At 68.2% G+C, this 57,093-nt stretch carries 44 protein-coding genes and 15 pseudogenes (2 of these 59 running past the window's edge); 29 read left to right on the plus strand and 30 right to left on the minus strand.

The annotated features are described in order from the left end of the window. Window positions 1–429, plus strand: partial view of a TetR family transcriptional regulator gene (locus tag ACICHK_RS39670; protein ID WP_151472589.1) — the 3' portion only. The gene continues 171 nt to the left of window position 1, outside the view; 429 of the gene's 600 nt are visible here — the last part of the coding sequence; its start codon lies beyond the left edge, outside the window; the stop codon is at window positions 427–429. Window positions 430–718: 289 nt separating this feature from the next. Further along, window positions 719–1,567: a GNAT family N-acetyltransferase gene (locus ACICHK_RS39675; protein ID WP_406840797.1), complete on the plus strand. Its 849-nt coding sequence runs from the start codon at window positions 719–721 to the stop codon at window positions 1,565–1,567. A 441-nt stretch (window positions 1,568–2,008) separates the two neighbouring features. Here ACICHK_RS39675 and ACICHK_RS39680 read toward each other — a convergent pair whose 3' ends face one another. The 9 genes and pseudogenes from ACICHK_RS39680 to ACICHK_RS39720 form a co-directional block, all read right to left on the minus strand. Next, the gene (locus ACICHK_RS39680) at window positions 2,009–2,647 is read right to left on the minus strand and encodes an HAD family hydrolase (protein ID WP_406840799.1); all 639 of its coding nucleotides are present in this window, start codon (window positions 2,645–2,647) and stop codon (window positions 2,009–2,011) included. A gap of 215 nt (window positions 2,648–2,862) precedes the next feature. After that, complete coding sequence (locus ACICHK_RS39685) at window positions 2,863–3,174, minus strand: hypothetical protein (RefSeq protein ID WP_406840801.1); 312 nt, start codon at window positions 3,172–3,174, stop codon at window positions 2,863–2,865. Next, window positions 3,167–4,384 (minus strand): amidase family protein, encoded by a 1,218-nt coding sequence (locus ACICHK_RS39690; protein WP_406840803.1) that lies wholly within the window; start codon window positions 4,382–4,384, stop codon window positions 3,167–3,169. Before ACICHK_RS39690 ends, ACICHK_RS39685 begins: the two co-directional genes overlap by 8 nt. Before the next feature lie 358 nt (window positions 4,385–4,742). Continuing rightward, window positions 4,743–5,330, minus strand: a complete 588-nt coding sequence (locus ACICHK_RS39695) for an SMI1/KNR4 family protein (RefSeq protein ID WP_406840805.1) — start codon at window positions 5,328–5,330, stop codon at window positions 4,743–4,745. A 197-nt stretch (window positions 5,331–5,527) separates the two neighbouring features. Continuing rightward, window positions 5,528–5,797 carry a hypothetical protein gene (locus ACICHK_RS39700; RefSeq protein WP_225860809.1) on the minus strand — a complete coding sequence of 90 codons (270 nt, stop codon included), beginning with the start codon at window positions 5,795–5,797 and terminating at the stop codon, window positions 5,528–5,530. Window positions 5,798–6,261: 464 nt separating this feature from the next. Then, complete coding sequence (locus tag ACICHK_RS39705; protein WP_406840806.1) at window positions 6,262–7,113, minus strand: SDR family oxidoreductase; 852 nt, start codon at window positions 7,111–7,113, stop codon at window positions 6,262–6,264. 332 nt (window positions 7,114–7,445) lie between these two features. Next, window positions 7,446–7,811 (minus strand): annotated as a pseudogene (locus ACICHK_RS39710) (UDP binding domain-containing protein); the annotation flags it as partial. A 134-nt stretch (window positions 7,812–7,945) separates the two neighbouring features. Continuing rightward, window positions 7,946–8,443: pseudogene (locus ACICHK_RS39715) on the minus strand (protein kinase domain-containing protein); the annotation flags it as partial. A 117-nt stretch (window positions 8,444–8,560) separates the two neighbouring features. After that, the gene (locus tag ACICHK_RS39720) at window positions 8,561–9,076 is read right to left on the minus strand and encodes a putative immunity protein (RefSeq protein WP_406840808.1); all 516 of its coding nucleotides are present in this window, start codon (window positions 9,074–9,076) and stop codon (window positions 8,561–8,563) included. 111 nt (window positions 9,077–9,187) lie between these two features. On the opposite strand from ACICHK_RS39720, the pseudogene ACICHK_RS39725 reads away from it, so the two are divergent. Together ACICHK_RS39725 and ACICHK_RS39730 are read left to right on the plus strand one after the other, a co-directional pair. After that, window positions 9,188–9,304: pseudogene (locus ACICHK_RS39725) on the plus strand (GNAT family N-acetyltransferase); the annotation flags it as partial. A gap of 417 nt (window positions 9,305–9,721) precedes the next feature. Beyond that, the gene (locus ACICHK_RS39730) at window positions 9,722–9,937 is read left to right on the plus strand and encodes a hypothetical protein (protein WP_406840809.1); all 216 of its coding nucleotides are present in this window, start codon (window positions 9,722–9,724) and stop codon (window positions 9,935–9,937) included. 14 nt (window positions 9,938–9,951) lie between these two features. On the opposite strand, the gene ACICHK_RS39735 is transcribed toward ACICHK_RS39730, so the two are convergent. The 4 genes and pseudogenes from ACICHK_RS39735 to ACICHK_RS39750 all read right to left on the minus strand — a co-directional run bounded on the left by ACICHK_RS39735 (window position 9,952) and on the right by ACICHK_RS39750 (window position 14,657). Then, entirely contained in the window at window positions 9,952–11,196 is a 1,245-nt protein-coding gene (locus ACICHK_RS39735) for a hypothetical protein (RefSeq protein WP_406840810.1), read from the minus strand. Window positions 11,197–11,357: 161 nt separating this feature from the next. Beyond that, window positions 11,358–12,909 (minus strand): annotated as a pseudogene (locus ACICHK_RS39740) (ISL3 family transposase). Between the two features lie 269 nt (window positions 12,910–13,178). Further along, the gene (locus tag ACICHK_RS39745) at window positions 13,179–13,565 is read right to left on the minus strand and encodes a hypothetical protein (RefSeq protein ID WP_151472580.1); all 387 of its coding nucleotides are present in this window, start codon (window positions 13,563–13,565) and stop codon (window positions 13,179–13,181) included. A gap of 99 nt (window positions 13,566–13,664) precedes the next feature. Further along, window positions 13,665–14,657: a helix-turn-helix domain-containing protein gene (locus tag ACICHK_RS39750; RefSeq protein ID WP_406840812.1), complete on the minus strand. Its 993-nt coding sequence runs from the start codon at window positions 14,655–14,657 to the stop codon at window positions 13,665–13,667. 387 nt (window positions 14,658–15,044) lie between these two features. On the opposite strand from ACICHK_RS39750, the gene ACICHK_RS39755 reads away from it, so the two are divergent. After that, window positions 15,045–15,296, plus strand: a complete 252-nt coding sequence (locus tag ACICHK_RS39755; RefSeq protein ID WP_406840813.1) for a hypothetical protein — start codon at window positions 15,045–15,047, stop codon at window positions 15,294–15,296. Here ACICHK_RS39755 and ACICHK_RS39760 read toward each other — a convergent pair. Continuing rightward, a pseudogene (locus ACICHK_RS39760) lies at window positions 15,212–15,547 on the minus strand (hypothetical protein); the annotation flags it as partial. The gene ACICHK_RS39755 and the pseudogene ACICHK_RS39760 overlap by 85 nt on opposite strands. 132 nt (window positions 15,548–15,679) lie before the next feature. Between ACICHK_RS39760 and ACICHK_RS39765 the strand changes: the two are divergent. From ACICHK_RS39765 to ACICHK_RS39780, 4 genes are all read left to right on the plus strand, one after another. Further along, entirely contained in the window at window positions 15,680–16,042 is a 363-nt protein-coding gene (locus ACICHK_RS39765; RefSeq protein ID WP_151472577.1) for a helix-turn-helix transcriptional regulator, read from the plus strand. Next, the gene (locus tag ACICHK_RS39770; protein ID WP_406840814.1) at window positions 16,039–16,572 is read left to right on the plus strand and encodes an SRPBCC family protein; all 534 of its coding nucleotides are present in this window, start codon (window positions 16,039–16,041) and stop codon (window positions 16,570–16,572) included. The genes ACICHK_RS39765 and ACICHK_RS39770 overlap by 4 nt, the downstream gene beginning before the upstream one ends. A 4-nt stretch (window positions 16,573–16,576) precedes the next feature. Then, window positions 16,577–17,131, plus strand: coding sequence for a TIGR03086 family metal-binding protein (locus ACICHK_RS39775; protein ID WP_406840816.1), 555 nt, complete (start codon window positions 16,577–16,579; stop codon window positions 17,129–17,131). A 188-nt stretch (window positions 17,132–17,319) separates the two neighbouring features. Further along, complete coding sequence (locus ACICHK_RS39780) at window positions 17,320–17,727, plus strand: hypothetical protein (RefSeq protein WP_406841448.1); 408 nt, start codon at window positions 17,320–17,322, stop codon at window positions 17,725–17,727. 27 nt (window positions 17,728–17,754) lie between these two features. On the opposite strand, the pseudogene ACICHK_RS39785 reads toward ACICHK_RS39780, so the two are convergent. Both ACICHK_RS39785 and ACICHK_RS39790 read right to left on the minus strand, forming a co-directional pair. After that, window positions 17,755–18,786 (minus strand): annotated as a pseudogene (locus tag ACICHK_RS39785) (IS110 family transposase); the annotation flags it as partial. Window positions 18,787–18,809: 23 nt separating this feature from the next. Then, window positions 18,810–20,061 (minus strand): annotated as a pseudogene (locus ACICHK_RS39790) (IS3 family transposase). A 126-nt stretch (window positions 20,062–20,187) separates the two neighbouring features. On the opposite strand from ACICHK_RS39790, the gene ACICHK_RS39795 reads away from it, so the two are divergent. Further along, window positions 20,188–20,643, plus strand: a complete 456-nt coding sequence (locus ACICHK_RS39795; RefSeq protein ID WP_406840818.1) for a hypothetical protein — start codon at window positions 20,188–20,190, stop codon at window positions 20,641–20,643. Between the two features lie 181 nt (window positions 20,644–20,824). Here the strand turns inward: ACICHK_RS39795 and ACICHK_RS39800 are convergent, their stop codons facing one another. Next, window positions 20,825–21,436, minus strand: coding sequence for a hypothetical protein (locus ACICHK_RS39800; protein WP_406840819.1), 612 nt, complete (start codon window positions 21,434–21,436; stop codon window positions 20,825–20,827). Next, complete coding sequence (locus tag ACICHK_RS39805) at window positions 21,366–21,950, minus strand: MarR family transcriptional regulator (protein ID WP_406840821.1); 585 nt, start codon at window positions 21,948–21,950, stop codon at window positions 21,366–21,368. Before ACICHK_RS39805 ends, ACICHK_RS39800 begins: the two co-directional genes overlap by 71 nt. 164 nt (window positions 21,951–22,114) lie before the next feature. Between ACICHK_RS39805 and ACICHK_RS39810 the strand changes: the two are divergent. Then, window positions 22,115–23,298 (plus strand): annotated as a pseudogene (locus tag ACICHK_RS39810) (RNA-guided endonuclease InsQ/TnpB family protein). Window positions 23,299–23,333: 35 nt separating this feature from the next. Here the strand turns inward: ACICHK_RS39810 and ACICHK_RS39815 are convergent. After that, window positions 23,334–23,822 (minus strand): annotated as a pseudogene (locus tag ACICHK_RS39815) (MarR family winged helix-turn-helix transcriptional regulator); the annotation flags it as partial. A gap of 693 nt (window positions 23,823–24,515) precedes the next feature. On the opposite strand from ACICHK_RS39815, the gene ACICHK_RS39820 reads away from it, so the two are divergent. The 10 genes from ACICHK_RS39820 to ACICHK_RS39865 all read left to right on the plus strand — a co-directional run bounded on the left by ACICHK_RS39820 (window position 24,516) and on the right by ACICHK_RS39865 (window position 37,064). Beyond that, window positions 24,516–26,018 carry an SDR family oxidoreductase gene (locus ACICHK_RS39820; protein ID WP_406840823.1) on the plus strand — a complete coding sequence of 501 codons (1,503 nt, stop codon included), beginning with the start codon at window positions 24,516–24,518 and terminating at the stop codon, window positions 26,016–26,018. A 238-nt stretch (window positions 26,019–26,256) separates the two neighbouring features. Further along, window positions 26,257–26,982 (plus strand): hypothetical protein, encoded by a 726-nt coding sequence (locus ACICHK_RS39825; protein ID WP_406840825.1) that lies wholly within the window; start codon window positions 26,257–26,259, stop codon window positions 26,980–26,982. Between the two features lie 298 nt (window positions 26,983–27,280). After that, entirely contained in the window at window positions 27,281–27,625 is a 345-nt protein-coding gene (locus tag ACICHK_RS39830; RefSeq protein ID WP_406840827.1) for a hypothetical protein, read from the plus strand. A gap of 74 nt (window positions 27,626–27,699) precedes the next feature. After that, on the plus strand, window positions 27,700–28,149 hold the full coding sequence (locus ACICHK_RS39835; protein WP_406841449.1) for a hypothetical protein: 450 nt from the start codon (window positions 27,700–27,702) through the stop codon (window positions 28,147–28,149). 161 nt (window positions 28,150–28,310) lie between these two features. After that, the gene (locus ACICHK_RS39840) at window positions 28,311–29,342 is read left to right on the plus strand and encodes a LacI family DNA-binding transcriptional regulator (RefSeq protein ID WP_151472569.1); all 1,032 of its coding nucleotides are present in this window, start codon (window positions 28,311–28,313) and stop codon (window positions 29,340–29,342) included. 523 nt (window positions 29,343–29,865) lie between these two features. Continuing rightward, window positions 29,866–30,957, plus strand: coding sequence for an ABC transporter substrate-binding protein (locus tag ACICHK_RS39845; protein ID WP_406840829.1), 1,092 nt, complete (start codon window positions 29,866–29,868; stop codon window positions 30,955–30,957). 73 nt (window positions 30,958–31,030) lie between these two features. Next, a complete protein-coding gene (locus ACICHK_RS39850) occupies window positions 31,031–32,590 on the plus strand; it encodes a sugar ABC transporter ATP-binding protein (protein WP_406840830.1) in 1,560 nt (519 codons plus the stop codon). Then, complete coding sequence (locus ACICHK_RS39855) at window positions 32,583–33,545, plus strand: ABC transporter permease (RefSeq protein ID WP_406840832.1); 963 nt, start codon at window positions 32,583–32,585, stop codon at window positions 33,543–33,545. The genes ACICHK_RS39850 and ACICHK_RS39855 overlap by 8 nt, the downstream gene beginning before the upstream one ends. Then, the gene (locus ACICHK_RS39860) at window positions 33,542–34,576 is read left to right on the plus strand and encodes an ABC transporter permease (RefSeq protein WP_406840834.1); all 1,035 of its coding nucleotides are present in this window, start codon (window positions 33,542–33,544) and stop codon (window positions 34,574–34,576) included. The genes ACICHK_RS39855 and ACICHK_RS39860 overlap by 4 nt, the downstream gene beginning before the upstream one ends. Window positions 34,577–34,706: 130 nt before the next feature. After that, entirely contained in the window at window positions 34,707–37,064 is a 2,358-nt protein-coding gene (locus ACICHK_RS39865; protein WP_406840836.1) for an AbfB domain-containing protein, read from the plus strand. Between the two features lie 152 nt (window positions 37,065–37,216). Here the strand turns inward: ACICHK_RS39865 and ACICHK_RS39870 are convergent, their stop codons facing one another. Then, on the minus strand, window positions 37,217–37,738 hold the full coding sequence (locus ACICHK_RS39870) for a peptidoglycan recognition family protein (RefSeq protein WP_406840837.1): 522 nt from the start codon (window positions 37,736–37,738) through the stop codon (window positions 37,217–37,219). Between the two features lie 89 nt (window positions 37,739–37,827). Here ACICHK_RS39870 and ACICHK_RS39875 point away from each other — a divergent pair. Beyond that, window positions 37,828–38,824 (plus strand): annotated as a pseudogene (locus ACICHK_RS39875) (IS5 family transposase). Window positions 38,825–38,843: 19 nt separating this feature from the next. Here ACICHK_RS39875 and ACICHK_RS39880 read toward each other — a convergent pair. The 3 genes and pseudogenes from ACICHK_RS39880 to ACICHK_RS39890 all read right to left on the minus strand — a co-directional run. Then, entirely contained in the window at window positions 38,844–39,302 is a 459-nt protein-coding gene (locus ACICHK_RS39880) for a hypothetical protein (RefSeq protein ID WP_406840839.1), read from the minus strand. Window positions 39,303–39,579: 277 nt separating this feature from the next. Next, window positions 39,580–42,849, minus strand: a complete 3,270-nt coding sequence (locus ACICHK_RS39885) for a LamG-like jellyroll fold domain-containing protein (protein WP_406841450.1) — start codon at window positions 42,847–42,849, stop codon at window positions 39,580–39,582. A gap of 417 nt (window positions 42,850–43,266) precedes the next feature. Beyond that, window positions 43,267–44,766, minus strand: a pseudogene (locus ACICHK_RS39890) (ISL3 family transposase); the annotation flags it as partial. 124 nt (window positions 44,767–44,890) lie between these two features. On the opposite strand from ACICHK_RS39890, the gene ACICHK_RS39895 reads away from it, so the two are divergent. Both ACICHK_RS39895 and ACICHK_RS39900 read left to right on the plus strand, forming a co-directional pair. After that, complete coding sequence (locus ACICHK_RS39895) at window positions 44,891–46,183, plus strand: IS256 family transposase (RefSeq protein ID WP_406840840.1); 1,293 nt, start codon at window positions 44,891–44,893, stop codon at window positions 46,181–46,183. Between the two features lie 231 nt (window positions 46,184–46,414). Continuing rightward, on the plus strand, window positions 46,415–46,837 hold the full coding sequence (locus tag ACICHK_RS39900) for a hypothetical protein (RefSeq protein WP_406840841.1): 423 nt from the start codon (window positions 46,415–46,417) through the stop codon (window positions 46,835–46,837). Between the two features lie 53 nt (window positions 46,838–46,890). Here the strand turns inward: ACICHK_RS39900 and ACICHK_RS39905 are convergent. Continuing rightward, window positions 46,891–47,001, minus strand: a pseudogene (locus tag ACICHK_RS39905) (IS5/IS1182 family transposase); the annotation flags it as partial. A gap of 70 nt (window positions 47,002–47,071) precedes the next feature. Between ACICHK_RS39905 and ACICHK_RS39910 the strand changes: the two are divergent. Then, a protein-coding gene (locus tag ACICHK_RS39910) for an IS3 family transposase (RefSeq protein ID WP_406838891.1) occupies window positions 47,072–48,234 on the plus strand; the annotation gives its coding sequence in 2 pieces (ribosomal slippage) (window positions 47,072–47,356 and window positions 47,359–48,234; 1,161 coding nt in all). Between the two features lie 206 nt (window positions 48,235–48,440). Here the strand turns inward: ACICHK_RS39910 and ACICHK_RS39915 are convergent. From ACICHK_RS39915 to ACICHK_RS39925, 3 genes and pseudogenes are all read right to left on the minus strand, one after another. Next, window positions 48,441–48,986, minus strand: a complete 546-nt coding sequence (locus ACICHK_RS39915; RefSeq protein ID WP_406840842.1) for a hypothetical protein — start codon at window positions 48,984–48,986, stop codon at window positions 48,441–48,443. Between the two features lie 285 nt (window positions 48,987–49,271). Next, window positions 49,272–49,814, minus strand: coding sequence for an ISAs1 family transposase (locus ACICHK_RS39920; protein WP_406840843.1), 543 nt, complete (start codon window positions 49,812–49,814; stop codon window positions 49,272–49,274). 328 nt (window positions 49,815–50,142) lie between these two features. Next, window positions 50,143–50,421, minus strand: a pseudogene (locus tag ACICHK_RS39925) (transposase family protein); the annotation flags it as partial. Between the two features lie 349 nt (window positions 50,422–50,770). Between ACICHK_RS39925 and ACICHK_RS39930 the strand changes: the two are divergent. Further along, on the plus strand, window positions 50,771–51,214 hold the full coding sequence (locus ACICHK_RS39930) for a hypothetical protein (RefSeq protein WP_406840845.1): 444 nt from the start codon (window positions 50,771–50,773) through the stop codon (window positions 51,212–51,214). A gap of 614 nt (window positions 51,215–51,828) precedes the next feature. After that, window positions 51,829–53,091 carry an acyl-CoA thioesterase/bile acid-CoA:amino acid N-acyltransferase family protein gene (locus tag ACICHK_RS39935; protein WP_406840846.1) on the plus strand — a complete coding sequence of 421 codons (1,263 nt, stop codon included), beginning with the start codon at window positions 51,829–51,831 and terminating at the stop codon, window positions 53,089–53,091. A 388-nt stretch (window positions 53,092–53,479) separates the two neighbouring features. Here the strand turns inward: ACICHK_RS39935 and ACICHK_RS39940 are convergent, their stop codons facing one another. From ACICHK_RS39940 to ACICHK_RS39950, 3 genes and pseudogenes are all read right to left on the minus strand, one after another. Further along, on the minus strand, window positions 53,480–54,061 hold the full coding sequence (locus tag ACICHK_RS39940; RefSeq protein ID WP_406840848.1) for a hypothetical protein: 582 nt from the start codon (window positions 54,059–54,061) through the stop codon (window positions 53,480–53,482). Then, a pseudogene (locus ACICHK_RS39945) lies at window positions 54,043–54,342 on the minus strand (transposase); the annotation flags it as partial. The pseudogene ACICHK_RS39945 and the gene ACICHK_RS39940, both read right to left, overlap by 19 nt. Before the next feature lie 272 nt (window positions 54,343–54,614). Further along, on the minus strand, window positions 54,615–56,054 hold the full coding sequence (locus ACICHK_RS39950; protein WP_406841451.1) for a hypothetical protein: 1,440 nt from the start codon (window positions 56,052–56,054) through the stop codon (window positions 54,615–54,617). 439 nt (window positions 56,055–56,493) lie between these two features. Here ACICHK_RS39950 and ACICHK_RS39955 point away from each other — a divergent pair. Together ACICHK_RS39955 and ACICHK_RS39960 are read left to right on the plus strand one after the other, a co-directional pair. Continuing rightward, window positions 56,494–56,751: pseudogene (locus tag ACICHK_RS39955) on the plus strand (IS982 family transposase); the annotation flags it as partial. 220 nt (window positions 56,752–56,971) lie between these two features. Then, window positions 56,972–57,093, plus strand: the 5' portion of a protein-coding gene (locus tag ACICHK_RS39960; protein ID WP_406840850.1) for a hypothetical protein. Its footprint extends 415 nt past the window's final position; 122 of the gene's 537 nt are visible here — the first part of the coding sequence; it begins with the start codon at window positions 56,972–56,974; its stop codon lies off the right edge, out of view.

Genomic DNA, 57,093 nt, shown 5'->3' on the forward strand with positions numbered 1-57,093 from the left:
GTGATGCGCTACTACCGCAGCAAGGAGGGCCTCTTTGCAGCAGCCGTCGCCATCGACCTGCGGCTGCCGGACATGAGCGGGGCGGACCGCCAGCAGGATGCGGGGCAGATCCTCGTCGAACACTTCCTCGACATGTGGGAGAACAACGAGGTCCTCACTGCCCTGCTGAGGGTCGGCGTGACAAACCAGGCCGGGGCCGAGCGCATGCAGGACATCCTGCAAGTCCAGCTCCTGCCGGTCGCCCGACAGGTGTGCCCCGACCCCGAACAGATCCCGGCACGAGCGGCACTCATGGCGTCGCAGCTGCTGGGGCTCGCGCTCACGCGGTACGTGCTGCGGATGCCACCGGCGGCGGGGCTGGCGCGGAAGGAGATCGTGGCATGGCTGGCACCGACGATCCAGCGGTACCTGACCGCGCCGAATCCCTGAGGCGTGCCGGGCACTCGTATCCGCCGGGGCCACGGAACCGGCAGGTGCTGGCTGATGGCGATTCGTGAAAACGGCTACGGCCGCAATTCCGTGAACCCACGAAGGACACGTGCAGAGAGGCGGCGCGTGAAGTATCAGAGAGCCCCGGGGTGTTACCCAGGCCCATGCCGCTGCTCAGGACGCTGCCGGTTAACGATCTCGGCAGCGGTTTTCGACCGAGCCCCCTCCCCGCAGGCGGTTTGATGAAATGCAGTGGCGTCGCTGGTGCCCTGTTGCTTGGATGCCCGGCGTGACTTCTACTGCTTTTGACGATCATCCTGAGCGGGCATTGCTGGACCGGCTCGAGGAGTACTACGACGCGGTCCCGCGCCACGGCGCCCGAGTCGAGGACCACGGGCCGCTGACCCTGTTCGTGCGGGAGGGCCAGGGCTGGCCGTTCTACGCACGTCCCACACGGGGATGGACCGGACCGCTGGAGGCCACCGACGTGCAGAAGGTCCGTGCCCGCCAGCGGGAACTGGGGACCCCGGAGAGTTTCGAATGGGTCGCCGAGACCACGCCCACGCTGCGGGCAGCAGTCGAGGAGTCGGGACTCGTGGTCCACGAACATCCACTGATGGTGCTCGATCCCGGTACTCCCGCAACTCCATTGGAGGAGTTGTCCGGCAACATATCCGTGCGAATCGTAGGCGCGGACGATCCGATACTGCCCAGCGCACTGGCCGTTCCTCACCTCGCCTTCGCCGAGCCTGGAACCCACATCGGTCTCGCGGGAACACCACATCTGGTGGAAGCAATTGACGCCCGCGTCGCCGACGGGTCGGTGGAACGCATGATCGTGCGTATCCGGGCAGGTCTGACGGCGGTTGCCGCAGCTGTCGAGCATGGATCAGTGCTGTCCGCAGGCCAGCACCAACCGCTCGCAGAAGTCAGCGAGATCGTCGGCGTCGGAACGCTCCCCGCAGCTCGCCGTCGCGGTCTCGCACTCGCGGTCACCGCGGCATTGGTGGCCGACGCCCGATCGCGGGGTGCGGCAACCGTCTTCCTGTCGGCAAGTGACGACGACGTCGCGCGGGTCTACGCCCGACTCGGCTTCCGCAAGATCGGTACGGCGCTGATCGCCGAACCCGCCGAATAGGTCGACCCCGCCCACTTCGCAGTGCTGTTACTTCTCACCGACATTTTCGGGCCCCGTGATCGACAAATGGTGTCCAAACAAGGGGGCTATGGGCGCAGGACGTCTCGGGCGGCGTAGGCGTCGAGGGAGGCCATGTTTGCGCCGGCACCGCGGAGGCGGTCTGCACGAGTGTCGGTTCGCTCCTGGACCAGGGCGAGTGCGGCAAGTCCGACACGCACTTGGGAGACCGCGGTCGCAGGGTCGGGCTCGGCCAGCACCGTAAGGGCTTTTGGGAGAGCGGAATCCAGCTCGGGCTGGGGCGCGAAGGAGCGTTCGGGATCGAGACCGGAACCGACTCCTACCGCCTGGCCGGCACCCGAGCCCGTGCCGAACACGCAGAAGCAGACTGATCAACCGCTCCACCGCCTGGTCGGCAACCGCTGAAGGCCGGCCAGGCCGACATCACCCGAGCGAGACAGGCCCTCCAACCCTGGAACCAGCATCCAGATGAGCTGCGATGCGCGTAATCGTCCGGGCATTGTCCTGGAACAGATGCGCCTGCATGCCCGCCGCCTGAGCAGCCTCAACATTTACTGCGAGATCGTCGATGAATAGACAGCTCTCCGGCCGCACTTTCAGGTTGGCGCATACGGCCTCGAAGGCACGCGGGTCCGGCTTCTCGACGCCGATCTCGTGCGAGTACACGATTTGCTCGACCAGTTCGTCGAAGTGATACAGAGCGGTCTCCCGCTCCCGGGCACCGACGAAGCTGTTGCTCAGGATGCCCAGCCTGCAGCTTCCTCGCAGCCCACGCACGTAAGCGATGAGCTCCTCATTAGGCGTTCCCAGGTACTCCGCCCAGAGATCAGCCATGAAGGCTTCAACCTGGGGCGCGTCGAGTCCCAAGCGGGCTGCCACCTGCTCGTGAACCTCTCGTTCACTGATGCTCCCGACGCTCCCGGCTTGCCACACGTCGCGCAGCCGCTCATGCACAGTGCCGAGCGGCAACTCCAGCCGCTCTTCCCACCGCTGCACGCACCCCGTTTCCGGCGTGATCTCCAGCACGCCACCGATATCGAGAATGACGCAGGTCGCCGTCACTCGAACTCCCCCTCTTCGTCCTGCCCTGCTGGCGAGCGCACACCGCTCGCTCGTGTGATCTACGGAGACACTGTCGTCCTTCCCGCTGGGGGAAGGTCAAGCGATCTTGAAACCTTGTGGCAGCCCTGTTGCGAGCCGCCGACACGACTCGGCTGCATCGGCAGGTGCCTTCAAAGCTCGTGAAGAACCGCGGAGTTCTCGGCCGGGCGATGACGTCAGAACTCGTCAACAAACGCTGTCGCATGAAGTGATCGAAGCCAGCCCTCGTAGGTACGCAGCCGACCCAGATACAGGGCGGTGAGCATCTCCCACACCCGCCGGTGGCAGTACCAGCAGGGCGGGATCTCGTCATGCAGCTCGGCGGTGTGGCGCAGCCGATCTGCCCAGGCGTGCAGCTCGCGCAGCCGGGCATGGCGCTCGGGCAAGGACATGGCCGACCACACCCAGCGGCGCAGCTCCAATGCTGTGCCTGGTGCGGACGGCGTGGCAGGCCACAAGGCAGCCGGATGGTCGAGACAGTCACTCACGTCCCGTTCTTTCCGAGAGCCGCAGACCATTCCCGTGCGGTGGTGCGCCGACGCAAAGCGCTTCGGCGGAGACTGCGACGGCCAGGAGGTCGCTCTCCCGCCCCGGCCGGCAGACCAGCTGGAGACCGACCGGCTCACCCTTTACCGTCCATCCGGCCGGAATGCTGATGGCGGGGTGGCCGGTGATGTTGAAGGCCCACGTCAGAGCGACGCTCATGGCGTGACCGGGCCCTTGGTGCCCGTGCGGGGGATTGGGTGTCGTCGGTGTCGCGAGGACGTCGTACTTGTCGAAGACGTCGTCGAGCGCGCGCAGAAGGGCAGTGCGTGCAGCACTTGCGCTGTGCGTGTCGCCCCCTTTGCCGCGTAGGGCGGCCCAGCAGGGAGCTGGGTCGGCAAGGCGGAGCGCGACATCGTCCGGGGCGAGGGCGTCCGCGTCGGCCAGCTGGTTCACGAACGCGTGAGTGACGTCGGCGATCTGCCGGGTCGTCTCGGCAAAGCCGAGCGTGGCCGACCATGCAGCACGCAGCGGTCGCAGTGGAGGCGCGAGGCCGCGCAGGGTGCTGGTTGCGGCTATCGCGTCGAGGTATGCGGCGGCGTCGGCAGCATTGCGAGCCAGCGGGCCGGCAACGTTTAGCCCAGCACGGTCGCGGGCGGGCACCAGGCCGTTGGTCAACTTCAGGCCGATGACCGCACACCAGGCGGCCGGGATGCGCACGGACCCTGCCCCGTCGCTGCCGGTGGCCAGCGGCACCATGCCGCAGGCGACGGCTGCGGCCGAGCCTGCCGAGGAGCCGCCGGGGCTCCACCGCGGATTGTGCGGGTTGAGGGTGGGGCCGCGGTCCGTGTCGCCCCACGTCTGCCAGGAAGTTCCTCTTCCCGGCGTGGCGGTGGCACCGATCGGGATGCAGCCGGCGGCCACCAGACGCACAGTTTGGTACGCGTTGAGTCCCTCGGTGGCTTTGACGGCGAGGGGAACGCCGGCCAGGGGCAGCCGCTCGCCGGCCCGGACGCGGCGGTCGACCTGGGTGGCACAGGCCGCGGCATGCCGGGGCCACAGCTCGGTGAAGGCCCTCACGGTGCCGTCGAGCCGGGCGACGGCTTCCAACGCCGCTTGTGCCATCTCATGTGCTGACCGTTCTCCGGCGAGTACCTGGGCGGCGATCTGCCTGGCGGCAAGCGTGCTGTAGTCATCGAAGGACCGAGTCGTCATCGTGACAACATCCCAGACCTGCGGTCCGGGCCGACAGGCGGAGCCGCTCGCCACCGGTCGGACTTCCGGTGCCCCGGGGCGGGGGCCGGGAGCGCGGGTCTTTGTGCGGCTGACGCGGGTCGTGTCCCCATCTGGTGTCATGTCAGGCGTGGAACCTGCCACGGCTTCAGGCCGGGGCCGGCCCCCTGGCCGACCGTGCGGTCCATCAGCACGGCCATGTCCCCGGGTCCGGCCCCACCTACCGCCGGAGCCCCACTTCGACGCCCCGCATCCCTGGATAAAGGGGACCTCCCAGCAGGCCCGGCTGCTGTCGAAACTCGGGTTCTGGCTCAACTTTCCGCAGGGTGATTACGGAGAGTCAGAGCTTCGGAGCCAGGCGATGGCGGTTTGGATGAGCGTGAAGCCTCGGCGAGGTGAGTTCCAGGGCCCGGTTGTCGCGTCCGGCGCTCATGTGGTTGAGCCAGCGTCCGTACCAGTCGAGGAAGTCGGTGGCGGAGGAGACGTTGGGGCCCCAGTATCCGTCGCTGTTTCCGATGAGGATGCGGCCGGTGAGGGGACCGGTCACCGCGATGACGCATACGTCGGTGCAGCCCATCTCGATGATGTGGAGGAAGAGATCGCCTCCGTGGCCCCTGGGGTTTCTGCCGTCGAAGCCGCGGGGTTTCCCGGGTTCTCCGCGCGGCTTCATGACCCGCAGGGAACATCGCTCCAGCGGCATGAGGCCGTAGAACGGCGCCGCGCCTGAGCCTCCGATCTGCGTGAGGAACTGCCGATAGGCGTCGGGCAGTGCGATGTCGTGCTCGGCTTCGAACGCAGCGGCGCGCGCTTCCTCCAGCTTCGGACCGAGGCGAAACGTGTGTTTCTCTTCCCCGAAGGAGTGACTGCGCAGGGGTTGGAAAGGGATCGCGGCCAGCTTGCGACGCAGGCGGGGTATGCGGGGATCCATCGTGCTCTTCTCTCGTCCCCGTCACCCTACGTGGCTATGTATCTCAGTGCGGGAGTCGTTCCGAGGTGATTACGGGAGTCACCTTCTGACCGAGTTTGCGATGTCGGTTTGTTTTGGGTTCTGGCGCAGGTCTTGGGGGGCGCGGAGGGGACCACGTCGCTGGCCGGGGCGCCTTTGCTGTGGTCGAGCGGGTTCGATCACCCAGCGGCTGGCACTGTGGAGCGCAAGCGTTTGATCGTCCGCAGGATCTCGGTGCGGTTCTTCGCCGTTTTCAGCCAGGTGGGCAGCCGCTCGACGAGACTCGTCGGGGCGCCGGGCGCAAGCTCTCCGCGCTCCCGCAGTTTGGCCTGCACGTAGGCTTCCAGCAGGTCGAGATGGCGCAGGTTGTAGGCCCACAGCGTGTTTCCGCAGCAGCTCGCCCGCAGCCAGAGCGGTCGCTGGAAGTACGGATCGACGGGGCTGCCCATGACGGCGGAGTCGACCTTTTGGCCCTTGAAGAAGCCGCACCGTGTGCACCGTAGGCGCCGATGGAGGGGCTGGACTCCGGCGCCGACGGCGTTCTCGTCCGCGGGGATCGCGGGGTGGGGCGTGACAGTGGCGCATCCGTCACACCGAGGACACCGGACGAGTACCTCGTCGAGGAAGTCATGTCCGTACTTGCGTTCGCGTCGATCTCGGAACCGGTTGCCGGACGCCTGTGCATTCCCACTCACTTGATCAGCCTGCCAGAACCCGATCTCACTGTGCGGCGGGCACCGTCTTCCTCGTCGTAGGCGCCGGCGGACTGTTGCTTACGCAGCAAGGAGCACTTGGGTTGAAACGGGTCAACCGTGACCACCCTCTGCGACCGATCACCAAGATCTCTGCCAGAACCCGCAAGGTGGCCGAAGTCGACGAGGACACAGTCCGGGCGGTCCGTCTCGTTGGCCGTTCATGAGTTGACGGGCCAGGCGACCACGTCAGTGATCGTGCAGAACTGCCGAGCGCCACGCAGCGTGGTGCTCAGTTTCCGTTGGGTCGCCTGGCTGTCGAGGCGTACGTCGAGGGCGCCAGGCAGTGTGCTTTGAGCTCGCAGACTCTTGGGCAGTCGTGAGGCGTCGAGACCGTCACGCCTGGCGATGAGGATGCCGAGCTCGTGACGGCTCAGAGCGTCGGGCCCTGCGAGATGGTGAATACCGGACGCGTTGGATGACGCCGGCTCCAAAAGGGCTGCGGCCAGGTCAGCGACATGCACGGGGCAACGGATGTCGTCGGTGAACAGGACGCCGTCACGGACGCCGGCGGCGAGTTCGTGCACAGCGTGCTCATGCACGGAACGCCCGTCGCCGATGATCAGCGACGTGCGGGCGACAACAGCCCCCGGATACACGGCGAGAAGCCCGGTCTCCGCCGCCGCCTTCGCTGCTCCGTACGGAGTGACGGGGTCAGGCAGACAAGACTCGTCGTAATGGACTCGGGCACCGGAGAAGACAGCGTCGCTGGATACGTGGACCAGACGGCTGCCGTATCTTGCCGCAGCCATTGCCAGCCGGACGGAGCCCTGCGCCGTCACCGCCCAGTCGGCCTTGCCGCTCGATGCGTTGATGACGAGACGCGGGCTGACCTCGGCCATGACAGAGTCCAGACGTTCCGCATCCCGCAGATCCAGGTGGTACCACACAGTCTGGCAGGCGTCGCCGGGCCTGGTCGCGTACGTAGCTGCCGTTTTGTGTCCGGCCGTGCTCGTCTGCCGAATCACCTCAGCTCCCAGAAAGCCGCTGCCGCCGATGATCAGAACTGTCATGTGCGCCACGGTAGACCGGTCCGGGTGGGCACCGGCAAAGGCGCGGTTCTGCTTCCAAGGTCGTCCGGCCAGCGGTTGTTTCAGCCCGCCGCGTACCTGGGCTCGACGCGAGGGCGGGGCACCCCGAGTTCGGGCGGCCTGCCCCCACTGCCAGGGCGCTCGACTGGCCCAGGCCGCTGTGGCACAAGCACAGGTGAGAACCAGGCCCGGACTTCGGCTTCGTCGTGCGCACGATGAACCGACGGCAGCGCGGCGGTGAAAGATCAAAGGCGCATCGATCACGGGAGGTACGCCGGTGCTGCCTGTACGACGGAGAGCAACGTCGCCGCTGTTCACAGTGCGTTCCCTACAGCCTGCTGGGTTTTGCAGACGTCATACGGGGCTCCACCGTCCAGGGGCGCTGTTCTACTTCCGGGGCGTCCGAGCTGGTGAACGGTCCAGCCCGTCGCGCGCCAGGGCTCGGGGTCGAGCGTCGTGCGGCAGTCGACCAGCAGGGGGTTGGCGGGTCGGCCCACGAGAGCCTGCGGGTCGGCCTGCCGGTACTCGGGCCACTCGGTGGCCAGGACGACGAGATCGGCATCGTCGAGGGAGCCGGGCAGGTCGTCCGTGTAGTCGAACTCGGGGTTGCGGACCGTCGCGGTGGCCACGGCCTGCGGGTCGTGAATGGTGACGATGGCACCGGCCTGCCGGAGGGCTTGCGCGAGAGCGAGAGCCGGGCTCTCGCGGACGTCGTTGGTGCCGGGCTTGAACGTCGCACCTGCGGCCCGGACGGAGCAAGGATCACGTTGGACGGTTTCACGTCTCGATGAACTACACCCGCAGCGTGGATCGCGCCGAGCGCGGCTGCGGTACCGGCCGCCAGCGCGTAAAGATGCGCTCCGCTCAGGGGGCCGTTGCCTGCCACGTGCCGGTCAAGAGTCGGGCCGGGGACGAAGGGCGTTGCCAGCCACGGAAGGACAGCTTCAGTGTCCGCATCGTGCACCGGCACCAAGCACGGGCCAGCCACTCGCTGAGAGAGTTGCACTTCCCGCCGGAACCGGGCGCGGAACTCGTCGTCCGCAGCCTGGGTGGGATGGATGACCTTGACGGCCATCTGCTCGCCCGCGGCGGACAGTGCGGCGAACACCGTGCCCATGCCACCCGAGCCGAGGCGACCGACGACACGGTAGGGTCCCGCTCGGCGTGGATCGCCCGGCTGCAGCAACTGGACACGGTTGGACACGCACATCCCCTGATGATCAACGGCATGCATGGGCCGAATCGGTAGCCAATCGTAGGGGCTTTCGCATGCGTGCTCTGCCGCAAGCCGACGCTGAGACCAGAGCCCCATGCAAAGCAATCTGCTTTCTGGCGGTCCGGTTCGGGTCAGGATCTGGGTACAGCTTGCCGAAAGGCTGAGAGGTGACGGCGGTCAGCTCCGTGTGGACGGTTGGCGCCCGGCACGCGCTCAGCAGTCGAACACCGACCAGCAGATGTTGTTTCGCAACCGCTGATCGTCAAGGACGAGTTCGCGGATCGCCCCCGGAAGCTGGTCACGCTGCCACTGGCACTCGAGTCGTCCTGCAGCCGCACTCTCCCCCTCTGGTGCGGCAGCGCGTACGGCCTTGATCGCATAAGCGGCCGCACCGAGCTCGTGCGCGGCGACGTGTGCGACCACCCCGGCCTGGCCGGCGGCGTAAGCCGCATGCCGCGCTGCGCCCCGCAGGTCTCGAGCCGCACCCATGGCGTGGCCGCCTGCCGCGCGCGCCTGCATCATCTTGACCTCGCCACGCACCCAGGCGCGGGTCTGCTCGATCGCCTGGCGCGGCCGTGGATCCTCGGGCCGGACCGACTCGAAGAGTTCAAGGACGTGCTCCGCGCAAGCTGCCGCCCAAAGAGCCAGGAGACGGTGATCCGAATCGGTGAGGGTCCCACCGCGGCGGATCGTCACGAAGCGAGGATCCCTGACTTTCGGGAGGATCATGACGGGCATTCCTTCCTGCCGGCATCCGTCCCGCGCCCGGGGACGCGCACCTGCGACCATGCACACCCCGAAGCGAAACCTGCAAACCCGGTGGCCGATCCGCAAGGCTCGGCTGCCGACGACGGGAAGGTCCACCGGCTCTACCGGTCATGGGGCTACCAGGATCTCGGCCAAAGCCGACCGTCACCGGCGTCGCCGCTGCTCACCGTAATGATTCGCGCCGCCCATCGACGCGGGCGAGGCCGCCGCAACCCACATATCGAGAAGATCATGATCGAGCTCGGTCAGACGGGCCGCACAGTCCGCAGAACTTGAGGGCTGACACGGTCCGGCAAACGGCCGGTGAGCCCGGACTCCGGACGTCGCGGCTTCACCGTGGAGGTCACCGGCCTGGGGGTCTGTCAAAACGAGCGGCTCTTCCAAGATTTTCGTAGCTGTCGATCCTTTCGACGATCCGGTGATGCGGCGAGGGCGTCGGCAGCAGGCTTCGGTTGTGTACTGCCGTCTGGCGCTCGTGCCGATGAGGGCATCAAGTTGCCGATCTCCCCGTGAAAGGCCCTACCGTCATACGCTGTCTCAGCCACGTGAGCCCCTTCGTCTCGACGCGGCGGACAGGACCTGATGGATCGCCTCGGGAGGGAACGCATGGAATCGGTGAAGCGGTTCGCACTGCTGATCGCACTCTGGGTGATCGCGGTAGCGGCAACCGGCTTGGTGCCGTACGTGTGGTCGCATGAGCCCGGTAGCCGACGCGTGGCCTGGCTGATCCTGGTGGCCTGCACACTGACAGGAGTCAGCCTGCTTACGCGGGTCGAGTTGAAGCTGCGCCGACAGTTGGACAGCGACAGGCGTGGCTCATGATGGCCTCTGCCGGATCATGAATCCACGACGTAGGTCTTTTCGCCCATCATGAGCGGAGCGCCGGTGGGCCCCTTGATGTACGGGCCACGCCAGATCACCCGGTGCTCCTGCTGACTGGGGTACCACTGCCTGACCTTGTGCATGCGCACCGGCCATCGGTGGTGGTACACCCGCTTCGCGTCCCCTGGTTCGTCCGACTGCCTGGGCGACGGCGCGGCGAGCCGGATCACCCGCACATCGGGATCCTGCGGGATGTCACTCCCTTGCGGAGCCGTGCGCACTGCTGGGGTCTGAGATGAACCAACGGCCGTGACGCCCTGGCTGAGGAGCCGCCAGAAGGCGAACATGTAGCGGGCCCCGAAATCGTCGTACCGGTCCACCACGCGGCCACCCGCCCACTCGCCCATCTCCAGGACCGGCTCGGCACGCCACTGGGAGGCTTGGGTGAGGACGTCTTGCATCTGCCGATAGTCTTCGGAGAGGCGCGCGAGCGTCTCGGTGCTCTCCAGCGCCAGGCACGCGTCGCCGCGCATCCCCAAGGTGCCGTCCGGCATGAGCGGGGGCAGCGGACTGCCGGCCGCCCGTGCTCGGGAGACCGCTTGTCTCCATCCGGTCGGCTGCACGGGCCCGTCACGGTCCATGAACGTCGACACACGCACGCCGGGGTACTGCGCGGTGGGCAGGATCTGATGCTGGGTGATGAACTGCCAGCCGAACGCCCGCGTGTCCGAGAGGGAACCGGTTCGGTTGACGATCACAACCGGTTCGGGCAGCACGAGCAGACCGGTGCGCATCGGGATGTCCCGGTCGCGGTCCAGAGTGCTGACGTCAGCCGGCTCAAGGGTGGCCGCCGCCGCCATCACCGCGGCGTGTGCGGCCGGGGAGATGACGAGGACCTCGGCCTGCCTCAGCAGTTTTTTGATCTCGCGTATCTGCCAGGAGGCGGCCTCTCCTGCAGACCGCGGCCACGGCGGCGGGTGTCCCTGCTTGCCCAGCGTCATGGACAGTGCCACATCCTGCTCGATGCCCTTGGGCTTGTCCGCGAACTCGGAGACATTGCTGTTCAGCAGCACGGCGTGCAGCTCACCGACGACATTGCTGATGTTCTCGGCGAGAGTCATCTGCACCCACGGATTACCCACCAAATGCTTCTGGGTCTGCTCACGCAGCCGATGAGCCGCCCTCGCCGCGCCGGCAGCCGTCCACTGACCAGCCTTGTCCCTGCTGCGCTCCCTTTTGTTCCGGCTCGCCTTGCCCACGCGACAGCCTCCCCCGTCCCCGATGACGCATTGCCGAAGCCGTACCCCACCTCACTTGGCACGACACGGCCCGTTCCAGACACCGAGGACCATGACGGGGGTCTGTCAAATGAGCGGCTCTTCCAAGATTTTCGTAGGTGCTGATCGGCGACATCAAGCGGTCAGTTGAGGAGAATGAGCTGACGTAGGAGGTTGTGACCAGCCCGGCCGTAGGTCAGCCGCTTGAGCAGTTTGATCTTTGTGTTGACGCCCTCGGTACGTCCGTTGTGGTGGGGCAGGGTGAGGGCGGCATCGACCGCGGGACGGTCACGCTCCAGGCCGTTCGCGAAGGAGTGCAGAAAGGGCAGGTCGGCGGCGCGGGTTCGGGTGATCCATGCTGTCAGCTGTGCGGCGTTGTCCTGCCCGGGCGTGAGCAACGAGGCGAAGGTCGCGACCTGCGTGGTCAGGACGGTCATCTCCTGGGCAGGCGCTGGCGAGTTGATCACGCCGGACGGATTGCCTGCCGTCGAGGCGGTCCGGGTGGCGGATGAGCAACCCGGTGACCTTGCGGGGTGACAGGGCTGCATGGTCGGATTCCACACGGCCTTGGTTGACGTAGCGGACCAGGAGGTTGGCCCTGCCGGTGTAGCCCTGTTCGCGGATCTCTGCCAGTAGATGGGTGACGGGGACGGCCGGATCCTCGCAGCGGCGCTGTCGCAGGTGGTCGCGGTAGGCATCGACCAGGCATGCCCGATAGACGGGGGCTCGGATCATGCGGTCGGGCTCGCTGTGGCGTGCGTAGCGTTTGACCGTGTTGAGCGACACGCCAAGACGGCGGGCGCATTCGAGCATGCTCACGCCCCGTTCGAGCAGGTCATGGACCTGCTGCCAGCGCTCGCGCGTGGTGACAGCGCGCTTGTCCTCACGCAGCGGTGGCCCGTACTTGGCCCAGCAGGAGGTGTGCGCACCCACCTCCTTCAGTGTCGCCTCCGTGAGGCCGTGCCACAGGTGCCGGCAGTCGCTGACCTGCACGATCGTCGGGTCGGCTTCGCGGACGGCTTGAGCAAAGCCGCCGGAGCCGTTCCGGCACAACACCTGGACGTCAGGATGCTCACGCACCCAGGTTGTCACTGTTTGCTTGTGTCGGTCGGGCAGCACCTCGATGCGCTCGCCGGTGTCAGCGTTCGTGATGATCGTGGCGTAGCGGTGGCCCTTGCGGAGGGCGAACTCGTCGATGCCGACCACTTCGGGCGTCGGCCGGCTGGGCAGCGGGATGCGCATCAGCCGGTTCAGCACCGATACCGAGGACAACGTGTGGTGCAGCGTCGCGAGCAGTCGCGCTCCCGCACAGCCGGCCAATGCTACCGCGACACCCTCGACGATCCGCCGCAGTGCCGGCGTCCTGCGCTGACAGCGCTCCGTCAGCCCGTCGACCTGTTCAACGAACGCCTTCCTCGGGCAGACCGCGTTCTTGCAGTACAGGCGACGCACCGACACGGAAATCCACACCGGCCTGCCGCCGATCGCCTCGTCGGCGACCTGCCGGACACACTGACTGTGCTCCCACCCCGAACTCTGCCCACAGCCCGGACACCGCACCGCCACTCCAGCAGCGGTCCGCACCGTGATCCTCACCAGGCTCTCGCTCAGCTCCACCTTCTCGATCAGCACCGAGGCCAGGTGAGGAAGGAGATCCCTCAGCTCAACACAACACAGTGTCAGTCTGGCCCACATAGAGCCTTGACCGATCCGAAACCACAGAACTGATCAACGCCTACGAAAATCTTGGAAGAGCCGCTGACTTTACGGACCCGTACCTGCCGGTTGACCCACCGGCCCGAGCGCGTCCGCTGGAAATGGCGACGGCCCGACCTTGAAGGTGGCGGCGCCGCCGTGTGGGGACTCCTGTGTCGGGGCGGAGAGTGGCCGACATCGCCGTGACGGGGCCGGAAAGCCCGCCGGTCGGAAATCCCGGCGGGCAGACCTCGAAAGTGGCGCGCCTGTCAGTAGTAGGTGTTCGGGCTGCTGTAGACAGCGCCGGTGGCGTGGTCGGTCAGCGTGACGTGGCAGGTGCCCTGCGCGTCCATGTGCCAGAAGTACGTGTACCAGCCCGTCGACGGGTAGAAGGTACCGGAGTCGGGATCCACCCAGCCGTTGTCACAGACCAGCGTGAAGTCCATGGGGTGACCGACCACCGAGCTGCCGCCGGGGAAGTACGCCTGAGCGTCGTAGCCGCCGTTTCCGCCCTGGGCACAGACCTTCACCGCGGAGTTGCTGCTCCAGCGGCAGGCGGCGCTGGCGGCGTGGGCCGGCGCCGTGACGGCCAACCCCATACCTGCAGCCACGCCAAGGGTGGCGGCTGCGGACGCGATGCGCCGCTTGATGCTCATGTGCTCTCCTCCGGTCTCGCGCAGGTGGTCTGCACGGTGGTCAACTTAAAAGTGTGGCGCCAACATGCTCCGGCGTCACCGAATCTAGGACGCAAACGATCACCATGCTGAACGCTGGGTGCGGAAATCGTTGACGCTCAGCGCACGGAACTCGGTCGGGCTGACGCCGTACGCCTCGCGGAAGGAACGGCTGAACACCACCGGTCCGCTGAAGCCCCAACGGGCGGCGATGGCGCCCACAGGACGGCCGCGGAGAGCGGGGGCGGCGAGGTCGGCGCGGCACTGTTCGAGGCGGCGACGGCGTATCCGGGCGTGGACGCTCTCCTCCTGGCCGTGGAAGAGCTGGTGCAGGGCGCGCACCGAGATGTGGTGGTGGGCGGCGATCGCCGGGGGATTCAACTCGGGGTCGCCAAGGTTGTGCTCGATGAAGGCGTGGATCCGCTGTACCAGCGCCTGCGTCCGGACTTCGATGGGAAGTTGGTCCTCCACATCCAGCTGTTGGGCCAGGCACGCCGCCGCGAGGTCGACGGCGACCGTACTGAGACGACGTAATTCTGCCGGAGTGCATTCGGCGCCGTGGTCTTCGAGCGAGGTCATGAAGGATGCCAGGATCGCGGCCATGCCCCGCTCTCCCGGTATGCGCCGGGCCAACACCTGGTCCAGGCGCTGGGTGCGCAGCGGCAGGATGCGCCGGGGCAGCATCAGGATCGTCGCCTGCACTGGGCCGCATGAGGCAGCTATCTGGTTGTCGGAGGGCCGGGAGGTGTCCCAGAACATGAGGTCACCGGCTCCGATGGTGCACTCGTTCCGGTACTGCGACATCGACGTGGTTCCCTTGTGCAGGAGGGCCAGCTGGTATTCCTGCGGGTCGCCACGCCGGATCATCGGGGCCGTACGCCGCGAACGCAGGGGCGACAGGGAGAACCTCGACGCACGGATCTCCCCCAGGTCCAGCACCGCGGCCTCGCCCTGGAACTCGGCGGGCCGCTCGCAGCTGAGCATGACGGGCATCACCTCGCTCGCCACGATGTCGGAGTACCAGTCGAACCGATCTCCCGCTGGTATTCCGTCCGTCGACACCACTGACCACATCCAGCGCCCCCGATCTATTGGATTTCTTTGGCAAGACCAGGATGTAGTGAGCGCTGTTGGCGCACGTTGACCGGGCGGGCCCTTGCGCGTGGGGAGGGTGGCGGCTCGGGGGCCTGTTCAGACCGCGGACAGGGGGCGGCTGCATGCTGCTCCCTCGAGCCCCCGCCCAGCAGGGCGGCCTGAGCTTGTCGTTTAACCTCGTCTCCGTCGGGGGTGGGGATGGAGCAGGCGGTTTTCGAATCTGTCAGGTACTCCGCGATGTGTCAGGACTGCGGTGCAGAACTGGAGTGTTGGGGAACTCAGGCTCTCGTGGACGACCGCTTGCGGTGGGACGTCGAGTCGACGTGTTCCGCCTGTGGATGTGCAGTAGCTGTATGCGGTGGCGACGTGCCGACCGAACGGCGGGATCAGATGCTCTTCGAACACGGACCCGCGCGGCTGCAGGTGAGCAGTCCGCCGACCAAGAGTGTCGCCATTATGCGAGTGCTGCGGGCTGAGCTCGGTGTTGACCTGACGGGCGCCAAGGCCGTGGTGCGTCGTGTGCTGAACGGTGACTACTCAGGAACGCTTCCGGAGATGGAACGCCTGGCTCGCAAGCTGAGAGAGTCCGGCATCACTGCTGTGGCGACGCGCCCTTGACTGCATGTTTGGCGTCGTAGGGTCTGGCGTTCCTTGATCGACTCGGCGCGTTTGGCGGCCTTGCCGACGTCGGGATGCCTGGCCCGCCGCCTGTTTTTCGAGCTGGGAGGCCGTCCTGGGCCTGGTCGTGTGGGTTTTGGTGCGGCTGCCGGTCTCGCGGTTGCGGCGCGGAGGTTGCGAAACCCGCGCCGGATGCGGGCGGGAGTGAGGCGGCGAGTTCGCAGCCCTGGAGTCGGCGCCCGCCAGGGGTTGACCCTCCTGTGAGGTGCGTGTGCGGCCTCGAGAGGCGAACCTCGCGAGCTTATTCAACCGATTGGTTGACCAAGCGGGCGGCCGGTCGTACAATGGTATTCAACCGACTGGTTGATTACGTGAGGTGAGAGGTGTCCGACGACCGGCTGTCCCGGGTGTTCTCGGCCCTGGCCGACCCGACGCGGCGCGACATCGTGGCCAGGCTGGCCACGGGGGACGCGACGGTCAACGAACTGGCGGAGCCGTACGACGTGACGGTGCAGGCCGTGTCCAAGCACATCAGGGTGCTCGAGGACGCCGGTCTGGTGAGCCGCAGCAGGGACGCCCAGCGTCGGCCCTGTCACCTCGAAGGCGAGGTCTTCGACCTGATGACGCGATGGATCGAACGCTACCGCCGCGAGGCGGAGGACCGCTTCCGCCGGCTCGACACCGTCCTCGAACAGATGGCGGACGAGCCCGGCGAGGACACCCCTGGGAAGAAGGCGGCATCGTGAACACCGCGGGCCACGCCGACCGGCGCGAGACACGGATCGAGGCCGACTCGGCGCTGCCCACCATCCTCATCACCCGGGAGTTCGACGCCCCGCCGGAACGGGTGTTCAGGGCCTACACCGACCCCGGCCTGGTCGTGCGGTGGCTCGGCCCGCGTCGGCTGACCATGCTGATCGACGTCTACGAGGCGCGCACCGGCGGCTCGTACCGCTACGTGCACCGCGAGGACGACGGCACGGAGTACGGCTTCCGCGGGGTGTTCCACGAGGTGCGCCGCGACGAGCGCATCGTGCAGACCTTCGCCTACGACGGCTTCCCGGACGGCGTCAGCCTGGAGACGACCCTCTTCGAGGACCTCGGCGGCCGGACACGCGTCACCACCACCTCGCTCATGGCGTCACTCAAGGCCCGCGACGCGATGATCAGAAGCGGCATGCGGCGCGGCGTCACCGAGGGCCATGAGCGCCTCGACGAACTGCTCGACGCCGACCGGAGCGGACCCCAGGACCAAGAACCGAGACGAGAGGCCTGAGATCATGACGAGCGCAGCCGACGAACACCGCACCATCGCCGGGGTCTTCACGGAACGGGTGCGCGGAGTACGCCCCGAGGCCTGGGACAGCCCCGCGCCGGTCGAGGGCTGGGTCGCCCGGGACGTGGTGCGCCACCTGATCGAGTGGTTCCCGGCGTTCCTGAAAGCCGGCGCGGGCGTCGAACTGCCGAAGGGGCCCTCGGTGGACGACGACCCGCTGAAGGCCTGGACGGTCCACAGCGACGGGGTGCAGGCCTTGCTCGACGACCCCGCGACAACGCACAGGACCCTGTCGAACCCGCACATCGGAGAGGTCCCCCTGGATCAGGCGGTCGACCGCTTCTACACCGCCGACGTCTTCATGCACACCTGGGACCTGGCACGGGCCAGCGGCCAGGACGAGCGCCTCGACCCCGCGCGCTGCGCCCGGCTGCTCGACGGCATGCTGCCCCTCGACGACGTGCTGCGCGGCAGCGGGCAGTACGGGCCACGGGTGGAGGTCCCGGACGACGCCGACGTGCAGACCCGCCTGCTCGGGTTCATCGGGCGCACCCCCTGAGGATTCTCCTTCCGGCGCTCCGGACCGCTCAGCCGCCCTCGCGGGCCGTGGTGTCGAGGCCGTCGGCCGTTCGTGCTCCGCCGTCCGGGGCGGGGGGTGCCTCTATGTTCTTGGTCAAGCTTGCGGGCAACTTCGGCCAGGGCTTCGATCTTCTTCGTGGGGCATGAAACTGTCTGGTCGTGCCAGAGATGATGAGCGGGATGGAGGCGGCCTTGGCTGAGGCGTCGTCTCCTTCGTGGACGCAACGTGTCCGTGCCGGACGTGACCTTGCTCCTTTCGCTGATGTTCCTGAGGCTGCAGAGGTGCTGGCAGGGCTGCTGCTGGATGTCGAGGACACGGCGGTGACCCGGCAGACGGCAGAAGCCCTGACCCGAGTGGGGACTGTGGCTGCCGTGAGGCTCATCGCGCTCGCGGTTGCCGAGGCTGACGGCGGCCATGCTGACTGGCTGCAGACCGGCGTGCATGACGCGCTCGTAGGACCGGACGGTGTGCCAGACGTCGCAGCGGTCTGCGGGAAGCTCGCCCAGGACCAGGAAGAAGCTGTCCGGCGGGGTGCCGCGGAGATCGCCGCGTGGACAGACGACACAAGGTGTTGACTGGAGTCGATCCGCCTGTGGGCCGGTTCATGCAGCCGTCGCTTGGGGGACGCGGGGTTCGTAGAAGGTGCCGTCGCGGAGCATCGCGAACAGCACGTTGATCCGCTGTCGGGCCAGGCGGAGGAGTGCCTGGGTGTGGGTCTTCCCGCGGGCTCGGCAACGGTCGTAGTAGGTGCGGGAGGCGGGGTCGTGCAGGGCGGCGAACGCGGACAGGAACATCGCCCGTTTGAGCTGCCGGTTGCCGCCTCGGGGTGCGTGTTCGCCATGGATCGAGGTCCCCGACGACTTGGTCGTCGGGGCGAGGCCGGCGTAGGAGGCCAGGCGGGCGGCGGTGGGGAAGCTGGTGCCGTCGCCGACGGTGACCAGCAGCGTGGCGGCGGTCCTGACCGCGACCCCCGGGATCGAGGTCAGGACCGCGGAAAGAGGGTGGGCCTCCAGTAGCTGTCCGATCTGCGCTTCCAGGGCTCGTCGCTGTTCGTGGACGGCCGCGAGCGAGCGGGCCAGGGACGGGATCACGACGTCGAGGGTGCCGGTGCCCGGGACCACGGCGGTCTGCTCGTCGAGTGCATCGAACACCTCGTCGATCAGCCGCTGGGCCATGCGCGGAGCCTTGGGCCTGATCACCTCGACCAGTCGGCGACGTCCGGCCTTTCGCAAGCTGGCCGGGGATCCGTAGCGTTCCAGCAGCCAGGTCACCGCAGGGTGGTCCAGACGCGGGCCGAGGACGCGTTCCAGGCTGGGGTGGAACCGGGTGAGCAGGCCGCGTATCCGGTTGGAGGTGCGGGTGGCCTCGGCCGCCAGGTCCTGGTCGAAGCCCACCAGCACGGTCAGCTCGGCGGTGATCTCGTCGGTCGGCTGAAGCGAGCGCAGGGTGTGCGGCATCGTCCGGGCGGCGTCCGCGATCACCGCGGCATCCTTCGCGTCGGTCTTCGCCTCGCCCGGATAGAGATCGGCGATCCGGCGCATGGATAAGCCGGGCAGGTAGGCGACCTTGCAGCCGGCCCCCCGGGCGACCGGCAGAGGGAGGGCTCCGATGGAGGCGGGCTGGTCCACGATGAACCGTTCCGGGTTCGGTAGAGATCTCAGGTGTTGGTTTTGACCTGGGGTTTCGTGATTGCGAGGTAATGGTTGTTCTCGTATTCGACCGGCGGGACGTGGCCTATCTCACCGTGGAGTCGCCGGTGGTTGTACCAGTCGACGTACTCGTCGGTGGCGAGTACGACGTCGGGCAGCGTCTTCCACGGCCGCTGGGGCTTGATCAACTCGGTCTTGAACAGGCCGATCATGCTCTCCATCAGGGCGTTGCCGTAGGCGTCGCCGACCGATCCGATCGAGGCGGCGATGCCGGCGGCGTCCAGATGCTCGGCGAGCCGGAAACTCGTGTACTGCGACCCGGCATCCGAGTGATGTATCAACTCGCCGGGCCGGGCCGGGTGTTGGTCGCGGTCGCGTTGCCAGAGCGTCATCTCCGGGGCGTCGAGCACGAAGACCGTCTCCTTCACGGTGGCCGCGGACCAGCCGACGATCCGGCGGGAGAAGGTGTCCACGACGAAGGCGACGTGGACGACACCCGTCCAGGTCTTCACGTGGGTGAAGTCCGCGACCCGGAACCGGTTCGGGGCGCCGGCGACGAAGTCGCGGTCGACGAGGTCCGGGGCCCGCTCGGCCTGCCCGCCGGGCAGCGTGGTGATCACACGTCGGCCGCGGACGGCGCCGGCGATGCCGAGCTCGCGCATCAGACGTTCGACGGTGCGGCGGCCACTGCGTGGCCCTGCCGGTTCAGCTCCCGCCAGATCTTCCTCGCTCCGTAGACACGGTGGTTGGCCTCGAAGACCTCGCTGATGCGCTCCTTCAACCCGGCGTCCCGCACGGTCCTGGTGGACGGCGTGACCTGGCGTTTGTGGTGGGCGTAATAGGTGGAGGGTGCGATCCTGCAGTCGTGGTCGGTCAGGACCCGGCAGATCGGCTCGACGCCGCCGAAGCGGTTCTTGTACTCGTCGATGAACGCTACGAGCGTGTGTGTGGCCGGTCGAGCTCGGCCGCGAAGAAAGACGCCGCGGCCTTGAGGATCTCGTTCGCCCGCTTCAGCTCGGCGATCTCCTTCTTCATCGCCTTGACCTGCGCGGATTCCTCCGTCGTCATGCCAGGGCGGGTCCCGGCGTCGATCCGGTCCTGCCGCACCCACTTGCGCAGCGTCTCGGCCGTGCCGATGCCCAGTTTCTGGGCGACCGCTTTCATCGCGGCCCACTCGGTGTCGTAGTCGGGCCGCACCTCGGCGACCATCCGCACCGCACGACGGCGCAGCTCAAGCGGGTACTGGGAAGGACGTGCCATGACTCGACCCTCTCAAACGATCGAGTCCCTACCGAACCCGGAACAGTTCAGGGGCCGCACGACCGGCGTTCGGCCGATTGGCATGATGGGCGGAAGCAAGTCTCAGGTGCCTCTGGGGGAGCGACCATGGCGTTCACGACCGAAGTCGCCGAACGGGACGAGTGGTTCTATTCGCTGACTGTCGGCGTCGGACCGCTCCGGTTCGGTATGACCGTCGACGAAGTGGTCGAGGCGGCTGGGACACTCGGCCGGACGAAGGTCGGCGAGTGCGCACGGGGTCACCCGGTTTTCTCGCCCACTTGGAAGGTCGAGGTCCACCGTCGCGGGGCGGTTTCCTCGCCGCCCGCCGTCACGGCCTACGTGAGCCAAGTCGCGGGGCTGTTCTGCGTCGCCGCCGACGCCGTGCACGGCCCCCAGGTCGCTTACGACGGATTCCAGTTGGTCGGGAAGGACCGGTCGGAGCTGGAGAGCGACGTCATCGCGTACGCCGAGGCGATGGACGCGTACTTTCGCTACACGCCCGATGGCTACGCAGGACCGGACGATCCCGGGGTCGTGATCCGCGGACAACTGGTCGGGTAGGTCCTCCGGTCGCTTCCGTCGTTCATGGTGACGCGCGACGGTGCGAACATCGAATGGGACTCGCTGCCCTCCGAGGAGTACGCGTCGATGGCCGGCCAGCGGTCTGACGTGGTGTGACTCATGACGTGATCACATCCGTCGCTGCGTCGGACGGCACCACACCTACGACCTCGGCAGGCACTCACTCCCCGCCGGCCAGCGCCGGCACTTCATGCTCGGGGAACAAGCCGCTGGCCCGCATCGCCTCGGCGGCCCGCGGGTCCATCAGGAGGAGGATTCCTTCGTTCCCGCCCGTGCAGAGGGTGTGAGCGCGCAGCGTGCTGCGCCCGGCAGCGGCGAGCAGCCGGTTGACGACGGCCAGGGGACGGACGGTCGCCAGAGCCCAGGTATCCCCGTCCTCCCATTCCTCGGACCTCAGAACCACGCAACGGATGCCGTTGATCAGGACCGTGTAGTCGTCGGCGTCCCGGACCGTCTCGACCTCCAGCACCACGCCGTACCGCACCAGGGCCGGTGCAAGCTCTCGAAGGAACCTGTCGACTCCGCCCTCGGCCATCTCCTCTCCGTCCACGAAGAACTCGGTCCGCTCGTGGAGAAGCTCGAAATTCAGCGGGTAACAGCCGGTCGCGACCTCGGTCCTCTCGGACTCGCGCAGTTCGGCCGACAGGTGATCCCACAACCCGTAGCGGTCCAGTGCCTCGGCCATCGCGCGATGGCGCTCATCACCTCGCCACGGATCGTCGTCCGCGCCCCTGAACCGGAACCGTCCGACCGCTTCGTCGTCTGACGCCATGGGCGGACGGTACCGCAACGGTCTGACATTGCCGCCAGCGCAGGAGTTCGATCAGGTGGTCAGCGCCGCAAGCTCCGCGTCGGCGCGTTCGGTGACCAGGGCCGCGTTCGGTGACCAGGGCGAGGACGCGGCCGACGGTGGCCAGGTCCTCGGCGGGTATCCCGCCCCAGATGCGGGCGGAGACGGGGGCGAGCTCCGCGCCGACGGCGGCGAACAGCTTGCGCTCCGCGTCCGTGGGACAAAGCTGCGCATCGTCCGCGACGAGCAACCGCTTGGCCAGCAACTCGTCGAGAGCGGCGTGGACATCGGCCGGATCGGTCTTGAGGGAGCCTTGGACCTGGGTGACGACGTCGTCCGGCGTCTGCGGAGCGTCGGTGGTGACGGCGGCGCGCAGGGCGATCTGCTGCTGGAACGTGATGCCGTGCCGGCCAAGGACGTGCTCCAGGACGCCGCGGGCGGCATGGTGGGCCAGGCCGAGAGCGCGGGCGTCGGCGACGGGTGCCGTGGTGGTCATCGGATTCCTCCATGGATACTCCGCCCTTCAGGTCGGAGAGGAAAAGGACTCCTGCGGAGCAGGGCGAGGAGCTGCGATCCGCCGCCGGGGCGGATCGCAATGCGGTGACCGGCAGGTTTGATCGGGCCCTGGTATCGGGCTAGTTTGCGGTTGTGGCCGCATAGGTGAAGCGGGCGTTCAGGTACCGCTTCTACCCGACGGATGTGCAGGCGGCTGAGCTGTCGCGGACGTTCGGGTGTGTGCGCAATGTCTACAACATGGCGTTCGCTGCCCGTACCGAAGCCTGGGCACGGCAGGAGCGGCTCAACTACAACGTCACATCGACGATGCTGACGGCGTGGAAGAAGACCGGGGAACCGGCCTACCTCAACGACGTCTCTAGCGTTCCGCTGCGACAGACGTTGCGGCATCTGCAGACGGCGTTCACGAACTTCTTCGCCAGGCGGGCGGGGTATCCGCGGTTCAAGTCGCGCAAGAGATCCCGCAGGAGCGCGGAGTACACCGCCAGCGCGTTCCGCTTCTGTGAGGGAAAGCTGAGGCTGGCGAAGATGGCGGAGCCGCTGGACATCGTGTGGTCGCGTCTCTTGCCCGAGGGCGCGGTGCCGTCGACGGTGACGGTGTCGCAGGACGCGGCCGGCCGCTGGTTCGTCTCCCTCCTCGCCGGGGACCCGGCCGTTACCCCGTTGCCCGCCACGGACACGGCGGTGGGTATCGAGGTGGGTCTGACCCGTCTGCTGTTTCTGTCCATCGGCGAGAAGATCACCAACCCGCGGCACGAACACCGCGACCGTGCCTGGCTCGCTCTTGCCCAGCGCCGTCTGGCGAAGAAGGCGAAGGTGACGGCGCCAACCGGGCCAGGGCCCGGCGCAAGGTCGCCAAAATCCATGCCCGGATCACCGACCGGCGGCGCGATCACCTGCACAAGCTGACCACCCGACTCGTGCGCGAAAATCAAACGCTCGTGATCGAGGACCTCACCGTCCGCAACCTGGCCAAAAACCGGAAACTCGCCCGCGCCATCTCGGACGCGGCGTGGTCGCAGTTCCGGAGCATGCTCGAGTACAAAGCCGCCTGGTACGGGCGGGAAGTGATCACGGTCGACCGCTTCTACCCCTCCATCAAGCTGTGCTCCCACTGCGGCACCCTGACTGAGAAGCTGCTGCTGAACGTCCGTGAATGGACGTGCGGCTGCGGTGCGGTCCACGACCGGGACGTGAATGCCGCGAAGAATCCACTGGCCGCCGGACTGGCGGTGACAGCCTGTGGAGCCGGTGTAAGACCTCAACGGGAATCCTCCCGGACGGGGCAGCCGGCGACGAAGCAGGAAACCTCACGGCACGAACCGTAGGAATTCCCCTCCTTCAGGAGGGGAGGAGGCCAAGGTGTTTCCCCCTGGGTGCTGTCATGGTTCGGTACGGATGGAGCGAGAGGTGCGTCGAGCAGGGCAATCAACTCGTCGGTGAACGCGCGCGTCTGCGGGGCGTCGAGGCCGCCGAACGGCTCCAGCAGCCTCTGAAGCAGTTCCTGGACCACCGTGATGGCCTGCTGTGTGACGACCTGGCCCTGCTCGGTGAGGGCGAGCTGTACGGCGCGCGGGTCGCGGGGATCGCGGGTGCGCTCGATCAGACCGGCCGCCTCCAGGGCGCGCGCCAGCTTCGAGACGTACAGTGCCTCCAGGCCGGTGTGGTCGGCGAGTCGGCGCTGGCTGGGCCGTTCGCCGGCGCGCTGCATGCCGTGCAGTGACGCGACCAGCGAGTACTGCGCGTGGGTGAGGCCGAGCGGAGCCACCGCGCGATCGGCCGCGACGCGCCACTTGTTGGCGAGCCGCCATACCAGGAAGCCGGGTGTGGGGTCTGGTGAGCCCTTGCTCATGGTGAAGAGATTGCATGGCCATTATGTCCATGGCTGTTATTTTCCGGTGGTCTTTGCGGGCGAGGTGTGGGCGGAGCCGTCGTACAGGGTTGTAGGGCGCATCCACGCGAGGGCGGGCACGGTTGAGCGGGTGACACTCCGACAGGTCCGGCCGAGGGACGTTCGAAGGCGTCCGCCTGGGGTCACATCGGTTGAAATGTGAGTGACGGATGACGTAGTGGTCCTGCATCATGGGCGGTCACTGCGCATGGATGCGCTCGCATGTTCGGTAAGGATTCCGGTGCAGACAGTTGTTTCGGTTGCTCCCGCGGCGTTGTCCGAGATGCCGCTGCACGTCGATGCCATGCCCGAAGGGCTGCTCCACGACCCCTGTCTGTCCGGCCTGTCAGCGAAATCGGCGTACGACACGCTCGTCACCGATCTGCGCCGCAGCCGGAAACCACAGACCCCTGGACCGTGGCCTCCTGCCTGCAGGGCGGCTGGTGGAATAGGCACCCGACCTCCCCGCCGATGGCCCGATCCTGATCGTCACCGACGGACGCCGTGACGTACTGCGCGTCCGCCACGAGCACGCCTTCTTCGTCCCGGCCGACGCCCGACTGCCCTTCACTCCGCGCGACCCGGTCTTCCGCGTCCGATGAGCGCCACCAGGCGGGAAGATCCGCGAACGACATGACACACGTGGGACATCTCATGGACAGCGAACTCATACAGACCTGCCTGGACCTGCTGCGCCAGGCACGGCGACTACCGATCGACGACGCCCAGCGCCGCCTGCTGGAACATGCTGCCGGCGACCTCGTCCGCGACGGACGCCATCGGCGCCGTGCCCAGGAACGCGCGGATCGCGCCGCAGCCGACGCGAAACTGCTGGCCGCCACCGCGACCGGCGCCCCCGACCGCGTCATGGACGCCGCACTGCCCACCGACACCCCGTCCGGACGAAGCCTGACCGTTCGAGACTCCGTCCAGCTTCAGCCAGGCCCCGGCGTAAACGGTCGACCGTCGAACAGCACCCCGGACAACGGCGAGTCGCGCAGGCTGCTGAATCGCCCGCAACGCTGCTACGTGTGCAAGGACCACTACCAGCAAGTCCACCACTTCTACCACCAGTTGTGTCCGCGGTGCGCCGACGAGAATCTCGCCCGCCGCACGGCCGGGACCGACCTGACCGGCCGGCGCGCACTGCTGACCGGCGGACGTGTCAAGATCGGCTACCAGGCCGCTCTGATGCTGCTGCGCGACGGGGCCGAACTCACCGTGACCACCCGCTTCCCCCGCGACGCGGTACGCCGCTTCGCCGCAGCGCCCGGAGCCGCCGGCTGGTGGCACCGGCTGCACATCGCCGCCCTGGACCTGCGCGACCCCCGGCAGGTCCTCGCCTTCACCGACCGTCTGCTCTCCCAGGGCCTGCCCCTGGACATCCTGATCAACAACGCGGCCCAGACCCTGCGCCGTTCCCCTCACGCCTACACCGCGCTGGCCGCCGCCGAGACCACCCAGGCCTCACTTCCCGCCGCTCAGATCTGGACCGCTCCGGGCTTCACCGTGCCCGGCCCCCGCACCGCGCCCCTCCCGTGGACGGCAGAACTCACCCCACGTCCCCAAGCGCCACATGCCCTGGCCGACGCCGTGCACACGGCGGTCGAACGGGCGGCCGTCCCGCTGCCGCAGGAAACGGTCGACGAGGCAGGCCTGCTCACCGAGACGGCAGCCACCAACTCCTGGACGCTACGGCTGGGACAGGTCGACCCCGCGGAACTGCTGGAAGTCCAGCTGGTCAACGCCATCGCGCCGTTCCTGCTCGCCGACCGCCTGCTCCCCCTGCTGGAAGCCTCCCCCCACCCGCACCGCTACCTGATCAACGTCTCCGCCGTCGAAGGCCAGTTCACCGTCCGCGACAAGACCAGCAACCACCCGCACACCAACATGGCCAAAGCAGCGCTGAACATGCTCACCCGCACCAGCGCCGCCGACCTGGCCACCCGCAACATCCACACCTGCAGTGTCGACACCGGCTGGGTCACCGACGAAAAACCCCTCCCCGCCCGGGAGCGGCGCGCCGCCACCGGATGGCGCCCGCCCCTGGACATCGTCGACGGCGCCGCCCGCGTCTACCACCCCGTCGTGCAAGGGCAGGCCGGCACACCTGTTCACGGCGTCCTCCTCAAGGACTACCGGTGCGTCCCATGGTGATCTTCTTCAACAGCCGTAGTGGCGACATCCGGTTCTCGATCGGGGAACGCACGCAGCCTCGGGAGGCTCCGTGATCAGGTGTTGGGTGAGCACCGCGATCGTGAAGTAGCGCTCGATGGCCAAACTGAGTGAGCCCACATGGCGGGCATGGGCTTCCAGGACCACTCCCGAACGGGGGTAGTGAGCGAAGGTGAGCTCCATCCCGCCGCAGTCGCTCATCATGAGGAGCAGCCGACCGATGTGGTCGACCATCTCGGTGTCGGTGTCGGTGTCGGTGTCGGTGTCGAGGTCCGCAAGCGCCTCATGGAGTCTGGCGACCGTGGCGACCCTGCCGGCGAAGTTATCCGTTGAGGAAGTCGCCGTCGCAGGCCCTGCGGAGCAGCCATGGCCGGGCAGCTGGGTCGTCGAGCCTGCAGAGAGCCTCGACGACGTAGACGCGGCCCCAGCCGGTGACTCGCTCGGCGAGCCGGAGCAGGGCTTCGACTCCTCCTGGCCGCCCCTCGAAAGCGTGCGCCGCCAGTGGTCCGAAGTGATGGGGCAGCAGCCCGATTGCTTGGATCAACGGGATGTCTTCAGCTGTCCCCACGGCGGCGACCAGGGCCAGCCCAACGGTGACCGGGCATCGGTCGGTGCCATGTCGGACGAGCTAGCGGCCCGCTCGGCGAACGCGTTCCCTGTCCGCCCGCTCGGCTGCGGCGGCGATGTGCTCGTTGGGGTGAATCGGGATGTGGACGTCGTGGAAAGCGTCGGCCAGTTCGCTGGGACGGGCGGAGGCACGCGCGAAGTGCGCGTCCAGGACGAGTGCCACGTTCTTGCCGGCCAAGTGCCGGTCCTTAGGTTTACGCGGGCCTTTTCGATGACGGTGCGAGTCATCGCCGGGGTACGGCTCCCCGTCGCGATGAAGCGGCTCTCCGGGAGTCGACTGATGCAGCCGGAGCGCGTGGTCGAACAGTGCTGTCGATGATCCGGGCAGTCCCGTCCCGGTCGTCTCGCTCATCGGCGGACGGGGGACTCGATTCTCTTGATCATGGCTCGGAGCATGCCGTGACAGGGCCACTCCCACAACCCGCTGTCGGCAGAGATCACGCTTCGGGTTCAACCGCGTCGGATGCCGAATCCAGTGCAATTCCGCTCAGTTGTGGTTGCAGGACTCGAGTGGGTGGTCCTCTGCGGCCTCGGTCGGGCCGGTACGGCGTCGAGATGGTGCGGCAGGGTTCTCTCTCCGTCCCGCTCCGGCGCACCCGGGTTCCGGCAGGTCGTCCATGGCGGCCCGGCGCCGCGTGCCCCGCGAACGCGAGATCGGCGAACGCGCCGAGGACACCCTGGCGGCGGCTCTGGCCGAGCACCCGCCCGGCGTCGCCTCCGCACCGGGCACCACCGACCTGACGGCACCCGCGTTCCTCGCGGGTGCCGTCGCAGGGAGGCGCCGCGCGGCCCTGCGCGAGCTCGACGGCGCGTCATGGCCGACGAGCCCCCGGCACGAGCGCGCGACGCGGTCGCCCCGGCAGCACTCAGGGCGTTCGACCGGCTGTGCCTCGGACCGCGCGCGGACGTGGACGAGCGAGGTCCTGCAGTCCTCACAGGGTGTCTACGAGCGGCGGCGCTGAACTGATGCCAGGCGGCGCCGGGTGAGCGGCTCAGGGGGAGCCACCGTGCGGCGGACGTTCGTCGTGCCCCCGTGATGCCGTACGAGGCAGTGCCACGCGATACTCACCTCGTGAAGTGGTTCGAGCAGGCACAGGCAGCGGAACGGCGTCGGGACTGGGATGCCGCCATTGCGTTGGTGAGCGCCCACGCCGAGTGCTACTCCACCGATCACTCCAGGCACGACAGCCATCTGTGGCACATGGATCTGCTCGCCCGTGCGGAACGGCTCCCGGAACTCACGGAGCGCGCTCTCGCGGATGTCCACGCACGTCGGAGACTCGACAGAGCGCTCCGCGAAAGGGGGATGGAGGCGGCTCTACGTGACCGTGCCGAGGACGGTGATCAAGGTGCTCTGTACGTCTTCGTCCGGCTGCTGTGCGAGACGGGCCGGACCCGAGAGGCCCGTCGGGCGGTTCGAGACCTCGGCCCGGACGACGAGTACGCGCACCGGATCGTGGACTCGCTTTCGGCCGCCGTCGAGTGACGCGCGGCGGCGCCCGGTGCCTTGTCAGTGCGGCGCGGACGCATGTATAACGTTGTAAAAATCACGTACGGGGAAGTCGGGGCACGTCGTGCGCCGGTGATGCAGACGACTCCGTACACCCGCTCGGCCGGTCCGGCCGGGACGCTGAAAAGGGGAATGCCGTGCGGGTCAGCCTCAAGGACGTTGCCGCGCACGCGGGTGTCTCCATCAAGACCGTCTCCAACGTGGTGAACAACTTCCAGCATGTCACCCCCGCCATGCGTGAGCGTGTCCAGCGATCCATCGACGCGCTCGGCTACCGGCCCAACCTGGCCGCCCGGCATCTGCGCAAGGGCCGTACGGGCATCATCGCGCTCGCGCTGCCCGAACTCGGCAACCCCTACTTCGCCGAGCTGGCGGCCGCCGTCATCGACGCCGCCGCCGCGCACGAGTACATCGTGCTGCTGGACCACACCGGTGGGCGTCGCGAGCAGGAGGTCCTGGTCAGTCAGGGCTTCAGGGCCAGGGTCATCGACGGTCTCATCCTCAGTCCCATCGAGCTGGAGGACGACGACCTGCGCGACCGGGTGGAGAACGTTCCGCTGGTGCTGCTCGGAGAGCGCGACTACGACGCGCCGTACGACCACATCGGCATCGACAACGTCGCCGCCGCCCGCGCGGCCGTCCGGTATCTGATCGGGCTCGGGCGCCGGGAGGTGGCCTTCATCGGCGCGCGGCGCGGCCGCAGCGAGCCCGCTCAACTGCGTGTCCGCGGCTGGCGCGAGGAGCTGACGGCCGCCGGCCTGCCGGCCGACGAGGGACTCGTCGCGGCCACCGACGGATGGGGCCACGCGGACGGCGCGGACGCCATGCGCCGCATCCTGGAGTCCGGACGGCGCCCCGACGCCGTCTTCGCCTACAACGACCTCATGGCCATCGGCGCCATGCGCGTGATCTTCGACTGGAGGCTGCGCATTCCCGAGGACATCGCGGTCGTCGGCTTCGACGACGTGGTCGAGGGACGTTTCGGCGCGGTGACGCTCACCTCCGTCTCGCCGGACAAGGAAGCCATCGGCCGGCTGGCGGTCGAGTCGGTACTGGCGCGGCTCGGCGGCAATGAGGTGTCCGAGCCGCACCGCGTCTGGGCGGAGTACCGCCTGGTGGAACGCGAGAGCACCCTGGGGCGGGTGACGGGCGGCCGCGGTCCCGTGTGATCCCGCAGACTCTGCGAGTGCAAATCCGAAGGCCGCCGAGACCTTCCCGGGGCGGCCCGGTGTGCCGGTGTCTTCCGGCCTTCCTGTCCACGTGCCTCCCGACGCGGGTGTGCCCGCGCGCCGCGCGTTCGCGGTCCGGCGCGGCCTGCCGCGTCGTCGAAAGGCTTCTGTGCGGCGCGTGTCGCGGCCTGGTGCGCCCGCGGACCCGGCCCGTGTGCCCGGTATGGCGGGTCTGGACGGCTGCCCGGCTCCTGGCCGCGTTTGCGAGTGCGCCTCGCTCTGATCGGGTCGTGCCCGTCGCCGCCACATCGGTTGCGGTGGGGAAACAGCTTGTTCACGGCATGCCGTGCGCGCGGTGTGCACAGGGGGTTTACAGCGTCCTTCCAACGATGTAAAAACTCTGTGCGGCGGGTTGGACGTTCTTTCCCGCCGGGGGAGAAGCACCACTCGGCCAGACCGTGCCCAACCTCTGCCCACACCGTCTCCCCAGTGCCCTTTCAGCGTCACCCGGATCGGGGTCACCATGCAGCGCACTACACACCGTCGTCTCCTCGCCCGTCCCGTGGTCGTCTCCCTGGCCGCACTCGTGGCGTTGACCGCCACCTCCTGCGCCAAGTCGGAGGACGACGGGGCGAGCGACACCACGTCATCGGCCGCCGCCGGCTCCGAGCAGAAGGTCGCCGAGCCCAAGCCGGGCAGCAAGACCTGCACCATCGACGCGTTCGGCGGAAAGAAGCTGGACCTCGAGAACGCCACCGTCGGCTTCTCCCAGTCGGAGAAGGAGGCCAACCCCTTCCGCATCGCCGAGACGCAGTCCATCAAGGACGAGGCCAAGAAGCGGGGCGTCAAGCTGCTGACGGCCAACGCCCAGTCGCAGTTCTCCAAGCAGATCAGCGACGTCCAGGACCTCCTGGCCAAGGGCGCCGACCTGCTGGTCATAGCCCCGCTCAACTCCGACGGCTGGGAGCCGGTGTTCAAGGCCGCCGCGGCCAAGAAGGTTCCCATCGTCACGATCGACCGCAAGATCAACGCCGCGGCCTGCAAGGACTACGTGTCCTTCATCGCCTCCGACTTCGTCGAGCAGGGCAAGCGCGCCGCGGACCAGATGATCGAGGCGACCGGCGGCAAGGGCGAGGTCGCGATCCTGCTCGGCGCGGCCGGCAACAACGTCACCACCGAGCGCACCAAGGGGTTCAAGGACCAGATCGCCGCGAAAGCGCCCGGTCTGAAGGTGGTCTTCGAACAGACCGGTGACTTCGCCCGCGAGAAGGGCCAGCAGGTCACCGAGCAGCTCATCCAGTCGAAGCCCGGCATCAAGGGGATCTACGCCGAGAACGACGAGATGGGCCTGGGCGCGGTCGCCGCCCTGAAGGGTGCCGGCAAGAAGGCCGGTGCCGTCAAGATCGTCACGGTCGACGGCACCCGCAACGCCGTCCAGGGCATCGCGGACGGCTGGATCAGCGGCGTCGTCGAGTCCAACCCGCGCTTCGGACCGCTGGCCTTCCAGACGCTGGACAGCTTCACCAAGGGCGACGAGGTGGCGCAGGACATCATCATCCAGGACGGCGCCTACACCCCGGACAACGCGAAGTCCGACATCGCCAAGGCCTACTGACCCTCCCTCAGGGGGCCCGCCCGCGGGCCCCCTCCGTCCTTCCCGCCCCTCGCATCGCACCCTGGAGGAACAGGTGGCACCCCCCGCCGAAGTGCTCGCCGTCCGCGGGCTGAGCAAGACCTTCCCCGGTGTCCGGGCCCTGGACGGCGTGGACCTGACCCTGCACGCGGGTGAGGTCCACGCCCTGATCGGCGAGAACGGCGCCGGAAAGTCGACCCTCATCAAACTCCTCACCGGCGTGTACCGGCCCGATGCCGGTGAGGTCGTGTTCCAGGGCCGTCCGGTCTCCTTCGGAACCCCGCTGGAGGCCCAGAAGGCCGGCATCTCGACCATCTACCAAGAGGTCAACCTCATCCCGCTGCTCAGCGTGGCCCGCAACCTCTTCCTGGGCCGCGAGCCGCGCAACCGGTTCGGCCTGCTGGACATGGCCCGGATGAACCGGGAGGCCGAGGAGGTCCTGAGCACCTACGGCGTACGCGTGGACGTCCGCCGGCCGCTGCGCACCCTCGGCGTCGGCGCCCAGCAGATGGTCGCCCTGGCCCGTGCCGTCGCCACGGACGCGCGGATCGTCATCATGGACGAGCCGACCTCCTCCCTCGAACCCCGCGAGGTCGAGACCCTGTTCTCGGTCATCCGGCGGCTGCGCGACGAGGGCATCGCCGTCGTCTACGTGAGCCACCGCCTCGACGAGCTGTACGCCGTGTGCAGCACGGTCACCGTGCTGCGCGACGGCCGCCGCGTCCACCACGGCCGGCTGGCCGACCTCGACCGGCTCTCCCTGGTGTCGACCATGCTCGGCCGGGACCTGGGGGAGGTCCGTGAGGAGGGCCTGACCAAGTTCACCGGCGACCACGCGGCGGCCGGGGCCGAACCCGTCCTCGCCGCGACCGGCCTGACCGTCCCTCACAAGCTGCACGGAGTCTCCCTGGACGTACGTCCCGGAGAGGTCGTCGGTCTGGGAGGACTGCTCGGCTCCGGACGCACCGAGACCGCCAAGGCCGTCGCCGGAGCCCTGGCCCTGCGCTCCGGCAGCGTCACGGTCGCCGGGGTGCCGCTGCGGACGGGATCGACACCGGCCGCCCTGCGCGCCGGCGTCAGCCTGCTGCCCGAGGACCGCAAGAGCGAGGGAATCGTGCCCGGCCTGTCCGTGCGCGAGAACATCGCGCTGGCCGTGCTGCCCCGGCTGTCCCGCTTCGGCCTGGTCTCCGAGTCCCGCGTGGACGGCGTCGTGGACGCCTTCGTCGAACGGCTGCGCATCAAGGCGTCCTCGCCGCACCAGAAGGTCGGTGAACTCTCCGGCGGCAACCAGCAGAAGGTGCTGCTCGCCCGGTGGCTCGCGATGAACCCCAAGGTGCTGCTCCTCGACGAGCCCACCCGCGGCATCGACGTCGGAGCCAAGGCCGAGGTGCAGAAACTCGTCGACGAACTGGCCGCCGACGGCCTGGGCGTCCTGCTCATCTCCTCCGACCTGGAGGAACTCATCGAAGGGTCCGACCGAGTGGTCGTACTGAAGGACGGCTCCGTCGTCGGCGAGCTGGCCGGCGACGACGTCACGGAAGAGAAGCTGATGCGCGCCATCGCCGGCGACGGCCCCGCGCGGGACACGGCCGAGGAGGCGAAAGTCGATGGCTGAAGCCACCCTCCGCACCCTCCCGCTGGACAGGGCCCGCATCCTCAACTGGCTCCAGCGGTACGGCGTCTACGCCGGCGTCGCCGCGCTGCTCGTCGTCAACACCGTCATCACCCCCTACTTCCTGACCGTCGAGAACTTCCGCACCCAGGCCGTCCAGGTAGCCCCCGTCATCATCGTCGCCCTGGGCATGGCCCTGGTCATCGGCACCGAGGGCGTGGACCTGTCGGTCGGCGCGGTGATGGCGCTGGCCGCCTCGGTGACCGCCCTCTACCTCGGCTACGGCCTGCTGCCCGCACTGCTGGTGATCGCCCTGTTCGCCGCCGCGGTCGGGCTGGCCAACGGAGCCCTGGTCGCCTTCGTCGGGGTGCAGCCGATCGTCGCCACCCTGGCCCTCATGGTCGGGGGCCGGGGACTCGCCCTGGTGCTGCTGCCCCAGCTCAAGGACCTGCGCAATCCCACGCTGGGCTCCCTGGGCTCCGGCGACCTCCTCGGCTTCCCCTACCTGATCCTCATCGCCGCCGCCCTGGCCGTGCTGCTGGCCTTCGTGATGCGCCGCACCACCTTCGGACGCCAGCTCCTGGCGATCGGCGACAGCCGCCCCGCCGCACAGCTCGCCGGTCTGCCCGTCCGCCGCGTGCTCATCGTCGTCTACGTCGTCAGCGCGCTCCTCGCCGCGGTCGCGGGCGTCCTCGCCACCGCCCGTCTCCAGGCCAGCGACCCCACCTCCCTGGGCAACCTGATGGAACTCTCCGCGATCACCGCGGTCGTGGTCGGCGGCACCCCCCTGACCGGCGGCCGCGTCAACATCGCCGGCACCGTCGCCGGAGCCGTCCTCATCCAGCTCCTCACCGCCACCCTCATCAAGCACGATCTGCCGCCCTCCTGGACCCAGATCGCACAGGCCGTCGTGATCGTCGTCGCCGTCTACGCGGCACGGGGACGGGGGAAGAGTTGACCACCACGAAAACGGACGCGCCCGTGACCACCGTGAGCATCGAACCGTCCCAGGACGCCCACCCGGTGGGCTCCGCCCGCTCCGAGCGGCTGGGCGCCCTCGTCCAGCAGCACGGCGCCCTGGCCGTCCTGCTCGTCGTCTCCCTGGTCGCGTCGCTGTCCTTCGACTCCTTCGCCACCGGCGACAACATCAGCAACATGGCGACCAGCTCCGCCTTCCTGGCGGTCGTCGCCCTCGGCATGACCTTCGTGATCATCACCGGCGGGATCGACCTGTCCGTCGGCTCCCAGTTCGCCCTCGGCGGAGTCCTGGCCGCCTGGGGATCCCGGCACGGCACCCTGGTGGCCCTGCTGCTGCCGCTCGCCGTGTGCGGACTGATCGGCGTCGTCAACGGCCTGCTGATCGCCCGATCCCGCCTCGCGCCCTTCATCGTCACGCTCGCCGCCATGCTCGGCGCCCGCGGACTGATGCTGGCGCTCACCGACGAGGGCGCCGAGACCTACCTGATCGGCAAGGGCTCCTTCCTCGCCGAACTCGGCCAGGGCAGCCTCCTCGGCCTCGGCAATCCGGTGTGGATCGCGCTCGCGCTGTTCGTCGCGGGAGCGGTCGTGCTGCGCCGGACCCGCTTCGGACAGCACGTCTACGCGGTCGGTGGCAACGAAGACGCCGCCGCCCTGATGGGTGCCCCCGTGGCCCGTACCAAGATCCTCGTCTACGCCCTGTCGGGCCTGCTCGCCGGACTCGCCGGTGCCCTCAACGCCGCCTGGCTCGCGTCCGGCGTCACCATCCTCGGCAGCGGCATGGAGCTGGACGCCATCTCCGCCGTCGTCATCGGGGGCACCCTGCTGACCGGTGGACTCGGCTACGTCAGCGGCTCGCTCGTCGGCGTGCTGCTGCTGAAGGTGATCCAGAACGTCATCAACCAGATCGGTTCGCTCGACTCCTCCTACCAGCAGGTCGTCAGCGGCGCCTTCCTCGCCGTGGTCGTCGTCGCCCAGACCTGGCTCGGACGCCGCCGGCAACTGATGTGACGAGCCCCGGTGCCGGCGGCCGGGCTCCAACGACCCCGCCGCCGGCACCGGTTCCAGGCGGCCGGACCCGTCCCGGCCGCCCTCCTCTCGCACGCGTACGTCTCCCCACCCCACGAGTCATGGAGGCACGATGCGTCAAGCACCCGCAGGCCGAAGGCCGTTCGCCTGGCTGAGACGGAGAGCGCGCTGGGCGACCACCGCGCTCGCCGTACTCACCCTGGCGGGCGGCACGGCACTGACGGCCACCGGTCCCGCGGCCGCCGCACCCCAGGCGTGGACCCCCAAGCCGTCACCGATGACCACCCCCTGGACGAACCAGGTCCCCACCGACACCCCCCTCCCCGAATACCCACGCCCCCAGCTGACCCGCCCCGACTGGGCCAACCTCAACGGCATCTGGGACTTCGCGGTCACCTCGGCGAGCGCCGGGCAACCCGCCTCGTTCTCCGAACAGATCCGGGTCCCGTTCGCCGCCGAGTCCGCGCTCTCCGGCATCCAGCGCAAGATCACCCAGAACGACAAGCTCTGGTACAAGCGCACCTTCACCGTCCCCTCCGGCTGGAACGGCCGCCGCGTCCAGCTCAACTTCGGCGCCGCCGACTGGCGTACGACCGTGTGGGTCAACGGGCAGCAGGCCGGGGCCGTCCACAGCGGCGGCTACGACGCCTTCTCGTACGACATCACCGACCTGCTGAACGGCGGCACCAACACGGTCGTCGTCTCCGTCTGGGACCCCACGGAGACCGGCACCCAGGCCATCGGCAAGCAGCGCATCCGTGACGTCGCCCCGCACTCCGGCGGCGGCATCCTCTACACCGCCGCGTCCGGCATCTGGCAGACGGTGTGGCTGGAGCCGACCGCGTCCGCGCGCGTCAGCCGGCTGGACATGGTCCCCGACCCGGTGAACAGCCGTCTCAAGGTGACCGTCCGCGGCACCGGGACCAGCGGTCACACCGCCCGTGTCACGGTCTCCAGCGGGGGCACCGTCGTGGGCACGGCCACCGGCCCGGTGGGCACCGAGTTCACCGTGCCCGTCCCGAACCCGCACCTGTGGACCCCGGACGACCCCTTCCTCTACGACGTCAGGGTCGACCTGCTCTCCGGCACCACCACCGTCGACTCCGTCGGCAGCTACACCGGCATGCGCACCATCGCCCTCGCCAGCGTCGGCGGCTACCAACGCCCCGTGCTCAACGGGAAGTTCGTCTTCCAGACCGGCACCCTCGACCAGGGTTACTGGCCGGACGGCATCTACACCGCGCCCACGGACGCCGCCCTCCGCTCCGACCTGCAGAAGCACAAGGACCTGGGCTTCAACATGGTCCGCAAGCACATCAAGGTCGAGCCCCAGCGCTGGTTCTACTGGGCCGACCGGCTCGGGCTGCTGGTCTGGCAGGACATGCCTTCCATGGAACGCACCCCCGACGCCGCGGCCCGCACCCAGTGGGAGGCCGAGTACGACCGGATCATCGACCAGCACCGCAGCTCACCCTCCCTCGTCGTGTGGGTCGACCAGAACGAGGGCTGGGGCCAGTACGACCAAGCCCGCATCGCCGACAGGGTCAAGGCGTACGACCCCTCGCGGCTCGTCGACAACATGAGCGGCATCAACTGCTGCGGGGCCGTCGACGGCGGCAACGGCGACCTCCTGGACCATCACGTCTACGTCGGCCCGGGCACCACGGTGCCCAGCGCCACCCGCGCGGCGGTGCTCGGCGAGTTCGGCGGACTCGGCTTCAGGGTGGCCGGTCACGAGTGGTATCCCGGCGGCGGCTTCAGCTACGAGGACCAGCCGGACCTCACCCACCTCAACAACCGGTTCGTGGGCCTGCTGGACGCGATCCGCGAGGTACGCATGCCCCGGGGCCTGTCGGCCTCGGTCTACACCGAGATCACCGACGTGGAGAACGAGGTCAACGGCCTGCTCACCTACGACCGCCAGGTGGTCAAGGTCGACGAGGCACGGGTCAGAGCCGCCAACCGCGCGCTCATCGACGCTTCACAGGGCTCCACGGCACCGGTCACCCTGCCCACCGGCTACAGGTCCCTGCGGGTGACGACACCCGGCTACACCGACCGCTACGCACGCCACAGGGACGGCGCGCTCTTCACCGAGGTCGTCAACAGCGGCAGCGACACCCTGCTGAAGAACGACGCCACCTGGAGGATCGTCCCCGGCCTCGCCGACAACACCTGCTACAGCTTCGAGTCGCGCAACTACCCCGGCGAGTACCTGCGCCACCGGGACTTCCGCGTCTACAAGGAGTCGGGGAACACCGACCTGTTCCGCGCCGATGCCACCTTCTGCCCCGTCCGCGGCGCGAACGGCGGCGTGAGGCTGTCGGCGTACAACTTCCCCGAGCAGTACCTGCGCCACTTCAACGCGGAGCTGTGGCTGGCCACCCCGGGAGGCACGCACACCTGGGACAACCCCGCCCTGTTCACCGAGGACACCACCTGGTCGGTGGAGACGGCCTGGGCTCCCTGATCCTCGCCCAGGACCTGTCGCGACCCGTGAGCCGGGCGTGGTCCACGACGGGCGCGTGACGCCGTCGGCGGTCGAGGAGACCACCGACGGCGTCAGCCCGATGTCACCTGCCGTCCCGCCCGGCCGACGGCCGGGCAGTCCGGGCCCCGCCGTCAGGCCTGGGGCCGCGACAGCTCCGCCGCGACGTCCTTTCGCAGGGCGGGGAGGTCGGCGTACAGCGTGGTGCCGGGGCAATCGGTGGCAAGCCAGTCACGGTGGCCGTTGATCATCTGGACGTTCTTGCTGACGCCGTTGACCGGGTTGACGAAGGTGACGGCGGCCTCGGGGTCGAAGTCGTGGTACGAGGACAGCGCGCCCAGCAGCCGGACGAGTGTCTGGCGGGCCGCGGCCGTCGGGGGCTGTTCGTTCGAGTTGCAGAGCAGGGCGATGCCGAGGTTCCCCGAGTTGTTGCCGGAGGTGTGGAAGGCGGTCACCGTCTTCCCGCTCGCGTCATGGGCGGGGATGCCGTCCGTGCCCGAGTAACGACCCTCGTAGATGAGGCCCGCCTCGTCGGTCAGGTAGTGGTAGCCGATGTCGCCCCAGTCGTTCGTGACCGCGTGGAGGTAGTAGTACGACCGGATGGTGGCCGCCGGGTCGGGGTCGCCGTTGACGCCCGCCGTGTGGTGCACGGTCATCACCTGGGCCGGCTAGGGCGTGTATCGAGTTGTGATCAATCTGCGGGGTTCGCTCTCGCGGCGGGGTCTGGTCCGGTAGACCTTCTTGTGTGACGCGAGGGCAATTGACGGACGCAGAGTGGGAGTTCATCGGGCCGTACCTGCCGATCGGCGAGTACGGCCCGTACCCCGAGCGGCTGCGGCAGCAGTTCGAGGGTGTGATCTGGCGGTTTCGGACCAGCGGGCAGTGGCGGGAGATGCCACAGGAGTTCGGCGCCTGGTCGACCGTGCACAACCGCTTCCGGCAGTGGCGTGACGCCGGCGTCTTCGAGGCCCTGCTGGAGGGCCTGATCGCGGAAGCGGCGAAGCGGGGCGAGGTGGACCTGTCCCTGGTCAGTATCGACTCCACCACCGTGCGGGGACACCACGATGCCGCCGGGATGCACCTGGGCGAGGACGTCGTCACCGCCCTGGAGAAGGCGGCTGCCGAGGAGGAGAAGGCCAGGTCAAGGGGGCAGCCTCGAAGAACAAAGCGGGCAGGACGCCGATCCCGAAAGGCAGGAGCGGCGACGCGTCCGGCGTCGGCGAAGAGTCCGCCTGAAGGCCGCTCTCCTGGGACGTTCCAGGGGCGGGCAGACCAGCAAGGTCCATCTGGCCGCCGACCGCAAGTGCCGCCCGCTGGCGTTCGTGCTGACCGCGGGCCAGGCTGCGGACAGTCCACAGTTCATCCCGGTGCTCAGGAAGTTACGGGTCCGCGGCCCCGCCGGCCGCCCCCGCACCCGGCCGGACGCGGTTGCCGGGGACAAGGCCTATTCGTCCCGCGGCAACCGGGCCCACCTGCGCAAGCGCGGCATCAAGGCAGTGATCCCGGAGAAGAGGGACCAGGCCTCCAACCGGAAGAAGAAGGGGTCCAGGGGCGGTCGGCCCGTCAGCCACGACGCCGCCCTCTACAAGGAGAGGAACACCGTCGAGCGCCTGATCAACAAGCTCAAGGCCTGGCGAGGCATCGCCACCCGATACGACAAGACCCCGGACAGCTACCTGGCCGGCCTCCACCTCCGAGCCTCGATGATCTGGATCAAAGACCTCACCCGAACCACCAATTGATCACGACTCGATACGCGCCCTAGTAGGCCTGCGGCGAGTTCTCGGTGCCGTCCGCCTTGAAGCGCAGGGACTCGTCGGCGCCCCACCCGGCCCGGGTGATGTACTCGACGTCCGCGATCCGCCCCACCGTCGCGGTGGCCGTGGCGACCTGCCCGGACGGCCCGTTGACCGTGTCGATGGCGGTGGAACGCACATCGGTCGCGCCGTCCGGCAGCCGCAGCTCGTACCCGGCGGCCCCACCGGCCGGTACCAGCACGCTCACGCTCTTCGCCGGGTCCCCGGCGTCCTCGTCGGCACCGGCCCCGCAGACCGGCTGCAGCGCCGTCCACGCGCCACGGCTGCCGTCCTGGCCTATCAGCCGGATGCTCGCGCCCCGCTTGGGCCCGGTCCAGCTGACACCGACGTGCTCCACGGGGAATTCGGCCTGCACGGTACGCGCGGCGGCACCGGTGACGGACTTCGCACGCGTACGCGGCACACGGACCGTACGCGCACCCGAAGCCGTTGCGGCGGGGCCGGTGCACCGATCGCCGGCACGGCTGTCAGACCGGCCGCGGCACCGGCCGCCATGAGGACGGCACGACGGTTCAAGAGAAGCTTCTTGCGCACAAAGGGTCCTTTCAAGTGGCGCATGAAGAGGGGGACCTGTTGCCCCTCCTGCCAGCGCGTCGCCCCACTCGGTGGCGAACGGCAGCGGTCCCGGTGGCGGGAGGTCTCCCTGCCGCCACCGGGACCGTTCTCGTGGGTGCCGCCGACTACGGCTTCTCCTCGCTGTAGAGGCTGCTGACCTCCTCGGCGCTCAGAGCCCGGTCGACGGCGTGGACCTCGTCCACCGCGCCGTTCCAGAAGTCGACGTTCGAGCCGTCCCAGTGGGCGCGGCCGACGGTCAGCGGGCCGGTGCTCGGGAGGGCGGTACCGCCGGTGGCCGTCGCCGCGAGCTTTCCGTCGAGGTACAGCCGGATCTGGCCGGTGCCGGCGTCACGGACGCCGACGAGGTGGTACCAGCGGCCCGTCTCCGCGGGGACGGACACCTGGGCGCGGCGCTCGTCCGGGGTGCTGAAGGCGAAGTTGCCGTGTCCGTACTGCAGGTAGAACGAGTTGGCCAGGGCACGGGTGTCCTGGCTGACCGCGGTGGCGTAGTTGCCGGGGAGGCCGTCGAGCCGGACCCAGGCGGACACCGAGTAGCTGCCGCTGGTGTCGAGCACCGGACCCGAGGTCTGCGCGTACTGCTTCTGGCCGTCGAACTTCAGGGCGCTGCCGCTGACGCCGTCGGTCCAGGAAGTGCCCTCGCGCAGGGTGAGGGGGGTGCCGTCGGGTCCGCTGTCCCCGGCGGTGGTGCCGGCGCCCTCGTCGAGGGTCCAGCGGCCGCCCTTCAGCTCCTTCCGGCCCGCTGCGGCACCCGCGGCGATGACCTTGAGGTTGACCTTCCGGACCTCGGCGGCGTCCACCTTGATGTCACGCCGGTCGTACGTGTAGAGGCCGTTGAGTTCGTTCTCCAGATCGGTGATCTGCGTGTACACCGAGCCCGACAGTTCGGCGCCGGCCTGCTCGACGTAGAACTTCTCCGTGTTCTCCACGTACCTGCGGGTCAGGTCCGCCTTGGTGGTGACACCGCTGTAGATCACCGTGGGGGCTCCGGGCCACATGTGACCGGGGGAGCGCAGGGTGAAGCCGCCGTGCTCGCCGTCCATGGCGGCCCGCCGGCCGTCCGGGAAGGACGGGTCGTCGTTGTTGTAGTCGTGGTGGTCGATGATGTCGCCCTTGCCCGAGTCCCCCTTGGAGTTGCAGCAGTTGACACCGCTGTGGGCGTTGACGACACGCGAGGGGTCGGCGGCCTTCACGGCCTCGGTGATACGGCCGGTCTCTTCACGGTTCCACTCGCCCCAGCCCTCGTTGAAGACGATCCAGCCGATCACGGAGGGGGAGTTGTGGTGCTGGCGCATCATCTCCCGGCCCTGGTCGACGAAGGCCTTCCTGCCCGTCTCGTTGGTCAGGTTGCCGGAGACGAAGTCCTGCCAGACGAGCAGTCCGAGCTTGTCGGCGTGGTAGAACCACCGCGCCGGCTCCACCTTGATGTGCTTGCGCACCGCGTTGAAGCCGAGCTTCTTGTGCGCCTCGAGGTCGAAGGCGAGGGCGTCGTCGCTGGGCGCGGTGTAGAGACCGTCGGGCCAGAAGCCCTGGTCGAGGGTGGCGAGGGAGAAGACCGGCTTGCCGTTGAGGACGAGCTTGTCGAAGCCGCCGACCTTCTCGACGCCGATCTTCCGCATGCCGAAGTAACTGCGGACCCTGTCGTGCGACCTGCCGTCGGTCAGGGTGACGTCGAGGTCGTACAGGTACGGGTCGTCCGGGCTCCACAGGTGCTGCTTCGCCACGGGCAGGCTGAGCTTCTCGCCCGCCGCCCCGCTGACCCTGCCGACGACCTTGCCGTGGGCGTCACGGGCGACGGCCTCCACACGGGCGGAGGAGGAGGCGCCCTGGGCGTCGACCGTCACCGCCAGGGTCCCGGTGTCGATGTCGGGCGTGGTGACGACGTTCTCGATGGAGGCGGGAGCCACGGGCTCCATCCACACGGTCTGCCAGATGCCGGAGGTCTGGGTGTAGAAGATGCCGCCCGGGTTCGTGGACTGCTTGCCCGTGGGCTGGTCCGCGCCGCCGGTGTCGGTGACGGCGACCACGATCTCCTGCTTGCCGCTGCCCTTCAGGGCGTCGGTGATGTCGGCGCTGAACGCGTTGTAGCCGCCGGTGTGGTCGGCGACCTTCGTGCCGTTGACGTAGACGCGGGCCTGGTAGTCGACGGCGCCGAAGTTGAGCTTGAGCCGGTTGGACCGGTCGCCCTTGCCCACCTTCCAGTCCTTGGGCACGTCGATGAGCCGGCGGTAGAACATGTGGTCCTCGTGCCGTTCGAGCCCGGAGAGCTGCGACTCGACCGCGAACGGCACGATGATCTTCTCGTCGAGGTTCTCGCCGAAGACCGGCTGCTCACCGGCCTTGGCGCCGCTGAACTGCCAGGGCCCGTTGAGATTGGCCCACTTGGACCGCTTCTGCTGCGGGCGCGGGTACTCGGGCAGCGGGTGCTTCTTGTCGACGTGATCGCCCCACTTGGTGGTGAGGCGGTGTGTGGAGCCGTTCTCCGCGTAGCGGATGACCTTCGGCACGGCCTTGCCGCCGGCGGTCAGACCGCCCTCGCCGTCGTAGGAGACCCGGACCAGCTGGTTCTTCTGGACGGGCTCCGAGAGGTCGACGTAGACGGAGGAGGGGTCCCCGGGGACGGAGGCGACCGAGCCGATGGGCATGGCGGTCGTGTCGGCCTCGACCTTCAGGTGGTCCTTGACCGCCTGGATGCCTCCCGCCCGTCCCTCGAACCGGGCGCGCAGCCGCCGCCCGTTCTCGGCGACGGTGAGTTCCACCGGGAAGACCTCGAAGTCGGCCGGCGGGGTGAACGCGGACATCGGCACGATCTGCTTGGCCAGCGTGGGCGTCGACCAGCGCAGGTACATGTTGGCGCCGCCGGTGTCCTGGAACAGCTCCAGACGGAACGTGTGCTTCTCGCCCGCGGTCAGCCGGACGGGCTGACCAGTCTGTTCCCGGTCCCAGTCACCCACCCAGTGGTCGATGACGGGCTTGTCGTCGATGAAGAGCCGGAAGCCGTTGTCGCCGATCGCGTAGAAGGTGTAGTCGTCCGTTGCCGGTGCCTCGATCTGGCCTGTCCAACGAGCGGTGGTGTGCTCCGTCTTCCCGGTCAACTCCTTGAAGGTGTCGGTCAGACCGGAGAAGTTGACCTGCGGGTCGAGTGTCGTCCCGCCGAGTTGGGCGAAGTCCCGGGCGCCGGGGGCCGACATGCTGAAGTACTCGCCCTTGAGGCCGTGCGTCTCGACGGCGGCCTGTCCGGCGGCGAGTGCCGAGGCACTGCCTGTCGTCGCTGCGGCCGTCGCGACGGGCAGCAACCCGCTCGGGGGCAGTACCAGGGCGGCCGTGGCGAGCAGGGCCAGCACTCGGGTTCTGGGGCGGTTGTCGTGTCGTGTCATCGAATCTTTCCTCGTACAGAGGCCGTGACCGCGCCCGACCACCGGGACAGGGTTACGAGCTCCTCCGAGGAAGGCCGTACGGAGAAGCTGCACCGGTTGAGACGCGTTCGGCAAGGCGACCTTTTCAACGTTGGAAATTCTTTGGCAGCGGTATGACAACACGCCCTCGGAGAGGCTGTCCAGACCTCGTGCGGCACTTTGCTTCCCGGCGGCGGATCGCTGAGGTGTTCGACGTTCACGGCGACAGCTGTGCGTACGTGCCGCGGATGGGTCCTCGACCGTTCTCGGCAGCGGCGCGTGCCGTGTCCCTGAGCGAACTCGTTGATGGCGCCCTCTGCTCCGGAACGGACCGCGTAGAGGGGGTCTGTCAAGCGAGTGGGTCTGTTCCGCAGTCGGTGGTGATGGAGGGTGTGGTCGGCTCAGGAGGATGCGGTGGCGGAGGAGTGGGAAGCTTGCGAGGCCGTACATCTGGCGCTTGATCAGCTCGGTTTTGTTGTTGACGCCTTCGGTGCCGCCGTTGTGGTGCGGCAGGGTGAGGGCGGCGTCGACTGCGGCGCGGTCCTTCTCGAGGCCCCGGGTGAAGGCATGCGGGTGGGGCAGGTCCTCGGCCTTTGCCGAGGTGATCCAGGTACTCAGCAGGGCGGCGTTGCCGTCGGCGGGGTCCAGCAGTACGGCGAAGCGGTGGATGAGGTCGGCCAGAGCGGTCATTTCGTGGCAGGCGGTACGGGCAGCCTCGATGCGTTCCCGCTGGTGATTCTTGGGGCGATTGGGGCGGGTGAGCAGGTAGCGGGCCAGGCGCCGGGACGAGATGCGGGCTGGTCGGCCTCGACGCGGCCCTGGTTGATGCAACGCGGACCAGGAGGTTTGAGCTGCCGGTGCAGCCCAGTTCCCTGATCTCCTGGAGGAGATGGGTGACGGAGACGGCCGGGTTCTCCAGCCGGCGTCGGCGCAGGTGATCGCGCTAGGGGTCCACGAGGGTGGGCCGGTGCTTGGGGGCGCGGATGAGGCGCTCGGGCTGGCCACGCGGTCGTAGCGCTTGACGGTGTTGAGAGCCAGGTTCAGGCGGCGCGCATTCCAGCAGGCCGACTCCGCGCTCGCGCAGGGCGTGGACCTGCTGTCGGCGCTCGCGGGTGGTTGCGGCCTGTCTCCCTTTGGCCGGGGGCGGGCCCGCTTTCGCCCAGCAGGTGCTGTGCGCGGCGACTTCTTTGCGGACGGTCTCGGCGAGGTTGTTCCACAGGCGCCGGCGGTCGCTGATCTGGACCGCGTCGGGCAGGGCTCGGCGGACCGCCTCGGCGTAGGTGGTCGATCCGTCCCGGCACACGGCCTCGATGCCCGGATGTCCGCGCAGCCAGGCTTCCAAAGTGGCGGCTTCGCGGCCAGGCAGTACCTCGATCCGCTCACCGGTCTCGGCGTTGATGGTAATCGTGGCATAGCTGTGCCGGCGCCGCAGGGCGAAGTCGTCGACCCCGATCACCCGCGGGATCTGCACCTCCGGCACGGGCACCCGCCGCAGCAGCCGCAGGGCGGAGGTGTACGACACGGGCACGGCTAGGGATCGGGCGACTCACGCGGACGCCCAGCCGCATAACTCCTTGACCAGCTCAAAGAGCTGGCCGTCAGACGTGTGGTGCGGCGCTGATAGCGCTCCAGGAGCCCGGGGACCTGCTCTCGGAAGGTCTGCCGCCCGCAGCCCATGACCGGACAGACCAGCCGTCGTATCCTCACCCGGACCACGACCTGCCGGCCATCGATCGGCACATCGCGCACGGTACGGCAGTGATACCCGTGGACCTTCCCCGTCGCCACCCCGCACACCGGACAGGGAACGGGAACATCCCGGGTCCGAGCCGAAACCCGGACTGTCTCGCCACCGTCCGCCACATCCTCGATGACCAGCGCCGCCAGCCCCGAAAACATCGTTCCCGCAAGCGTGTTCGCATCATGCACGCTCAATGATCATAGGCGAGCACTCACCGTCACCACCGACTACGGAGGGACTGTAAGACGTTCGGTGTAACTCCCGATCATGGAGGATGCATCGATGCCCAGTGAGAACGTGTCCGAGGCCGAAGGCGCCAAGTCGGCGAAGTCTGTGCCGACGAGGACCGTGGACGATCAGTTGATCGAGGAGCTGGTGGGCCGGGCTCAGGCCGAGGGCCTGCAGCTGACCGGTGAGGGCGGACTGCTCCAGCAGCTGACCAAGCGGCTGCTGGAGTCCGCCCTGGAAGGCGAGATCACCGACCATCTCGGCTACGGCAAGCACGATCCGGCCGGCAAGAACGGCGGCAACTCCCGCAACGGCAAACGCTCCAAGACGGTGCTGACCGACGTCGGGCCGGTGGAGATAACCGTGCCCCGCGACCGCGACGGCTCGTTCGAACCGAAGATCGTCAAGAAGCGGCAGAAGCGCCTGACCGGCGTCGACGAGATGGTCATCTCGCTGGCCGCGAAGGGTTTGACCACCGGCGAGGTCCAGGCCCATCTGGCCGAGGTCTATGGCGCCGAGGTCTCCCGGCAGACGATCTCGACCATCACCGACCAGGTCCTGGAGGGCATGGCCGAATGGCAGAACCGCCCGCTCGACATGATCTATCCGGTGGTCTTCATCGATGCCATCCACGTGAAGATCCGTGACGGTGCGGTGGCGAACCGGCCGGTCTATGTGGCTCTGGCCGTCACCACGGAGGGCCGGCGGGAGATCCTGGGGCTGTGGGCCGGTGACGGCGGCGAGGGCGCCAAGCACTGGCTGCACATTCTCACCGAGATCAAGAACCGCGGCGTCGGCGACGTTCTGATGCTGGTCTGCGACGGGCTCAAGGGCCTGCCCGAGGCGGTGGAGACGGTCTGGCCGCAGACGATCGTGCAGACCTGCGTGGTCCATCTGCTGCGGAACTCCTTCCGCTGTGCCGCCCGCCAGGACTGGGACAAGATCGCACGAGTGCTCAAACCCGTCTGCACCGCGGCGACCGAGGAAGCCGCGCTGGAGAGATTCACGGAGTTCGCCGACACCTGGGGCAGGAAGTATCCGGCGATCGTGAAACTCTGGGAGAACGCCTGGGAAGAGTTCACTCCGTTCCTGCGGTTCGACACCGAGATCCGCCGCATCGTCTGCACCACCAACGCGATCGAGTCGGTCAACGCGCGCATCCGACGGGCGGTCAAGGCCCGCGGGCACTTCCCCAACGAGCAGGCCGCCCTGAAGTGCGTCTACATGGCGATCATGTTGCCCGACCCCACCGGCAAGGGCCAGGCCCGCTGGACCATGCGCTGGAAGACCGCGCTGAACGCCTTCGACATCACCTTCGACGGCCGCCTCTCAGCAGCCCGCCTGTAACCCCAACTGCCCCAGTTACACCACTCGTTTGGCTCTGGCTCACATCCGGTGGTAACGCACCGTGCCAATGGTTACTGACAGCAAGGTTCGCAGACGGGAGGGACATACGCGGGGCGTCAGGCTGGATCCTCGCCCCGGATGCATCGACAGTGCTCGCCCGCGAGCTGCACATTCAGGGCCTGGACGAAGGTGACGCACGGTTACCACCGGATGTGAGCCAGGGCCACTCGTTTGACAGACCCCTTCTCTGCGGAGTCGGTGGATGATGGAAGGCTGCTTGCCGCACTGGTTGGGCATGAGCAGTTCCGGGACGACTATGCAGGTGGTGGAGTGCTGTCGGACGGGCCCCGGCACGGTCCGTATTGGCTTCGATTGATCACCCCCGATCTGTACGAGCCCATCAATCAGGAGAAGGCCGTGCAGATCCTGCGGGAGTGGGTGGATACGCTCTGGGACGTGCCCACCGAGCTGGAAGCAGATCTGCAGCGGGAGGTGTTCGCCCGCCTGGCTGCAGCCGATGGCATCTACTACTTCAGCGAGCTCGGTGATGAGGCGATTCATGACTGGGGACGCGTGCACGACTATTTCCACGAGTTCGTGCTCATCGACCGCTCGGCTGGGGGGATCACGCTCATCGTCGCCGCCGACGATTGAGACAGTCCCCGGGGCATCCACTGAGGTGGCTGACATCAGAAGCGGAGCCACAACTAAATCGCCGCAAGAGTGACCGTGCCGTGGAAGACGTAGGCCCTCTTGTCGTAGCGAGTCGCCACGGCTCGGGAATCCTTGAGCGCGTTGAAGTAACGCTCGACCTCGTTCGGGTCTGCCGCACGATCGGGTGACATCTGAACTGGCTTGCCCTGTGGGGCGGGTGGGAAGGATGTCGCTGTGCCCAAGCCTTATCCCGAAGAGTTCCGTGAGGACGTCGTGCGGGTTGCGAGGAACCGTGGCCCGGGGGTGACGGTGGAGCAGGTGGCCAAGGACTTCGGTGTCCATCCGATGACGTTGTGGAAATGGATGCGCCGGGCGGACATCGATGACGGGGCCAAGCCCGGGGTGAGCAGCCAGGAGAGCGCGGAACTGCGGGAAGCACGTCGGCGGATCAAGCTGCTGGAGCAGGAGAACGAGGTTCTGCGCCGGGCGGCGGCCTGTCTGTCGCAGGCGCATCTGCCGGGAAAAGGATCTACCCGCTCGTGAAGGAGCTGGCCGTGGACGGGGTGCCCGTCACGGTGACGTGCCGGGTGCTCAAGCTCGCCAGACAGCCCTACTACCGCTGGCTCGACAAGCCCGTGACCGACGCCGTGCTGGAGCAGGCGTACCGGGCGAACGCGCTGTTCGACGCCCACCGCGAGGATCCCGAGTTCGGCTACCGCTTCCTGGCCGATGAAGCCCGCAGCTCGGGGGCCGCGATGGCCGACCGGACCGCATGGCGGATCTGCCGGGACAACCACTGGTGGAGTGTGTTCGGCAAGAAGCGCGGCAGGACCAAGAAGGCCGGCCCGCCGGTGCACGACGACCTGGTCCGCCGCGACTTCACCGCCGACGGCCCGAACCGACTATGGCTCGCCGACATCACCGAACACGCCACCAACGAAGGGAAGTTGTACCTCTGCGCGATCAAGGACGTCTTCAGCAACAGGATCGTGGGCTACTCCATCGACACGCGGATGAAGTCCCGCCTGGCCGTGACCGCCCTGGACAACGCCGCGGCCCGGCGGGAACACGTCGACGGATGCATCCTGCACAGCGACCGCGGATCGCAGTTCCGGTCCCGGAAATTCGTGCGCGCGCTCGGCCGCCACCGGATGGCTGGCTCGATAGGGAGAGTCGGGGCAGCCGGCGACAACGCGGCCATGGAGTCCTTCTTCAGCCTGCTGCAGAAGAACGTCCTGGACCGCCGGAGCTGGACCACCCGCGAGGAACTGCGGATCGCGATCGTGACCTGGATCGAGCGGACCTACCACCGACGTCGCAGACAAGCCGCACTCGGCCGGCTGACCCCCGTCGAATTCGAGACCGTCATGACCACACCGGCCTTCCAGGCCGCGTGATCAAACCTGTCACCCGAACCTGCATCAGACCCTTCCTCCTCTTGTAGGTAGTGCTGTCGAAGCCAGTCGGCCGCCCGCCGTGGCTACTGACCTTCTGATTCTTCGGCTCGGGGACGGGTGCAGTACCGCCCCCGCCTCATCGAGGGCCTCATCGCCAAGGCCGGGCTCGACCTCCAAGTGCCGTAACCCCGGCCGTCAAAGATCTCCTAGAAGTAGGAGGCCACCAGGTCACGATCCACCGTGATGGTGTCGCGATCCAACGAGGGCAGCCCCAGGTGGCCACAGATCAGCTGGGTCAGCTGCTCCTCGTAGGTCTCGTTCTGATAGTCCAGTCCGGCCGCCGCGATGAGAGGGGTCATCTTGTTGGGCCAGTATTCTCCGACGTACTCGGGATTCTCGTAGTCGATGCAGGACGATATGTGGCCGTCCTTGTAGTGGTATGCCTCGGGTCCGCGACCCTTGGCAACGCACGGGTTGGGAACGAACACCATCAGCTCAACGCCCTGGGGGAACAGCTTGCGGTAGTCGATCTCGTCGCAGTCGTCGCGGTTGAACATGTGGTGCACGATCACGCCCCAGTCACCGGGTACCGTGTCGTTGCCGTAGGCGAACGGCGGCCGCCGCCGCGCGGACAGGCCCTCAGCCATGACGGCCAGGCTGATCCCCTTGAAATGGACCAGGACCGTTTCGTCTTTCCGGTACCGCTCTTCTTCCACCCACGCCATGACGCCGCAGTCGATCCAACTTGTCATGCCCAGCAACATAACCGGCGCCACTGACATAACAGCCCCCAGAGGCGCCAATCGACGCCAAGACCCACCGCAGCCCCACGCTGTCGGGACGTAGCGCCCCCATCGCGGGCTGACGCGCCCACTCGCTCAAGCGCTCAGGCACATCCAACCGACGTAACCCGCACCCTTAAAGATCTCTAGCTGGAGGTGTCGGCTGTCTGTTGCTCGTGGTGGTGTTTGAGTGCGGTACAGGTCCGGGGGGGGCAGGGCTGATTCAAAGGCGTGATGATCATGTGGCGTTGCTGGTCAGGGCAGGCCGATCAGGTTCAGCGGGCGGGTGAAGGGCGTGCAGGAGACCTCGCGCAGGCTGGAGGCGATGCCGCGATGCCCGGCGGTGCGCAGGGTGCTGATCGCGAAGCTGCGCAGCGTGGTCATGTTCTCCGGCCCGTGCCCGGTTCGGATCTTCGAGGCGTCCTCGCTGAAGGTGGTGTCTCTGACGTGGTGTACAGCCTCGATACCCCACTGCGAGCGGGCGAGTTGGCCGATGATCTGCGACGATGCCGCGCGTGCCGGGAGATCGGTGATGGTGTAGGCGGTCTCGTGGGTGATCTTTCCGGTCTTGAGGTCGGTGCGGTGCCGGTGGATCTTCGCGGCCTGTGCCACGTGCGGGAAGTTCAGGCCGAGGTCGGTGACGGTGAGGGTGCGCACCGAGCGGGTCTCGCGCCGCCCGTGTCCGCTCTCGCGTTCGTAGCGCCGCGCGGTCACCTGTTTCCACGGCAAGGAGCGCAGCGCATTGTGCAGCGTCGGCTGGTTCCGCTCGACCACGAGCACGTAGTGCGCCTTCTTCATCTTCCACCAGCCACCTGGCGTGGTCGCGGTGGGTGTGCAGGGCGTCGGCGGTCACCACGACGCCAGCCAGGTCGAACGGCGCCAACAGGCGGGTGAAACCGGTGACCTCGGTGGTCTTGTCCGGCACCCGCAGCTGACTGACGGTGCGTCCACCGGTGAGAACGGCGGAGAGCAGGTGGGCGGCCGGGGCGGCATCGGTGCGCGAGCCGCGGGCGCACTTGCCGTCAACGGCCAGGGTCCGGGCGCCGACGGGGTCGCATCCGAGCAGGTCGGCGAGCCCGCCGGGACACACCAGGGTCAGGATGCGGCGGATCGTGGAGCCGGATGGTGCGCGGCGCAGGCCCAGCGGGCCTGCGGCACGTACGCCGAGGCGGGCCAGGGTGTCCTGCGGCGCATGGCGTGCCCACTGGCCGATGGCCAGGTAGGAGCGGGCTCCGGCCAGCACCGCGCAGCAGGCGGTGAGCAGGACTGCCACCAGCGCGTGGCGCCGTCCGCGCCGATCCCGCGGATCGCGAAGAACCCCCAGCCGCTCGGCGATGCCGTGCGCGGCGCGCTGGGCGGCGGTGGGCGACTTGGTCAGACAGACAGTGGCAGACTGGCGGCACATCGAAGCTCCGGAAGGCAGGGCGACTTGGCAAGGTCACCCCGTCAACCGGAGCTTCGTTGCGTTCGTGACGGCCCCCACCGGATCGTCACACCCCTGCGACCTGCATACTCTCGTGATCACCACGACTTTGAATCAGCCCTGGGCTCTTCTGGGACTCCGCTGACCGGCACGGACGCGTGAACAGTCGGGCACTTGGAAACCACCCTGCCCCCCAACTCCAGTCCCAACTCCCGCCGCAGTACGAGCCTCTGAGCAGCCTGTATGGCAGCTATGAACGTCGTTGACAAGATCACGACAGGGTCGGAGACTGTGCCTTTCACGCAGGGCATCTCGGAGGGGAACACTCGAAATGGCTCGCACAACAGCAAGGCTCGGCGCACTCGCCGGAACACTCGCTCTCGCAGCCGGCATGACGCTGACGAACGCCGGACCCGCTTCCGCCGCTCCCTCTTTCACCTTCGGTTACCAGTCTTTCTCCAACGGCGACTACACGATCGACGTCTACAACGACGGAGTGCTCGCAGGGTCGGTGGATTGGTACGCGGACCCCCACGGTGTCTACGGTCCCGGAACCGGAGACACCGTTTGTGCGTCGGACTATCTGGCCGACGGTTACGGGATCGAGGCCCATCTGAACGGCACCTTCCGGAAAGCCACGACCGCCGGGCACAACTCTCCGTACACCGACTGCACATCGGGTGACATCGACGAAAACACCCCGCTGACCCTGCGCGCGTACGTCGTGAAGGGCGGCGAGGTCGCGTATTCGCTGGGAAAGACCGTGTACTCCTGACCGGAGGCCCTGGGGAGTAGAAGCCCCACGCGTGCATCCGATCGTCGCGGTACTCGGGGCGGTGCGAACGGTGACGACGGACACGGTCCGGGGCGCCGAGCCGGCCCAGGGTGTCCTGCGGAGCGTTTCGCGCCCGCTGTCCGATCGCCGAGAAGGACCGGGCCCCGCACATTCGCCAGTCCCGATGGCTGGTCGCCGACCGCACGATGCCGACGCGAGGCCGACTTGACCAGAAACACCGTGGCGGACTGACGACACGTCGAAGCTCCGGTCGATGCCGGCGACTTGGTAGGTCACCGGCATCGACCGGAGCTTCCTTGTGTGCGTGACGGCCCGCCACCCCCTCGCCACGATACCGTGACCAGCACGGATCGTTGATCGAAAAGACTTTGAAACCGCCCTGGGGGGACCCGCCCGCCGTGCGATGACCAGGCCGCGCCAGCGGCACGGCTCTGTTGCTCGCTGTCGGGCCATCGAGACCGGCATCGGTTCCTGCCGGCTTGCTACCACCAAGGCTGCCCGGGCTCAGGATGCCGTAGGGACCTGACCTCGGAGGCCCACTGCGCTTTTCTCCCCCCTTCCCTGCGAAGACGTCGGACGATCACACTGCGCTCATGCAGAGGGCGAGAAGACGAACCGCGACCTACGCGGCAGCATTAGCTTTGATCCTGTTGGCCACCGCAGGCTGCTTTGCAGGCCATGAACCGGACGTCACACACAGCCGGGCGGCCACCCTTCACCTGGACAAGCCGGTCGGCCTGGCGGACGAGCCGGTGCAGATTCGGATCAGCGGGCTCGCCGCCGGCGAGGAAATCACCGTCACAGCACGCGCCACCGACGCCGACAGTATGACCTGGACGGGACGCGCCGTCCTTAACGCCGACGACAAGGGCGTCGTAGATCTGGATCATGCCGAACCTAAGACAGGGACCTATCGGGGAGCCGACGGCATGGGTCTGTTCTGGTCCATGACCCCCGCCAAGGGGGACTCCGGCAAGAGCTGGTTCCGCACGAACGACCCGCAAGAGGCGACCTCCTACCAGGTACGCCTCACGGTCCAGGCAGGCAGCCACACCATCGCGGAGCGACAACTCACCCGCACATGGGCCATTAGCGGAGTGCACCGCAAGGAACTCACCGTGGCCCACGACAAGCTGCGCGGAGAACTCTTCCTACCTCCCTCGCACGGGCCCCGGCGTGCGCCGGTCCTGCTCCTGGGGGGGTCGGAGGGCGGCCTCGGCTCCCCGCTCACAGCGGCCCTGCTGGCCTCCCGCGGCCACCCCGTCCTGGCCCTGTGTTACTTCGGCTGCCAGGGACGGCCCAAGAACCTCGCCGCCATCTCGCTGGAGTACCTTGCCACCGCCGCCCGGCTCGTGCGTGACCAGCCGCAGGCCGATGCTCGGCGTCTCGTGGTGATCGGTGGCTCCCGCGGCTCCGAAGCAGCCCAGCTGATGGCCCAGTACTATCCGGACCTCATCCGCGATGCCGTGGTCTACATGCCTAGCCGCAACACCAACAGAGCCTATTACCGCGGCTGCTCCAGTTGCGGACGAGGGCAGGCCGCATGGACCAAGAACGGCAAGGGCCTGCAGCTCATCCCCATTCCACTCGACCATGTGCGAGGCACCGTGCTGGCCATCGCCGGCGGCGACGATCCGGTGTGGGGCTCGCTCTCGTCCGCCGAATCGATCGCACAGGAACGCAACGCAACCGGACACAAGCACAAGGCCCTGCTCTATCCGAAGGCCGGGCACGCCGTGGCGGACTTCCCCTACCTTCCTGAAGCCGGAGGCAGCTGTATGGGCGGAACCCGCACAGCGAACGCCCGAGCGAAGGCGGACAGTTGGCCACACGTGCTCCAACTCCTCAAACCGTGAACTACAGCAGTTGGTGGGCCTTGACTCTTGATCCCCAGCCGGGTTGTGTTCACGAGTTTCGTCAATGCCCCGATCCTTGCCAGGACAGCTTCGGGATGTTCGGCAAAGGGCACCGGATTCGATCGCCCGGAGTCCCTGCAAAAGTCCCGGCCGCAGTGCCACCGGCTGGACCAGTGCAGCTCCTCGAGTGCGGCCGGCAAGGCTGCCAGCCGCGTTCGGGGGTGTTCCTGGACACTTTGGTTGGTGCCGCGGCTGCTTTTCGACCCGTCGTGAAAGACGGATGACCCCAGGGTGGCTTTGCCCACGAGAACGGGTTCTGGCTCGCTTTCCGTGACGCGTGCGCGGTGAGCAACTTCCGCGGGAAGGCCAGAGGGGCCGAAGATGGGTCTCAGGTGTAGACGATGGGGCAGCCGCGTCGGATCGAGTGCTGGGCAGCGCGCAGGAACAGTGCGACGTAGAAGGCTGTGTCCAGGTCCTTGGTCCACGGTCCTGTTCGTGTTGCGGCCAGTTCCTTTGCCTGGTGTCTGAACCACATGCTCAGGTCGAGGTTGTCGCATGTCGCCGGGGTTTCGGCCGGCAGATCGATGGCTGCCGCCAGCTTCTCGGCGAGTGGTAGTACCTGGGGAGCGCCGACGACCATGGACTCGTGGTCGTCGGACTCGATGGGCAGCCAGATCTCCTCATCGAGTGAGATGGGCACGAGTACGGTCCAGCCGCAGAGGATGTCGGATTCCTCTTGTGACAGGTGCGTCCGGCACAAGGCGAGGAACCCGGTCATGGAGGGGCTCAGCTTCTCCTCGAAGGCTTGCCCCGAGCCGGGTGCGAAGTCCGTCTCCGAGGGGACGTCCTCGTAGGGCGGCAGGCCGCGCCGCCTGAGTTCGGCGTTGATCGCTGAAGCATCTTCGCCCCACCCGTCTTCCTCGTCATCGAACCATTCCTCCGCGCCGACGCTCACCAGATACACACCCATGCCGGGAAGCTATCGTGCGCATCTGACATCGATCGGTGAGCCGACAGGACCCGCTTGCGGAGCAGTGCGAAGCCGGCGCGGCCGAACATCTGGCGCTTGAGCATCTTGATCCGGTTGACGTGTCCTTCGACGACACCGGAGTTCCAGGGCAGGGTGGGTCCGGCGACGACCGCGTCACGGTCTCGGTCGATGCCCGCCGCGAGAGCGTGCAGGGTGGGAAGGCCGTTCTGGCGGACGGCGTCGGGCCACTGTGGGAGGCGTTCGGTGAGCATGTGGGCGAAGGGACGGCACTTCGCGCTGCTGGAGCGGATGGCCCCCTGCGCCTGCGGCCGTATCGAGCTGGACGGCCGCGACGTGGGCCAACCCGGGCTGACGTCCGTGGCGGCATCCCTGGGTCTGCCGTACGCCCAGGCCCTGCTGCTGGCGAGGAGCCGACATGAGCCCGCCGTCGGCGCACCGGTCTCCCACCGAGAGTCATCTCCCGTGCCCGTCGGGCAAGTTGCCGGGGGCACGGGAGATGACCGCCCGCTACCGACGGGCACGGGCGCCGGAACTACACGTGACCGTCTTCGAGCTTCCACTCACGGTTCAACGCGCCCAGCGGAATGGCGCGTTGGAACACGGGCGTGCCGAAGACGGACAGTTGCATCCGCAGGGTGCCGGTCAGATCGACACCGCCGTAGAGAGCCCAGGCGCCCGTGGCGGTGGCCTCCGTCTTCACCGCGGATCCCGTCGTGGTCGTGGTGCCGGCCGAGCCCGTGGCCTCGCCCCGCAGGTAGGGGGCCAGGTCGGCGGTGACACCGACGGCGCCGTAGAGGCCGACACTGGCCTCCGCGCCGAGGGCCGCCTTCACCCGTCCCGCCGCACTGACGGAGGTACGCACCGGACTGCTCGTCATGTGCGACTCGTCGACCGGCGTCCACCCCCGGGCGGGACCGAAGGCACCTCCGGCCTTGAAGTCACCCTTGAGATGCTGTTCCACGTCGAGCGTGACGACTCCGTCGGCGCCGATCTGGAAGTAGCAGGTCAGATCGAGGTTCACCACGACGGGGATCGGGCCGACCTGGAGGACGGGGTCGGCGTGCAGCTTCGCGAACGGCACCCGCCGGGGCTGCGCGGAGGCGGCGGCGCGCCCCCTCACCGCCCACTGTGCGTCCCAGTCGCCGGAGACACCGAGGTAGGCGGTGCCGGGCCCCGAGTCGGCCGCGCCACCGCCGTAGGAGAAGTCGACATCCGGCGCGACCTGCACGAATCCGGAGACGGACGCCGACGCCGAGGCAGGCGCCCCGGGCGCCGCGGCCACCTTCGCGCCGACGTCGATGCGCAGGCTGCCGAGCGGAACCTTCGCCCCCTCGGGACCGACGTGGACGTCTCCGGCCTTCGCCCACGAGACCCGCACGTCCGGCAGCAGTTTCTCGATGTCGAAGGACGCCGGGTCGACGGGGACGGAGCCCTTGGCGTCGTCGTCACCGAGCAGCGTGTCCAGAGTCGTCGGCGCGGTCTGCACCTCGGTACCCTCACCGCTCTCGCCGATCACGTCGGTCACCCGGGCGAGGAGGCCGTCGGGGGCGCCGGGCGCCGGGGCACTGGCGATGACGTCGCCGACGGCCGTGCCGTGCGGCTCGGCCGAGGCCCCGGCGGACGGGGACGGGGGCTGCGTCCCCTTTCCGCCCGAACCACCGTGGCCCACACGGGATATGACGGCTCTTTGGGTCTTGCTGTCGTACGACGCCACCTTGAGGGCGGCCCGATGTGCCTGGCCGCCCGGCTCACCCGGACGGGCGACAGCGGTCGAGGTGGCCGCCGCCTCGGGGGCCGCGGCGACGGCGAGCGGCCGCCCGGCGTCCTGGACGGCGGAGGCCGAGGCCGCGGCGGGACGTGCGTGGTCGGCACGGGAGGACGGCTCCGCGGGACTGGCGGAGCAGCCGGCGGCGAGGAAGAGGGCGGATGCGGCGAGCGCGGGCACGACGGCCCGCGAGGCCCGCTTGCGGATACGCAAGTTCAGTCCTTGAGGGGGGTGGGGGGTGACTCGGGATTACCAACGGGTAACCAGAGGTGAGGGTGTCATGAACCCGTGAAGCCCCGCCTCGCGTTTCGGCACCCGCCGGGGTGATGTGTGCCACGCCCGCCCGGAACGCCCCGAAGAGTCGTCGATCGCTCAACCAACCTGGCTGTAAACGGACATGATGTGGCATCAGCGGACGCGGATAGGGCGGACCGACCGGCCCCCGGCCGTGCCGCCCCGTCGTCTGTCGCCCGGCTGCAAACCGTCCGCCGCCTGCTGCCCGCCGCCCGCCGACTCCGCGGAATCACCCTGCCGTTACTGAAGGACCTCGCTCCGCGGCTCCCAGCCCTCGTACGCGGCCGTCAGCAGCCCGAGTGCGCCGTTCGCCGTGACCTCGCGGGGGTTGGGGTAGGACTCGGCGGCGACCATCGTCTTACTACGGCTGACCCGCAAGGGCGAACAGCAGCGGCCCGGAGGATCGCTGTTCAAACCGCTGCGACAAGTCATCGAATCGGTCAACGAAACGTTCAAGGGACACCTCAACCTCGAACAACACCGAGGACGCACACCCCGCGGTGTCATCACCCGCATACTTCAGCGCATCCTCGCCTTGGCCGCCGTGATCTGGCACAACGATGCCACCGGACAGGACGCCCTCCGCTCGCTGAAAACGTACGACCACTGACCCCTTGGAATTGATCATCTAGTGCTGTGACCGCGTAGGTTCGCCAGGTTGGTGGTCGTGACGGTTGGATGTGCGGTGACGTCCGGCAACATCGCGCGGGCGGGCCTCAGTAGCTGTTGTCGTTCCGAATCTGAAGGCGACGTTTCTGCTGTTCAGGCGTAGGGCGGGTGATTCGGTGGGAGTGGTGGCGTGTCGTGTCGTCGCTCCTGGGAGGTTGCAGATGCCATCGGTCGTCGGGCTGCTGGAACAGCACGAACTCGCTGCTCGCCGTCGAGTCGACGGGTTGCGTGAGGAAGCCGATCGCGTCCAGGCCGAACTGGCCGCGGCCGAGCAGGAATGGCA

It is taken from the genome of Streptomyces sp. AHU1 (assembly GCF_045343905.1).
Classification (GTDB): domain Bacteria; phylum Actinomycetota; class Actinomycetes; order Streptomycetales; family Streptomycetaceae; genus Streptomyces; species Streptomyces triticiradicis.

Excerpts from the sequence above, each read along its gene's own strand:
- ACICHK_RS39690 (WP_406840803.1), bottom strand. The coding sequence starts at position 4,384 with ATGACGACTCGGTCCTTCGATGACTACAGCACGCTTGCCGCCAGGCAG.
- ACICHK_RS39695 (WP_406840805.1), bottom strand. The coding sequence starts at position 5,330 with ATGGATCCCCGCATACCCCGCCTGCGTCGCAAGCTGGCCGCGATCCCT.
- ACICHK_RS39700 (WP_225860809.1), bottom strand. The coding sequence starts at position 5,797 with ATGGGCAGCCCCGTCGATCCGTACTTCCAGCGACCGCTCTGGCTGCGG.
- ACICHK_RS39705 (WP_406840806.1), bottom strand. The coding sequence starts at position 7,113 with ATGACAGTTCTGATCATCGGCGGCAGCGGCTTTCTGGGAGCTGAGGTG.
- ACICHK_RS39720 (WP_406840808.1), bottom strand. The coding sequence starts at position 9,076 with ATGATCCTCCCGAAAGTCAGGGATCCTCGCTTCGTGACGATCCGCCGC.
- ACICHK_RS39730 (WP_406840809.1), top strand. The coding sequence starts at position 9,722 with ATGGAATCGGTGAAGCGGTTCGCACTGCTGATCGCACTCTGGGTGATC.
- ACICHK_RS39745 (WP_151472580.1), bottom strand. The coding sequence starts at position 13,565 with ATGAGCATCAAGCGGCGCATCGCGTCCGCAGCCGCCACCCTTGGCGTG.
- ACICHK_RS39750 (WP_406840812.1), bottom strand. The coding sequence starts at position 14,657 with ATGTGGTCAGTGGTGTCGACGGACGGAATACCAGCGGGAGATCGGTTC.
- ACICHK_RS39775 (WP_406840816.1), top strand. The coding sequence starts at position 16,577 with ATGACGAGCGCAGCCGACGAACACCGCACCATCGCCGGGGTCTTCACG.
- ACICHK_RS39780 (WP_406841448.1), top strand. The coding sequence starts at position 17,320 with ATGATGAGCGGGATGGAGGCGGCCTTGGCTGAGGCGTCGTCTCCTTCG.
- ACICHK_RS39795 (WP_406840818.1), top strand. The coding sequence starts at position 20,188 with ATGGCGTTCACGACCGAAGTCGCCGAACGGGACGAGTGGTTCTATTCG.
- ACICHK_RS39800 (WP_406840819.1), bottom strand. The coding sequence starts at position 21,436 with ATGGCGTCAGACGACGAAGCGGTCGGACGGTTCCGGTTCAGGGGCGCG.
- ACICHK_RS39805 (WP_406840821.1), bottom strand. The coding sequence starts at position 21,950 with ATGACCACCACGGCACCCGTCGCCGACGCCCGCGCTCTCGGCCTGGCC.
- ACICHK_RS39820 (WP_406840823.1), top strand. The coding sequence starts at position 24,516 with ATGGACAGCGAACTCATACAGACCTGCCTGGACCTGCTGCGCCAGGCA.
- ACICHK_RS39825 (WP_406840825.1), top strand. The coding sequence starts at position 26,257 with ATGTGGTCGACCATCTCGGTGTCGGTGTCGGTGTCGGTGTCGGTGTCG.
- ACICHK_RS39830 (WP_406840827.1), top strand. The coding sequence starts at position 27,281 with ATGGCGGCCCGGCGCCGCGTGCCCCGCGAACGCGAGATCGGCGAACGC.
- ACICHK_RS39835 (WP_406841449.1), top strand. The coding sequence starts at position 27,700 with ATGCCGTACGAGGCAGTGCCACGCGATACTCACCTCGTGAAGTGGTTC.
- ACICHK_RS39845 (WP_406840829.1), top strand. The coding sequence starts at position 29,866 with ATGCAGCGCACTACACACCGTCGTCTCCTCGCCCGTCCCGTGGTCGTC.
- ACICHK_RS39855 (WP_406840832.1), top strand. The coding sequence starts at position 32,583 with ATGGCTGAAGCCACCCTCCGCACCCTCCCGCTGGACAGGGCCCGCATC.
- ACICHK_RS39865 (WP_406840836.1), top strand. The coding sequence starts at position 34,707 with ATGCGTCAAGCACCCGCAGGCCGAAGGCCGTTCGCCTGGCTGAGACGG.
- ACICHK_RS39870 (WP_406840837.1), bottom strand. The coding sequence starts at position 37,738 with ATGACCGTGCACCACACGGCGGGCGTCAACGGCGACCCCGACCCGGCG.
- ACICHK_RS39885 (WP_406841450.1), bottom strand. The coding sequence starts at position 42,849 with ATGACACGACACGACAACCGCCCCAGAACCCGAGTGCTGGCCCTGCTC.
- ACICHK_RS39895 (WP_406840840.1), top strand. The coding sequence starts at position 44,891 with ATGCCCAGTGAGAACGTGTCCGAGGCCGAAGGCGCCAAGTCGGCGAAG.
- ACICHK_RS39915 (WP_406840842.1), bottom strand. The coding sequence starts at position 48,986 with ATGACAAGTTGGATCGACTGCGGCGTCATGGCGTGGGTGGAAGAAGAG.
- ACICHK_RS39920 (WP_406840843.1), bottom strand. The coding sequence starts at position 49,814 with ATGAAGAAGGCGCACTACGTGCTCGTGGTCGAGCGGAACCAGCCGACG.
- ACICHK_RS39930 (WP_406840845.1), top strand. The coding sequence starts at position 50,771 with ATGGCTCGCACAACAGCAAGGCTCGGCGCACTCGCCGGAACACTCGCT.
- ACICHK_RS39935 (WP_406840846.1), top strand. The coding sequence starts at position 51,829 with ATGCAGAGGGCGAGAAGACGAACCGCGACCTACGCGGCAGCATTAGCT.
- ACICHK_RS39940 (WP_406840848.1), bottom strand. The coding sequence starts at position 54,061 with ATGGGTGTGTATCTGGTGAGCGTCGGCGCGGAGGAATGGTTCGATGAC.